This is a genomic window from Arthrobacter luteolus NBRC 107841, from assembly GCF_001552075.1.
Lineage (GTDB): Bacteria > Actinomycetota > Actinomycetes > Actinomycetales > Micrococcaceae > Arthrobacter_B > Arthrobacter_B luteolus.
The window spans coordinates 1-56,229 of record NZ_BCQM01000008.1; the positions used below are offsets into that span (position 1 = coordinate 1).

A 56,229-nucleotide genomic window follows, 5' to 3' on the forward strand; every position below is an offset into this window, starting at 1 on the left:
GCGCAGAAAGCAAATAAACCATGGTCTACACACTCGGCCTCGACGTCGCGGCCCTGGACGCCATCGACACCCACGTCCACATTGAAGTGGACGACCACGGACACAACGCGCTCCCGCAGGAACTCGTTGACGCTGCCTCCAAGCACTTCAAGACCGACGGCCCCCGCCCCGGACTGGACGAAATCGCCGCGTACTACCGCGAGCGGAAAACCGCCGCCGTCGTCTTCACCGTGGATGCGTCCAAGTCCCTGGGCCATCCGCCGAACTCCAGCGAGGAAATCGCGGAGGGCGCGGCCCGCAACAATGACGTGCTGATCCCCTTCGGCTCCGTGGACCCCACCTCCGGAACCGACGCGCTGGCCCGGGCCAAGGTCCTCGCCGGTGACTACGGGGTGCGCGGCTTCAAGTTCCACCCCACGGTGCAGAACTTCGACCCCAGCGACCGCGCGTTCTATCCACTCTGGGCCCTGCTCCAGGACCTGGGCGTCCCGGCCCTGTTCCACACCGGGCAGACCGGCATCGGATCCGGCCTGCCCGGCGGCTTCGGCCTGAAACTGGGGCTCTCCAACCCGATCCTGCTCGACGCCGTCGCCGCGGACTTCCCCGAGCTGCAGATCATCATGGCCCACCCATCGGTGCCCTGGCAGGACGAAGCCATTGCCGTGGCGACGCACAAGTCCAACGTATGGATCGACCTCTCCGGCTGGTCGCCGAAGTACTTCCCGGCCAACCTGGTGCGCCATGCCAACTCCCTGCTCCAGGACAAGGTGCTCTTCGGCTCCGACTACCCGCTGATCACGCCGGACCGCTGGCGCCGGGACTTCGATGCGCTGGAGATCAAGGACGCGGTGCGGCCTAAGATCCTCAAGGAAAACGCCGTGCGGCTGCTGGGACTGGGCTCATGAGCGCCAGCGACGGCACGCTGGACGCGGCAGCGTTCTACCCTTCCGACCGCTACGGCTACTCCGAACTCCTGAGCAGCGCCGAACTCGGGGCGCTGGGCCGGCTGCGGACCGTGCTGGATAAGCAAGTCAGCCCGCTGCTGGGAGAGTACTGGGAAGCCGGTGAATTCCCGTACCAGATCCGCCAGCCGCTGGTGGACCTGAACCTCATGGCACCCGAGGGCGCAACCGACAGCCAGGGACGCACTTCCGGGCTGTACACCGGCTTCCGGAACTTTGAGCTGGCCCGCACGGATGCATCCGTGGCCACGTTCTACAACGCCCAGTCCGGCCTGTTCCGCACCACCGTCTTGGAAGGCGGCAGCCCCGAACAGGCGGCGGACCTGGATCCCAAGATCCGCTCCTTCGAGTACACCGGCGTCTTCGCGCTCACCGAACCGGACCACGGCTCGGATATTGCCGGCGGCCTGGAAACCTCCGCCCGGCGCGACGGCGGCGACTGGATTATCGACGGCGCCAAGCGCTGGATCGGCGGGGCGTTCACCGCTGACGTGCTGGCCGTCTTCGCCCGGGACGAAGCCGATGGCCAGGTCAAGGCCTTCCTGGTCCCGCGCGAAACCCCCGGCGTCTCGATGAGTAAAATCCTGCGCAAAACCTCGCTGCGGATGATGCAGAACGCGGACATTGAACTCCGTGCCGTCCGGGTGCCCGATTCCGCCCGGCTGACCAACATCAACTCGTTCAAGGACGTTGCGGCGCTGATGCGGCGGTTGCGCTCCGACGTCGCGTGGATCGCCACCGGGCTGCAGGCCGGCGCCTACGAGGCTGCCCTGCGCTACACCCTGGAACGGCAGCAGTTCGGCCGGCCACTGGCCTCCTTCCAGCTCACCCAGCAGAAGCTGGCCACCATGGCCGCCAACGTCACGGCCTCCCTGGGCATGGTGGTCCGACTGACCCAGCGCCAGGAAGCGGGCATCTTCCGGGACGAGGACTCAGCCATGGCCAAGATGTTCACCTGCACCGCGATGCGCCAGACCGTCGCGCTGGCCCGCGAAGTGGTGGGCGGCAACGGCATCACCCTGGACACCGACGTCGCGCGTTTCCATGCCGATGCTGAAGCGGTCTACTCCTACGAGGGCACGCATGACATCAACGCCCTGATCCTGGGCCGCGCCCTGACCGGGACGGGCGCCTTCCGCTGATAGGGTCGGCGGCCATGGAGAAGAATCTCGCGGATTTCCTGGCCAGCTTCAACACGGCCGTCGACCTGGCGCAGCAGCAGCGGTTCCAGTCCCCGGACCGGGAGCGGCTGCGGGATGCGATCAGCCGTTACCTGGGACGTCCCGCCATGGACGTGCCGATCGTGACCGAGACAATCCCCTTCCACCGCTTCGCGGACCTGGATATTGCCCTGGAACGGCTGGGCGCTGCGGACCCGGAAAACGCGCTGATCGGGATGGGCGGCGGCCAGCAGCGACGGCACCTGACCCTCTCCGATGTGGTGCAGGAGGAGGGCTACAGCAACGTTCCGGTGGGCCAGCCCGACTTCGCCAACGTTGCCATCGGCCCCGATTCCAGCCGCGAAGCCCTCGCCCTGGGTATCCGGCTTTTCCGCCACGGCGGGGTTCCCGTTGCTGTGATGCAGCGCAGCAGGGATCCGCAGACCGGCAGCCCGGACGCGAGCATCGCCGTGATGGCAGCGGAGCGTCCCGCGGCGGCCGCCGTGCTGGCAGCTATCCAGGACGACCTGCGGACCAACAGCGTCCTGCGCGGACAGGTGGTGTCGCTTGGTTTTGACCCCTATGGCCAAAACGGCGCCGGCGTTACGTTCCTGCCCCGCCCCCGGCTTCCCCGCAGCGAAGTGATCCTGCCCGACGGTGTGCTGGAACGGGTCCGCAGCCACGTCCTCGGCATCGCAGGGCACAGGGGCAGGTTGAAGGCCGCCGGGCAGCACCTCAAACGCGGGGTGCTGCTCTACGGGCCGCCCGGCACGGGGAAAACGCACACCGTCCGGCACCTGCTCAGCGAGAGCCCGGGAACGACGGCGGTGCTCCTCTCCGGCGGTTCCCTCGCCGCCGTCTCCCACGCCGCGAAACTCGCGCGGGCCATGTCCCCGTCCCTGGTGGTGCTGGAGGATATTGACCTGATCGCCGAGGACCGGAGCATGGGCCACGGACCGCAGCCGCTGCTCTTCGAAGTCCTCGATGCCCTGGACGGTCTCGACGCCGATGCGGACATCGCGTTCATCATGACCACCAACCGGGTGGATGTCCTGGAACGGGCCCTGGCCCAGCGGCCCGGCCGCGTGGACCTAGCCGTTGAAATTCCGCTGCCGGATGCAGCCGACCGCGCCCGGCTGCTGGAACTGTACGCACCCTCCGGCACCTTCTCTCCCGCCGCGCTGGCACAGGTGGCGGAACAAGCCGAGGGGGCAACCGCGTCGTTCGCCCGGGAACTGGTGCGCCGTGCCGTGCTGGCAGCAGCGGAAGCGGGGGAGGACCCCGCCGACGGGCACCTGCTCGGTGCGGCCGAGAGCCTCTCGGGACAGCGGGAAGCGCTCACCCGCAGCCTGCTGGGCGCCGGGCCGGATACGGACGGCGCGGAGCCCGCAGAGTCCGATGTTGCAGGCGGTTTCGCCGCAGGACCGCGCGCCGGTTTCGGCTGGTCTCCACTGCCGTCCGGGGGCCTGGACTAGGCCGGGACCTCACAAAACCCACCCGCCGCGCGTCTACAGTATGTGGAAGTGAAACCGTTCGAAGTGATCGTCAGGGAACACGGCGCCGCCGTGCTGCGGGTCTGCCGTGCCGTGCTGGGCCCGGACGACGCCGAAGACGCCTGGTCGGAGACGTTCCTCGCGGCCCTGCGCGCTTACCCGGAGCTGCCGGCCGGAGCCAACGTCCAGGCCTGGCTGGTCACGATTGCCAAGCGCAAGGCCATTGACGTGCACCGCGCCGCGGCCCGCCGCCCGGTGCTGGTGCCCGAACTCCCCGAGCCCGAACAACGACCCGGACCCGGTCCCGGTGAGCATGACGGGCTGTGGGCCGCGCTGCGGTCCCTGCCTCAGCGCCAACGGGAGGCACTGGCCTACCACCACCTCGCCGGGCTGCCTTTCGCCGAGGTAGCCGTGCTGCTGGGGGGAACCGAAGCAGCCGTTCGCCGCTCTGCCGCGGACGGCATGAAGAAGCTGAGAACCATGGATGGAGAGGACCTCCGATGACCCCGTCTACGGACACCGTGCTGGAAGCCGGACTGAACTCCGCCCTGACCGCCGGCGAAGACCAAGCCCTCGACCGGCTGCATGCCCGGCTCACCGCCGGTGCGCAGGAGCAGGATCTGCTCGACCTTGCCTACACCGTGGTCAATACCCCCATTGGTGAGCTGCTGCTCGCCGCCACCCCCGCCGGCCTGGCCCGTGTGGCCTTCGGCAGGGAAGGCCACGACGCCGTCCTCGCCGACCTGTCCCTGCGGATCAGCCCGCGGATCCTGGAAGCTCCGGACCGGCTGGCCGAACCGGTCCGCCAGCTGGGCGAGTACTTCGCCGGCACCCGGCAGGTGTTCGACCTTCCCCTGGACCTACGGCTGGCCACCGGCTTCCGCCGCACCGTCGTCGAGCACCTCTCCGAAATCACTTACGGATCCACCGCCAGCTACGCGGCCCTCGCCGCCCTGGCAGGGAACCCCGGAGCGGTCCGCGCCGCCGGAACTGCCTGCGCCCGCAACCCGCTGCCCGTGGTGGTGCCCTGCCACCGGGTAGTCCGCTCGGACGGGACCATCGGCAACTACCTCGGCGGCAGCGACGTAAAGCGGACCCTGCTCGCAATGGAAGCCGCCGCATGACCGGACAGCTTTTCGCGCGGGAACGTTCCGCTCCGTCCGCCGGCGCCGTCCATGTTCCCGACTGGCTGGATACCGCCGCGCAGCGAAGCGTCGTGGAGGCCTGCCGGGCCTGGGCAGTCGGACCCGTGCCGATGCGCTCCGCCGTCCTGCCCGGCGGGCACAAAATGTCGGTGCAGACGGTCTGCCTGGGCTGGCACTGGCAGCCCTACAAGTACACGCGCACAGCCGACGACGCCGGCGGCGGCCGGGTGGCGGACGTCCCGGACTGGCTGATTCAGCTGGGCCGCGACGCGCTCCGTGCCGCCTACTTCGCGGAGGAGCAGGCCGGCTACGACCCGGAGGTCTTTGACCCGGCGGACTACACGCCTGACACGGCGCTGATCAACTACTACGCCGACGGCGCGCACATGGGCATGCACCAGGACAAGGACGAGAAATCCAGCGCCCCGGTGGTCTCGCTCAGCATCGGAGACAGCTGTATATTCCGATTCGGGAATACACAAACCCGCACCAAGCCCTATACCGATCTTGAACTGCTTTCCGGCGACCTCTTCGTGTTCGGCGGCCCGTCACGTTTCGCGTACCACGGCGTACCCAAGACGCTGCCCGGCACAGCGGACCCGGAGACCGGACTGTCCCACGGCCGGATCAACATCACCCTGCGCATGACCGGACTGGAATGAGCGGCCCGGGTAGGCAGGCAGAGGGGCTGAGCCTTCCTGGGGTTCCGGCGGCGCAGCCAGCGGGGGAGGAACCGTCAGGCCGGACCCTCCAGCTGGAAACCAGCGGGCCGTTCCCCTGGCAGCCACTGGTGCGCAGCCTGGCCGCGCACGCAGTTCCCGGGCTTGAGGCCGTGGAAAGCACCGCCGCAGGCGCCGCCCTGACCCGGCTGCTGCCGACCCCGGAGGGTCCGGTGCTGGCCAGGGTGGAGTTTGGCTCAGCGGAGGGAGTGATCGTGCGTTTCGACGGCGGCGGCTCCGCAGGTGATCCCGCGAGCCGTGCCCTGGTCCGCCGCTGGCTGGACCTGGACGCGGACACCTCCGCGGTGGACGGCTTTTTGGCGTCCTTCCCGCGCCTGGCCCCACTGGTGGCCCGGCACCCCGGCCTGCGGATTCCCGGCGCCGTGAATCCGTTCGAGACCGCAGTGCTGACCGTCCTGGGGCAGCAGGTCTCCCTCGCTGCTGCCAGGACCTTTGGCGCCCGGCTGGTTTCCGCGTACGGAACACCCGGGCCCGGCGGGTACCGGATGTTCCCGCAGGCCGCTGTGCTGGCAGCGGTTTCAGCGGAGGAGCTGCAGGCCGCCGTCCGCATCACCGGCGCCAGGGCCCGGACCATCCAGGCCCTGGCTGGTGCCGCCGCGGACGGCCTCGACCTGGGGAACGGTCCGCCCGCTGCGCTGCTGGCGCTGCCGGGCATCGGCCCCTGGACCGCCGACTATCTGGCCGTCCGGGCCGGCGGGGACCGGGATGCGTTTGTTCCCGGCGACCTCATCCTGCGGCGCGCCCTTGGCGTGGCAGCGGCCCGCGAAGCGGAAGCCCTGGCTGAACCCTGGCGGCCCTGGCGGGCCTATGCCCTCTTCCACCTCTGGACATCCCACGCGTACGACGGCGCTCCGCTGCCACCGGCGCAGCCCGGATCCTAAGACCCCATCAGTGTCAGCAGCAGGGCGAGCAGGGCGGGGATTCCGCGGATCAGGGCGATCCGTCCCAGGGGCCATTTCCCGGCCAGCAGCACCACCGACGCAAGAGCCATGCAGGCAGTGGAAAAGCTCATGAGGGTCAGCCCCGCCACCGGATTGCTCACGCCGAGCAGCAGCACACCCAGGACGGCGCCAACGCCGAGGAACAAGTTGTAAAAACCCTGGGTGTAGGCCAGCGGCTGCGTTGCCTCGGCGTCCTGCGGGGACGTGATTCCATAGGCTTCCATGGTTTCGGCCGCGGTCCAGCGCAGTGACTCGAGCGCAAAGAAGTAGAAGTGGACGGCGGCGGCAACCAGAGTGAATACGGTGGCGGCAATCAGCACTGCAACCCCCTCGGGGCTGGGACACTGGCGGACCGGACATTGCGGCATACGTTCTGCAGCTGTGGTCTGCGGTGCCGATCATCCTCCCATCCTGCAACCGGAGAGCCAAGGGCAGCGGGCACTCCCAGTTGGCGGTGAAGACTAATCGGCGGCTAGCCTTGAAGTTGCGAGGGGAAGCGCAGTGCACATTGCGCTGCCACCCGGACGCCCGATGCCATTTCCCCCAAAGGAGCCCACCAACGTGCGCACTTCCCGTCCGCTTCGTACCCTGGCAGCCGCAGCCGCCGCAGTGCTTGCGCTCTCAGCCTGCGGCTCCGACTATCCGTTGGGTGAGGAACAGCGGAAGGCGGCGGAGAACAGCACCTCCACTCTCGCCGGCATCATCTCCGGCTCCGGCTCGACGGCACAGGGGCCGGCCATGGATGCCTGGATCGGCGGCTTCCGGGTGCTGCATCCCAAGGCCCAGGTGCAGTACTCCCCGGACGGCTCGGGCGCAGGGCGCAACGCGCTGCTCGCCGGTGCCGTGCAATTCGCCGGCTCGGACGCGTTCCTGCAGGACGAGGAACTCGGCGAAGCGCGCGAGGTGTGCGGGCCCGACGGCGCGCTGGACATTCCTGCCTACATTTCCCCCATCGCGGTGGCCTTCAACCTGCCGGGCATCGAGTCCCTGAATATGGATGCCGGCACCATCGCCAAGCTGTTCCGCGGCGAGATCGAGTTCTGGAACGATCCCGTGATTGCCGCGCAGAACCCGGGCGTGGAGCTGCCGCAGACGCGGATCACCGCCGTCAGCCGCGCGGATGATTCCGGTACCACCGAAAACTTCACCGAATACCTGCACGAGGCCGCCCCGGAGGAATGGCCGAATGATCCCTCCGGCTCCTGGCCCGGCGGCCTGGGCGGAGAAAACGCGCAGGGCAGCGCCGGTGTGATCAGCACCGTGACCCGCACCGAAGGCGCTGTTGCCTACTCGGACGACTCCGTCGTCGACGATTCCCTGGGAACCGTAAACCTGAAGGTGGGTGAGGAGTACGTGCCGATCAGCGCCGAGGGAGCCTCGATCGCGGTCGAGCAGGCCACCCGCGTCCAGGACCGCGGCGAACATGACATCGCCCTGCATCTGGACCGCACCACCACCGCGCCCGGCGCCTACCCGCTGGTTCTGATCTCCTACCAGATTTTCTGCAGCAGCTACGAAGATGCTGACACCACGGAGCTCGTGAAGACGTTCGGACAGTATGTGGTGAGCGAGGAAGGCCAGCAGGCCTCCGCCGAAGCCGCCAAGAGTGCGCCGATTCCGGACAGCCTGGCTGTGCAGGCCCGCGCTGCCATCGAGAGCATCACCGTCCGCCCGTAGGCCGAAGCGGGTCCGTCCGGGATGGTCTTTAGTGCCCCCCTTGCGCCCCTGAGGGGCCGGTGGCACGGTGGACCTACCGCGAAGGAAAGGGGGCTGCCGTGCAACCTATCAGGATCGAACGGTGGTGGCCGTATCTGGACACCACGGCCAAGCAATGGCTTCGGGAGAACCTCCGCCACGACGGTATTCCGGCGAAAATCCAGGACCGGATTGCCGAAGCCGGCGGGCCGGTTATCGACCCGATCCTCGGTGTTGGGGATTGGGACTTCATCGAAACGCAGTCAGAGCTGGTGGACTAGCCGCCGCGCCCCGCGCGGCGCACCCTGCTGATCAGGGTGGCCGCGGCGAACGCGGCAGTAAGCTCCAGAACGGTCAGCAGCAGCATGGCGGAGGCATGTCCGTCCCGGCCTGCCGGGACCACCGCAGCCGCTGCTTCATGCCCCGCATGCACCGGACTGCCGCCAAGCAGCAGGACCGCGTGCAGCACCGCCATGGCAAGGGCTGCGGACATCATGGTCCGGGCAGCCCGCACCCCGGTCTGCCGCCACAGCCCCGCAGCGCAGGGAAGGCAAACCGCGGCCATAACCACCATGCCGGCGCCAAGTGCCCAGCCGTGCCCCGGCGCCAGCCACAGGTGGGCCAGGGCACCCAGCATGCCAACCGCAGCGCAGGCCCGGGCGTGCACGCGATGCCGCGTGCCCGGGCCTGCGCCGGTGACCGCACTGTCCACCATGGACGCGCCCTAGCTGTGGCAGTGGCCACCGGCGGCCGGGGTGCTGGCCGGCACGTCCAGCACCGGGCTGCGGTCGAAGAACCCGTCCGGACGGAGCTTGAACCCGGCGGTGTCCACCGGCATGATCGGCCAGTCCTCTATCCGCGGGTAGTGCGTCAACCCGAACGTGTGCCAGAGGACAATATGCTCGCCGTCGATGCTGCGGTCCTGGGCCGTGTACGCGGGGAGGCCGGCTCCGCCGGAGTGCTGGTTCACGAAGTCGCCGGTGGGATAGCGCTCCTCCTCGGCATACCGGGTCACCCACAGGTCCTTGGTGGCGAAGGCCGCCCGCTTGGCCACTGAGGACCCGGGATCGGCCAGGAGCATCGGCTGGCCCTCGGAGATCAGCTTGTATGCCACGGGTTCCCCGAGCCGGTTCAGCGATTCCGGGTTGGAGATGTGCCAGGTGCGCCCGACGGCGGGATCGGCACGGCGGATGGCCTCGGATTCACGGGCCAGTAGGGTGCGCTTGCGGGTAAAGGCGTTGCCGCGTTCGTTGCCCGGGCCCATGGGAACCCGGACCGCGTCCTCTTCCTCCACCCGGTTGGTTGTCCCGTCCAGGGCCATTTCCAGCCGCGCGCCGAAGAGGTGCTGGTGGAAGGGGGCGCCCAGGCCGGGAGCGAGCTCCGAAGCGTAGGGGTAGTCCTTGCCGGGATACGCGCTGGTGAAGACGATGCCGGTGGCTTTCGCTTCGAATTCGATGGTGCCGTCGAGGTAGAGGTACCAGTAAAACCCGTAGTCGTAGTTGCCGATCGTGGTGAAGAAGGAGATCACCAGGCGCCGGTTGCGCCGGGTGTAGTTGATGCCGGTCCACAGGTCCGAGTGCTTGGCCAGGATGGACCAGTCTTCCTCGTGCATGCAGATGCCGTTGCGGATGGTGCGCGGATTCCCGAAGCCGTCCGCAATCACCGGGCTGAGGTAGGTGATTTCACCCAGGCAGTCGCAGCCCAGCTCCAGGGAGTTGGCATACTGCCCCACCAGATACTCACCGGTGTCGAAGTAGTTCTGCCAGGAGCGCACCGGTGCCGGGTCGCCGTACGGCACAACCATCTCGGCGATGGACGCACGGTTGATGATGGAGCGCCTGCGGCCGCCGTCCTGGAATGCCAGATTGTGCAGCACCACCCCTTCGCGGGCATCGAAACCGATGTCCACGCTCCACTTTTCCCATTCCACATGGTTACCGCCGGTGACGGTGAAGGAGGGTCCCTCCGGCTGGGTGATTTCGATCGGCTTCTGCGTGGTGCGCAGTTCCCCGGTCAGCTCCGGATCGGTGTAGTTGCCGTGCTCCTCGGGAACCGGCATAACGCCGAAGTCCAGGACCTGGTCCACGGAGCGGTTCACGATGTCGACGTAGCCCACCAGGCCGTCGATCGGGTGCGCCCAGGCGCTGTCTTCGGGGAAGTTCTGCAGGAAAGCGAGTCCGCGCAGGATCCGGCGGCCCTTCTCTTCGGGGTATTCGAAGACCCCGGCGGAGAGCGGCGCCACCCGGACCTTCGCCACGTCGAGCCCCCGGCGCTCCAGTGCGGCCAGCCAGTCCGGGTCCGCCGCGAGGATCTGTTCCACCACCTCGAACTCTTCCTCCAGCACCGGCAATTCGCCGGTGGCCGAGGTATCCAGTTCCACCGAGGTCAGAACCGCCCCCTGGGTCAGGGAAACCGTGACGTCCCGGGGCGCGGCACCGGCGGTGTCGAGAAGGAAGGCGCGGAAGCGGCGGTCTGCGGCGGGGGCCGCTGCCGCTGTGTCCGGGCTGGTGCTGCGCTGCGGATCCAGCAGGCCCAGGTAGGCGAACCGGGTGCTCCCGGACGCGAGGCCGGCGTCTTCCAGGAGGCGGCGCACCTCCTGGATCTCCTCTGCCGTGGCCAGGGCATAGGCGGATGCGGTCTCGGTGGGGATCGTACTCATGCTGCTCCTCGGCGTCGTTTTTCTATGACTGTAGAGAATAGCGGGAAGTAAGCTGGGTCACAAGGGTTTGGCTGGGCCGTATTGTTTGAGCCCGCCCGGGCCCGGCGGATACGGACAAAATGGGGGATCACCGGGTGCCAAAAGTTGTTGACCATGACCAGCGCCGGGTTGAACTGGTGCAGGCGACCTGGCGGATTATTGCCCGGGAGGGAATCGACCGCGCCACGATGCGCGGTATCGCTGCCGAAGCCGGGTTCGCGAATGGAGCGTTGAAGCCGTATTTTCCGGCGAAGTCCGAACTCCTGACCTACGCGTTCGGCTATGTATTTGATCAGACCAATGCCCGCATCGCGGAGGCTGTCGGGGGACTGCGGGGGATGGCGGCGCTGCGCGCGTTCGGACTGGAAGTCCTGCCGCTGGATGATGAGCGCCTGGATGAGGCCCGGATTGTCATCCCGTTCTGGCAGGCGGCCGCCCATGACGCGGAGAAGGCCCGGATCCACGCCCGGTCGATGGAGCAGTGGAGGCGGACACTGGAAAAGCACGTGGGAGAGGCATTATCCGGCGATGCCCGGCGGCAGGCGGACCGGGTGCAGGCGGCCGGCGCGCTGCTGAATTACCTGCTGGGCGCCCAGGTTGCCGCCGTCCTGCTGCCCGCCGGCAGCTCGCCGCTCGAGCTGACTGCACAGCTGGATGGCTGGCTTGCCTCGCTCGGCGCCGCTCCCGCCCCGGGTGCGGGGCGGGAGCCGTAATGGGTTCCTAGGCCTTGGGTGTGAGGACGGCTGGTTCCTCAGCGGCCGCCGTGCCCGCCCGGGACGGCAGGGCCGCGCCTGCGGCAAACACGATAACGAGGGTGGCTCCCCAGACGATTGCCGCAACGCTGCCGCCCACGAGCAGCGGGAGGTTCCAGATCGAGAGCGCCAGGACCAGCAGCAGGCCGATGCCTCCCAGCACTGCTGCCGCGGTGACCAGTCCGGACGGTGCCTGGCCGGCTGACTTCCGGGCGCGTGAACCGAAGGCCACCACAGCGAAGCTGGTCAGGGCCATCATCACGATGACGCCGATGGCACCGGCTCCCGAGTACCACGTGTAGATCTGTTGAACCGGGTCCAGCTGCGCCAGCGCTGATACGACGACGACGGCAGATGTCACTGCGCTGACCCACAGTGATGCGCGGGACGGGGCATGGTGCCTGTGGTGCACCTGGGCCAGGCTTCCGGGCAGTACGCCCCGCTGGCCGAGGGTAAACAGGTACCGGGTCACAATGTTGTGGAACGCCAGCATGCAGGCGAACATGCTCGTGACCACCAGCACCTGGACTATGTCGGCCATGATGGGGGCGACCACCTGCCCGGCCAGGCCGATCACCACCTGGTCCGGGTTCTCGCTGGAAGCGCTCACCGCATTGCCCTCGCCGAGTCCGCTGATTACCAGCCAGGAGGAAAGAGCGTACAGGGCGCCGATCGAGAGGACGGCAATGTAGGTCGCGCGCGGAATGGTGCGTTCCGGATTGCGGGCTTCATTGCGGAAAACCGCAGTCGCTTCGAAGCCGAAGAAACCCAGGAAGACAAACAGCACGCCCAGCCCCGGAGCGCCCGACATCGCTTCCACCGGGCTAAACGGAGTGGATGTCAGTTCCCGCCCGGAAAAAAGCACACCGAGATCAATGGCCAGCACGGCGACGACTTCCAGTACCAGGACAATGCCGAGGACCTTTGCTGAAAGATTGATATCCCGGTATCCGAGGAATCCGACCAGGACCAGCATCACTGCCGAGATTAGCCACCACGGCAGTTCCATTCCTGTCCAGAGCTGGATCAGGTTACCTGCCTGCACGCCGAGATAGCAGGTCATGGAAACAGTCAGCAGCACGTAGGCAAACAGGGCTATTGCAGCCGTGCCGAGGCCCGCCCGGCGGCCGAGTCCGCGGTCCACGTAGGAGTAAAAGGCGCCGGCGTCCGGCACATGCGGCGTCATCCAGGAGAATCCGACCGAGAACAGCAACAGGATGAGCATTGCTGTCAGAGCCATCAGCGGCACGGCGATTGAGCCCGAAACGGTAATAATGATGGGGAAATTCGCCGCGACTACGGTGATCGGAGCGGCCGCTGCGATCACCATTAAGACGATGCCGGGCACCCCAAGCCGGCGGTTCAGAGTGGTTTCCAAAACGTTCCTTACTTCCTACGGGGTGAATGGACGCACTTGCCTCGCCGAAGCGCACTCTTGCACCGCTGAACAGCCTTACTGGTGAGCAACAAGAATGCCGTCAGCTCACGGCTGATAATAGTCAATTCCGGATGCCGGCCCTTAATGCCGGTGTCACATCTCTTCGTTCGTGACGTTCCGATTCAGCGTGCTTTTGAAACCGCCGGGGATAGCGGGAGCCGGCATTAGCGTCAAAGGATGCGCTGTCCGGGCAAAAAAATAGTCCCGAGCCGGCTAATGCCGGTTCAGGACCATTTTCATAGTGGTTGCGGGGGCAAGATTTGAACTTGCGACCTCTGGGTTATGAGCCCAGCGAGCTACCGAACTGCTCCACCCCGCGTCGTATTTAGAACTCTACAGTACCCCTGCCGGAGCTGCTAATCACGTGGTTCCGGTCACAATTCGCGCCGTCTGCAGGTGTTCATCGATCGGTGAAGGTTGTTCGACGCGGGGAGAAAAATAATGACTTTCCGGTTCCGGTGGCGTAGATTCAGGCTCGTGTGACGCACCTTACTTCGAGGGAGAAGCATGAGTCCTGCAGCCGCCGCCCCGGCTCCCGGTACGGACACGGAACCTGCCGGCCTGCCTCCGGGCGACAAGGTTCCGGCTGGCCCGCCAGTTTCCGCCCCGGGCCCGGATACCTCCGAAGCGGCCAGCTTCGCGGAATGGCGGACGCTGGTCTCCGATTCCTTTGTCCCGCTTGAGGCCACCCCTGTGCATCCCGGCATCCCCCGTTTCGCCGGCAGGCTCACCGGCCGGCGCCTGCGCGAGCTGGCGATCGTCCAGATTGACGCCATGGCGCACCGGGTTGAACGCACCCCCGGGCTGATCAGCGGCGGCGGAGAAGGGTTCTACAAGCTCAGCCTGCAGATGTCCGGGTGCGGGGTGCTGGTGCAGGGCGGCCGGGAAGCAGTCCTGGAGGCGGGTGACCTCGCGATTTATGACACCGGGCAGCCCTACACGCTCAGCTTCGAGGAGGATTTCACCACCCTGGTCCTGATGTTTCCCAAACAGCTGCTGGGCCTTTCCGCCGAGGATATGGCTGAGCTGACCGCCGTCCGCCTGGGCGGCGGGCACCGGCTGGGCCGCGCCGTCGTGCCGTTCCTGACCCAGATTGCCGGGATGCTGCCGGACCTGGACGGTCCGATCGGCCACCGGCTGGCCCTGAATACCGTGGACCTGCTCTCCACCCTGCTGGCCGATGAGGCGTACGCCCGCCCAGGCGCGGACAGCGGGGGCCATGAACGGCTGCTCCGCCGCGTCCAGCACTTCATTGACGGCCAGCTCGCCAACCCCGAACTCTCGCCCGGTTACATTGCCGCGGCCCACTTCATGTCCACGCGGAGCCTGCACAAACTCTTCGAGGATTCGGGCACCACGGTGGCTGCCTGGATCCGCGGACGGCGACTGGAAGGCGCCCGGCGGGACCTCGCCGACCCGCTGCAGGCCGACATTCCCGTCGGAGCGATCGGCACCCGCTGGGGGCTGCCGGATCCGGCGCACTTCAGCCGGGTGTTCCGCGCCGCCTATGGACTCTCTCCCTCGGCCTACCGCCTGCGCCGCTGAACCCGGCCGGGAAAGCAGCACTGCACGGTTCGTCAACAACTGCTCGCGCAAAGCCAAGCACCGGCACTGTGTTCCAGGACACAGTGGGAAGGCACCCCGTCCGGTCCCGTGTCCGTCCCACGGATTCCGGCCCCGAATCTTGGAGGCTCACGTGTCACTGACCCAGCAGAGCAGTCAGCGCGCAGCGCTTGGGAGCCGCCGGCTCGGCGTTCCCGCCCTGGTTTTTATGATCATCGCTGCGTCCGCGCCGCTGACAGTCGTAGCCGGGGGCGTCACCAGCAACTACGCCGTGACCGGGCTGCTGGGCATCCCGCTGTCCTTCGTCATCCTGGGAGCGGTGCTGGTGCTGTTCTCGGTCGGTTACTCCGCCATGAGCCAGCACGTGCACAACGCCGGAGCGTTCTACGCCTACATTTCCCGCGGACTCGGCAAGCCCGCCGGGGTGGGCGCCGCCGTCGTCGCCCTGATTGCCTACAACGCCATGCAGATCGGCATTTACGGCCTCTTCGGCTTTGCCCTGTCCTCCTTCGTGGGCGGAGCCACCGGGGCGGACGTGCCGTGGTGGCTGTGCGCCGGCGCCGGCTGGATCGTGGTGGCCCTGCTTGGAATCAACAAGGTGGACCTCTCGGCGAAGGTGCTGGGCGTGCTGGTCGTCCTCGAGTTCCTGATCGTGGTGGTCTATGACGTCCTCGCGCTCAACGTTGCGCCGGAAGGACTCAGCGGCCAGTCGCTGGAACCCGGCAGCCTCTTCGCTGCCGGCGTCGGCGCGGCGCTGGCCTTCAGCATTGCGGCGTTTATGGGCTTTGAATCCGGAGCGATCTACAACGAAGAGGTCAAAGACCCGCGCAGCACTGCCCGCCGCGCCACCTTCATCGCCATCCTCATCATCGCCTGCTTCTATGCGTTCTCCGCCTGGGCCATGGCCGTGGGCGAGGGCGACAGCCAGGTGGTGGCACGCTCCGCCGAGTTCGGTCCGGACCTGATCTTCGTCTTCCTGGGCGAACACGCGCCGGGATGGTTCGTGGACCTGGCCAACCTGCTCTTCATCACCAGCCTGCTGGCCGCCCTGGTGGCTTTCCACAATGTGGTGGCCCGCTACTTCTTCTCGCTCGGCCGTGAAGGGGTGCTGCCCGCCGCACTGTCGCGGACCAATCCCCGCAGCCAGGCACCGGTGGCCGGTTCCCTGGCCCAGTCCGCTCTGGCCCTGGTCCTGCTGGGCGTGTTCGCCGCCGCCGGAACCGGCCACGAGTACGGTCCGCTCTTCCCGGTCCTGACCATGTTCACCTGGCTCACCAACCTGGGTGCGTTCGGGCTGGTGCTGCTGATGGCCCTGACGTCCTTCGCCGTGGTCGGCTATTTCCGCCGCAGTCCGCACGGACACGGAACCTGGACGCGGACGGTTGCCCCGGCTGCCGCCGGCCTCGCGCTGACCGTGCTGTGGCTGCTGATCGTCGTGAACTTCGACGTCCTCATCGGCCTGGAGGAAGCAAGCGTCCTCGGCTGGCTGCTGCCGGCGATCGGCGTGCTTCCTGGCCTGGCCGGCATTGCCTGGGCGCTGTGGCTCCGCTCGGCCCACCCGGCGGTCTACGCCGGAATCGGCGGCGCGGACTCCGTCCCCGAGCCTGCCGACACCGCAGCTGCCGGAAACCGGCCCTGACACTTTCCCGTCCACCCCTTCAAAAAAGGAGCAGTACATGCAGACCCCCGTGACCCTCATCAGCTTTCAGGACCTGCTGGCCGCGATTAAGGCGCCCGGTGATTCCCGGGACATCCTGGACCCGGCTACCGGCGAGGTGGTGGCCGGCGCCCCGGTGCATACCACCGCTGATCTGGAGGCCGCGGTCGCCGCTGCTTCCGCCGCTCAGCCGGCGTGGGCCGGTCTGGGCCATGCCGAGCGGTCCGCGTACCTGAACCAGGCCGCTGACGCGGTTGAGGCCGCTGCCGAAGGCCTGGCCGAGCTGCTCTCTCGTGAGCAGGGCAAACCCCTGAACGGGCCCAACGCCCGTTTCGAGGTCGGGGCGTGCGCGTCCTGGCTGCGGGCCACGGCGTCGTTCGAGCTCGAGCCCGAGGTGCTGGTGGACGACGGCGGCGGCCGCGCCGAACTGCATTACCGGCCCCTGGGTGTGGTGGGAGCGATCGGCCCGTGGAACTGGCCGATGATGATCAGCATCTGGCAGCTCGCCCCGTCGCTGCGGATGGGCAACACCGTGGTGATGAAGCCTTCGGAATACACGCCGCTGTCCGTGCTGGCCCTGGCCGCGGTCCTGAACCAGGTCCTGCCGGCAGATGTGCTGCACGTGGTTTCCGGTGGCCGGGACGTGGGTGAGGCCCTGTCTGCGCATCCGGGGATCGCGAAGGTCATGTTCACCGGTTCCACTGCCACGGGTAAGGCGATCATCCGGTCCTCCGCGGACACGGTGAAGCGCCTGACCCTGGAACTGGGCGGGAACGATGCCGGTATTGTGCTGCCCGATGCTGATCCGGCCGCGATTGCCGAGGACCTGTTCTGGGGTGCGTTCATCAATACCGGGCAGACCTGCGCGGCGTTGAAGCGGCTGTATGTGCATGAGGATATTTACGACGGTGTGGTTGATGCGCTGGCCGGTGTCGCGGCGGCGATGCCGATGGGTGTGGGCCTGGACGAGGCCAATGTGCTGGGTCCGCTGCAGAACAAGGCGCAGTTCCAGATCGTTGCTGACCTGGTGCAGGCGGCGAAGGATGCCGGGGCGCGGATTGTGACCGGCGGGAACCCGGTGGATAACCAGCCGGGGTATTTCTATCCGGCGACCGTGGTGGCGGATATTGCGAATGATAATCCGCTGGTGGCGCAGGAGCAGTTCGGTCCGGCGCTGCCGATCATCAAGTACTCCACCGTGGATGAGGCGGTGGCGATGGCTAACGGCCTGGATGTGGGGCTCGGCGCGTCGGTGTGGTCTGCGGATAAGGACGCGGCGCTGGCCGTGGCTGCCCGGATCGAGGCCGGCACGGTCTGGATCAACAAGCACGGGAACGTGGACCCGCGGCTGCCGTTCGGTGGTGCCAAGCAATCCGGCTACGGCCTGGAGTTCGGCGTCGAAGGCCTCAAGCAGCTCGGCGCCCCGCAGGTTCTCAGCTACTAATCCACCTCCATAGATCGAAAGGCCTGAGCAATGAAGCTTCCGGTTGAAACCCCCTACCTGGTCATTGGAGCCGGCTCTGCCGGCAACGTCGTCGCCCGCCGCCTGCTCGATGCCGGCAAACAGGTCCTGGTCCTGGAAGCCGGGGACCAGGACACCAACCCGGACATCGCGCACCTCAACACCCTCGGCGCCCTATGGCACAGCCCGCAGGACTGGAACTACTACACCACCGAGCAGGCCGGCGCCTCCGGGCGGCGCATGCATCTGCCCCGCGGCAAGGTGATGGGCGGCTCGCACGCCCTTAATGCCTCCATCTGGGTGCGCGGGGACCGCTGGGATTACGATTCCTGGGCCGAGGCCGGCTGCGGTGGCTGGTCCTGGGACGAGGTGCTTCCGGTCTTCAAGGCCATCGAAGACTACGACGGCGGTGCCTCCGACACGCGTGGCACCGGCGGACTGCTCGATGTGGTGCAGGACTTCCCGCGCAACCCGGTCCAGGAGGACATGCTGGCCGGAGCGCAGGAAATCGGCCTGCCGCTGAACCCGGACTACAACTCCGGCAGCGTCGAAGGTGTTTCCCGGATGCAGCTCAACGTCCGGGACGGCAAACGGTTCAATACCTGGCACGCCTATCTCAAGCCGGTCATGGACCATCCGAACCTCACCCTGCTCACCGGCGCCCACGTGCGCCGGCTGCTCCTCGAGGACGGCACCGTCGCCGGCGTCGAATTCGAGTACGAGGGTGCTCTGCGCAGCGTCCGGGCCGCTGAAACCATCCTGTGTGCCGGGGCCATCAACTCAGCCGAACTGCTGCTGCGCTCCGGCATCGGGCCGGCCGCGGAACTGGAGGCAGCCGGCGTCGAACCGGTCCTGGACCTGCCCGGCGTGGGCAAGAACCTGCAGGACCACCTGCTTGCCCCCGTGGTCTTCTCCTCCGGATCGCGGCCGGTGCCGGACGGCGAGGTGGCACCGGCGGAGGTGCACCTGTTCTGGAAGTCCCGGCCGGAGCTGCCGGTGCCGGACACCCAGCCCATTTTCTTCTCCGTGCCGATGTACTCGCAGGACTACGCGATGGGGGAGATGACGGGCCCGGCGAACGGCTTCTCGATGCTGGGCGGCCTGGTCCGTCCGGCTAGCCGCGGCGAAATCACCCTGACCGGCCCCTCGCCGGAAGACCCGCTGCGGATCGATCTGGGCGCACTGAGTGAGCAGGCGGACGTCGATGCCCTGGTCGCCAGTGTGCGGCAGTGCCGGGAAATCGGCCGGTCGGAGGCACTTTCCGGCTGGGAGCCCAAGGAACTGCATCCCGGCCCGGCCGTCTCGGACAGCGATGAGGACCTGGCCAAATACGTCCGCGACTCCGTGGTGACCTACCACCACCAGGTGGGGACCTGCCGGATGGGCACTGACGATCTGGCCGTGGTGAACCCGGCGGACCTCCGCGTACACGGGCTGGCGGGGATCCGGATCGCCGATGCCTCGGTCATGCCGATGGTTACCACCGGCAACACCAACGCCCCCACGGTGATGATCGCCGAGCGGGCCGCGGGAATGATCACCGGCTAGCTGTCCTGAGGGCTAGCTGTCCTGAGACTGAGACTGAGACTGAGACTGAGACTGAGACTGAGGCAAACAGCTAACCGGCGGATCCGGCCGGCGCGCTTACTGCGCGCTTACTGCGCGCTGGCCGGATCCATCCACATAAATTCCCAGATATGCCCGTCCGGATCGGTGCAGGAGCCTGAATACATACCGGGCATCATGTCCCGGGCGGGGGAGTAGATGGCCCCGCCGCCGGGCTCGACCTTCGCCAGCAGGGCGTCGACCTCGGCGCGGCTGCCGCAGCTGATGCCGTTGATGACCGCCTTGCTGGACGCATCCGTATGGACCGCATCGCCGTCGGCCAAAAAGCTCTGAAAGAAGCTCTTTTCCAGGAGCATCACTACGATCGCATCCGAGATGACGACGGCGGTGGCCCGCTCGTCACTGAACAGATCATTCTTCTCGAAACCGAGTCCCAGGTAGAAGTTGGTGGACGCGGCCAGATCACTGACCGGCAGGTTGGGGAAAATCATGCGTTCCATGGCTGCTCCCATGCAGGTGGACGGCGTGTGTATGGCCCCAAATCTAGCGGCGCAGACTCCCGGGTCAAGGCCCTTGCGGCGGGAGCACTGAACTGGCAGCCGGAAGTTGGCTATCATTGGAGACAGCCACGCACTGTCCGGCCGCTACGCCGGATACCGGCACGACTGGACAGCAGCCGCGAACTTGATGGGCGGGACGACCCGCTCTTTTCCTTTGATACGGGGACGGCCCCGTTGAACAGGACGCCGCTGTGAGCCATCCTCCTCTCCGCTCCATCATCACCCCCGCCGCCATCCTCCGCATCGTGCTGGGGTGGGGAACGTTCCTTGGCCTGGTTGCCGCCGGGCCCCTGCTCGAACCGCCGGTTCCGGCTCCGGTGCTGATCACCGCACTCACTGTCATTGTCGGCGTTATCCTGGTCTGCGCCTTCGGTGTGGTCCACGAGGCCGAGCACCTCGCCCGCCGGCTCGGCGACCCCTACGGTTCGCTGGTCCTGACCCTGTCGATCGTGATGATCGAAGTCATCCTGATCGCGGCCGTGATGCTCGGCCCGGGTGAGCACGCCACCATCGCCCGCGACTCCGTGATGGCCGTGTCCATGATCATCCTGAACGCCGTCATCGGCCTGTCCCTGCTTGTGGGAGGGCTCAGGCATGGGGGCATGCGGCACAACCGCACCGGCACCTCGGCTTATCTGTCCCTGCTGGTTGTCCTGTCCGCGCTGGCGCTGGCCCTGCCCGCCCTCATCGGCACCGGGGGGTCCTACACCACCGGGCAGGAAATTCCGATCATCGTGCTGACCCTGTCCCTCTATGTGTTCTTCCTGTTCCGGCAGATGGGCCGGCAGGCCGCGGACTTCCGGGAAGTCCCAGCCGCACCGGATCAGGCCCCGGCGGCAGGCGAAAAGCGCTCCGTGGACGATAGCGCCCGCCCCCGAGTCACACAGGTCATCGCCAGGCACCGGACCGAACTGGTGCTGCGCGTTGCCGTGCTGCTGGTGACGGTCCTGCCCATTGTGCTGCTCTCTCATGACATGGCCGCACTGCTGGACGACGGGCTGGAGCGGGTCGGAGCGCCAGCCGCGCTGGCAGGGATCCTGATCGCGATGATTGTCTTCCTGCCCGAATCGATCACGTCCGTCCGGGCCGCGCTGAAGGGCGAGGTCCAGCGGGTCAGCAACCTGTGCCACGGGGCCCTCGTCTCAACGGTCGGCCTGACGATTCCGGCGGTCCTGATCATCGGCGCCCTGACCGGCCAGACCGTTGTGCTGGGCGAATCACCCGCCAACCTGCTGCTGCTGGGCGTGAGCCTGCTGTTGTCCATTACCACCTTCGCGGCGAAGCGGACCACGGCCATGCACGGGGCAGCGCACCTGGCGGTGTTCGGCGTCTACGCTTTGGTGGTCTTCGCCTAGCCGGGGGCGGAGGTCAGCTGTGCGGCAGGACCGCGTGGCCCTCATCGCAGAGCAGGTGGTACCAGCTGTCCGCCAGCACCTCGATCGCGTGTTCACGGTTGGGTTCGAGCTTGCGGCGGGTCCACAGGGTGGCCACGTAATCCAGCTGCGTGAAGGCGAGGGTCCCGCGGATATGGTGGGTTTCTTCGGAAAAACGGCCGGCCTGCTGCATACCGCGCACCAGGTCGGAGATGACTTCTTCATGCCAGGCTTCCACCATGGCCCGGACCTCCGGGTCCACGGCCGCCGCTTCGTCGAGAACATCGAGGTACGGCCGGAACACCGGCCACAGGGCAGCGCGGGATTCGAGCCAGGACAGGATGCCGGAGAGCTCCCCGGCCCGCACCGCGTCAACCAGTTCGACGGCGGTGGACGTGCTGTCGGGAGCGCTGGCTCGGTCGAGGACCGCGTTCACGCGTGACATGAAGTCCCGCATCAGGTCGGTGCGGGAAGGGTAATACGCGTAGAAAGTCACCCGGGTGGTCCCCGCCGCCCCCGCGATTTCATCGATGGTGGTGGCCGCGTAGCCCTTGGCAGTAAAGAGCTCCAGGGCGCGTTCAACGATCGTGTCCCGCGTGAGTTGTTTCTGGGCTTCTCGCAGCGACGACATGGGACAACCCTAACCTGACATTGGTGGTGCGGCTGCCCGGATTACACGCGGGCAGCCGGGCGGAGCGCGGCCGGTCCGCCGTCCGCGAGCCGGCGCAGCCTGGGGACCGGAATCCGGTAGTTAACGGCGGCGGCGGTGCCGGAACCCTCCGGGTTTTCCCAGCGGAGCAGCTGCGCATCTTCCGAACTGCCGGATTCGCTGAATACCGGGTCACCCATAGCCGGGGTGGGCCCGATAACCTTCAGCGCCAACCCGAATCCTTCCGTCCAGAAGTATGGCTGGAACGCCAGTTCCGGGGCGGCATCCCCGTGCAGGAGCCCCAGCGCCGCTGCCTTGGCCTGTTCGATCGCGCTGGTCCAGAGCGGAACACGGGCCATGCCCTGAGGGGTGGGGAACCAGGCAACGTCCCCGGCGGCGGCGATTTCCGGGCGGACGCGTCCGCGGGAATCCGCGTGCAGCTCTCCGCCGGCGGTCAGCAGGCCGGTCCCGGCCAGCCAGCCGGTGTTCGGCTGATCGCCAATGGCAGAGACAACCAGGTCTGCCTCCAGTCCGGTGCCGTCGGCCAGGAGCACCCGGGCCGCACCGCCGGACTCAGCCAGCTGTGCCCTCCCGCCGAGGACCAGGCGCAGGCCGCGCCGTTCCGCCGCAGCGGTGAAGAGTCCTGACAGGTGTCCGCCCAGCTGGCGGGAGAGCGGGGGAGCGTCGGACACCAGGGTGACGTCGCAACCGGCGGCCAGGCATCCCGAAGCCACCTCCATGCCGAGTGCGCCGCCGCCGACCACCACCACCGAGGGCCGTCCGGCAACCCGTTCCTTCAATGCCACCGCGTCTTCGATGGTGCGCAGCGTGAGTTCCGGTGGCCCGCCGTTATGCCCGGGAGCCAGTCTCCTGGCGCTCGATCCCGAGGCGATGACCAGCCCGTCGTACGGCAGGTCCGTGCCGTCGTCGAGCCGTACGATCCGGGCGCCGGGGTCCAGGCCGGCGGCGCTGACGCCAAGGATTTCGGCGGCCCCGTGGGACGGCGCGGGCAGCTCATGGGCGGTGAGCTGGTCATCGCCGTGCAGCAGGGCTTTGGACAGTGCCGGGCGGCTGTAGGGCTGGTGGCGTTCGGCGCCCACTACGGTAAGTTCACCGTCGAAACCGGCAGCCCGCAGGGTATCGCAGGCGGTCAGGCCCGCGATGCCGTTGCCGGCGACGACGATCCTCCGCAGCGTCATGAGGCCAGCCGGAGCGCGGCCACGGGGCAGACCCGGACGGCGGCCTTCGCGGCTGCAGCATCCGGGCCGTCCACCTCCGGGACATCGATGATGAGCTCACCGTCATCGTCGAGGTGCATGAGCTCCGGTGCCGCCTCTTCGCAGAGGCCGTGGCCCTCGCAGCGGGGCCGGTCGAGTTCGATCCTCATGCGGCCACCACCTTGACCACCGGCAGTTCCTCGAAGCTGCGGGTGATATTGCTGGGTACCGTAACCTCGGTTCCGGTCTGGATTTCCTTGATGTGCCGGGCCAGGGCGGCGATCACGGCCTGGCCTTCGAGCCGGGCCAGGCCCTGGCCTGCGCAGCCGTGGGGGCCGTAGCCGAAGGACAGGTGATCCACCGGATTGCGGGTGACGTCAAACGTGCCGGCGTCGTCGTAATGGCGCGGATCGTGGTTCCCGGCGCCGAAAAGAATGCCCAGCTGCGCACCGGCCGGGATGAGCGTGCCGTCGACTTCGACGTCGCGGGTGGCGGTGCGTCCCCACACATGGATCGGCGGCCAGAAGCGCAGCACTTCAGCAAACGCTGAGGGCACCAGCTCCGGGTTCTGCCGCAGCAGCTCCAGCTGCTCCGGATGGCGGCCGAACAGGGCCACGGCATTGCCGATCGAAGCGATCGTGGTGTCCACACCGGCGCCAAGGTACTGGTGGATGATGTGCCCGGCGGATCCCTCGGGGATGTCGCCGCGGGCCTCGGCTTCGAAGATTCCGCGGCCAATCGAGCCGGGCGTCAGGTCCTCGGCAGTGACTGACGCGCACCAGCCGTAGAGCTCCCCGGCAATCGGAAAGTTCTCCTGGGTGCGCTGGTTCAGCGGGCCCAGCACCTGCATGGCGGCCTGGCCCCAGCGAAGCATGTTGTCCTTGACCTGGCCGTTAAAACCGATCAGATCCGCCACGATTTCGAGCGGGAAGGCCCGTGCCAGATCGTCGATCGCCTCAAAGCTGCCGCGTGCTGCGAGTTCGGACACCAGTTTGTCCGCTTTCTCGTCGATGACCACCTTGAGCCCGCGGAGGGCCCGGGGTGTGAGGTTTTCGGACAGGGCGGCCCGCAGCTGTGTGTGCCGGGGCGGATCGGAGGCCAGGGAAGTGCCCTGCAGGGCTTCGTTCACCATCGGATTGAAGCCCAGGGAGGTGGAGGAGAATGTCTCCGGGTCCCCCAGGGCATCCCGGATCAGGTCGTAGCGCGTGAGGACGTACAGGTCGTTCTTCGGCAGGTAGACAACACCGGCCTGCTCCCGCAGCGCAGTGTAGGTGGGAAAGGGATCGACCAGGACGGCGTCATCCCAAATGTCGATATCTGATTCAGCGCGTGCAGTCACGGAGGCCTCCTGTTGGGCAAAGGATGGAGAAAGGTAATGGGCGGTTGTGGATCGGTGCAGCCGGAAGCCGGTGCGGGTCAGTCAAGGGCAGGCACCGAATCGGCGGGGGCAGCTTCCGTGGCCTGGGCCGCGGGGGCCGAGGAAGAACGTCCCGGGACAAAAAGGGTCAGGAACGCGGACACCGTGGCCGTGATTCCGGCCACCAGATAGACGGTCTGGAACCCCTGTCCGAGCGATGAGCCGGCCGCACCCTGGATGCCGGGCTGGGCAGCGTTCAGCGCCTGGACCATACCGTCCACGGCGGTCTGCGGCGCGCCGGAGGCCAGTGCCTGGCCGGTGAATCCGGCAATGATGTCCGGCCAGCCGGAGAGGAAGGCCAGCGGCGGAATCTGGGCGAGACCAGCGGCGGCTTCCGCCGGGAGTCCCGCCCCGCCCAAGAGCCCGGCCAGGGGCGCGGCAAAGAGGGATGCGCCAACGCTGAAGGCGATAGCCGAGCCGACAATCGGGCCCAGCGCGAAGCCGAGGTCACGCAGCAGGTTGGTGGTGGCCGATGCCATGCCGATCTCCTGCGGCTGCACCGTATTGATCGCCACCGCGGTCACGGAACCAACGGTCAGGGCGAATCCGGTGCCCAGAAGCGCCAGCGGCGGGATGAAAGCGGTCCAGGGGGTGCCGCCAAAGGCTTCGGGGGTTCCGAGGGAGAAGGTGGAGAGCCAGTAGCCTGCAGCGGCCATCAAAGCGAAGCCGGAGGTCAGGACCCAGCGCGGGGCTACATGGTGGATCAGCCAGCCCACCACGGGAATGAAGATGAAGGCCGGGCCCTGGATGAAGACAAAAAGCACGCCGACCTTCCACGTCTCGGTCAGGGCCAGCCCGCCGACAGCGACTGAGGTGCTGAAGCAGACAGCCAGGAAAGCAAACATGCCGGTGACGGCCACGATTCCGGTGATCGAGTACGCGCGGTTCTTGAACAGCGAGAGATGGATCAGCGGCTGCGGTGTCCGTGATTCGATGAGAATGAACAGGGCAATCAGGACGGCGCCGGTGAGGTAACCGGCGATGACGACCGGAGCGCCGAAACCGGAGTCGACGGCGGTGACGGTGGCAAAGAGCACGGCGATCAGGCCCAGTGCCAGCGTGGCCTGGCCCGGGAGGTCCAGTTTCCGTCCCTGCGGTGCAGCGGAATCCTTGGCCCGCACTGCCACGATGAGCAGCAGGACGGCCAGCCCGGCCGCGGCGTAATAGGCAACGCGCCAGCCGCTGAAGACATTGGCAGCGCCCGGCTCGGCACCGGGAATCGTGAAGATCTGGGCGGTGAGCCCGGCCAGCACGGGGGAGATGACCGCGCCCAGGGAGAGGAACCCGGCCCAGGTGGCGATCACGCGGGCACGGGCACGGGGATCGGGCGTGATGGCAGCGATCATGGACAGCGAGATGGGGAAGAGGATGCCGGCACCGATACCGCCGATGGCCTGCGCGGCGATCATGACCCCGGTTGCCGGGGCGAGGGCGGCGAGAACGGAACCGGCAATGCTGAGCACCGCACCGGCGCACAGCAGCTTCTTGCGCCCGAACAGGTCTCCCAGGACTCCCCAGCTGAGCTCGAACACCACCACGCCAACCATAAAAACGCCGGCAATCCAGGTCAGTCCGGCTCCGGAGGTGTGAAACTCTGCGGCGAAAGTGCCGTTGAGAGCTCCGGGGAGGGCGTTGGTCATCTGGGCGAGGGTGACGGCGCCGTATGCGGCCAGGAACGTGGCCCGTGCCGAACCTGCCCCCGTCTTTGTGCTGATCTGGCTCATCGGTGAAAACTCCTTTGTTTCCGCGTGACCTGCGAACTGGGGTGGGCTGGTGGCTTGCACCGGGAGGGATTGAGTGAACGCCCGGGAGGTGATTGGCGTCACAGCACACAGTGTGGGTCACCCTTTACATCGTGTCAATAGCACCAACAGTGCGTCTGCGTAACAAACGGGACGCAAAGAGTTTTCTTGACATCGTGTAAAGGAAACTGTGAGGATAGCCACACCGCAGCGGAAATATGGCCCTGGTCACAAACCCCGCATCCGTATCCAAGCTTCAAAGGAGAGGCCCCGTGAGCCACTTCGCAGGCGGAGACGCCAGCAGCACATCCACCACTTCCGCAGGAGGCGGGACGGTAAACACCGTCCTGGGCCCCGTTCCCGCCGGCGAGCTGGGGGTTACCTCGATCCACGAAGCCCTGCTCTCAGTCGTTCCGGGTGCCGAATATGCGCCGGAGATCAGCATGGACCGTGCGGAAATCTTCGAACTCCTTGCCGGCAAACTCCGCGAGTTCGGCCGGCAGGGCGGACAAACCATCGTGGACAGCACCGGCATGTTCCACGGCCGGGACCTGCGCCTGTACGAGGCGCTGTCCAAGTCCACGGGCATCCACATCATCGCCTCCACCGGCATGGGCCCGGAGGAAATGCTGGGCGGATACTTCCTGACTCCGCAGACCAACCCGCCCACCCCGTGGCCGGCGGAGAAATTCGCGGACCTTTTCACTAAGGAAGTAACGGAGGGCATGGTCATACCGCGCCTCGAACGGCGCGCCGCCGCAGGGCTGGTGGCCACCGCCGCGGACCGCAGCGGCATCACCCCTACTGAGGAGAGCCTGTTCCGGGGCGCAGCCCGGACCGCGCTCGCCACCGGGATCCCGGTGTCAGTGCGGTTCGGAGCAGATGCGGTGCGGGACCTCGACGTCGTCCTGGACGAGAAGCTCCCGGCGGACCGTGTGGTCGTGGGCGGCCTGGACCGGAAGGACGCCGCCGGTGCCGGTGCCGCTCTGGAAATCGCCCGCCGCGGCGCCTACGTGGGGATCGACCACGTTGGCCTGAACGACGACGACGCCTACCTCGACGATTCCGCGCGGGCCAACCTGGTGCTCGAACTCGTGGCAGCAGGCCACAGGGACCGGATCCTGCTCTCTTCCAACGCCATTGGTGTGGCCAAGGGCCAGCCGGATTACGACCTGCCCTTCGGCTACGTCCTGACCAGCTTTGTCCCGTTCCTGCAGTCAAAGGGCCTGTCTGCCGAGGATGCCCGGTGCATCCTCTCGGATAACCCCCAGGCCCTGCTGTCTGTGCGCTAGCCGCGCCGGCGTTCAGATTTCTCCTATTTATCGAGGTGTTGGTTTGTCGAAGGTAAACACAGTTTTGGGAACCGTCCCGGCCGAAGAGCTGGGCATCGTGGCCATCCACGAGCACATCGGCTACGGCATGCCGGGCAGTGAGCTGGATGCAAAGTGGTGGAAGACGCCGGAGGAGCGCTACGGGGAAACGGTGCCGAAACTGCGCCGGTTCCACGACCACGGCGGCGGCACGTTCGTTGATGCCACCGGCATCTGCAACGGCCGCGACGTGGATTACTACAAGTCCCTCTCCGCAAAGACCGGCGTCCACATCATTGCCTGCACCGGGTTCGTCGGCGGCGACACCGCCCTGCCGCACTTCGCCCGGGCCTCCGTGGATTACCTGGCCAAGGTCTTCATCCACGAGATCACCGTAGGCATCGGCAACACCGGCAGCAGGGCCGGCGTCATCAAAGTCGGCGTGAGCCGCGGAGGGCGCATGACCGAGCTGGATAAGCGCATTTACCGCGCAGCCGCCCGCGCCGCCGTCGTCACCGGCGTTCCGATCCTCACCCACCTGGCCATCGATCCGCAGCCGGCGATCGAGATCTTCGACCAGGAAGGCCTGCCGCTGGACCGGGTGCTCTTCGGGCACGCCGACGACGGGCTGAACGCCCCCAACACCCCCAGCGAATGGATCATGGGCCAGGGCGGCCGGATCGGCTTCGACACTTTCGGCTATGAGACCGAGCTGCCGGATCCGCCGTTCTGGGCCCGCCCCCGCGCCGAACGCCTGAACCACTTCCTGGACCTGGTGGAGAAAGGCCATCTCGGCCGGCTGCTCGCCTCGGCTGACGCCAACTGCAGCCCGCTGGGCTGGCCGGGGGTTAAGGGCCACACAGTCAACTACATCTTCGAAGACCTCATCCCCGATCTGCGGGCAGCGGGCTTCGACGAAGCGTCCATCAACACCCTTTTCGTCGACAACCCCGCCGATTTCCTCTCCCTCCACGCCTAGCCCACCTCCTCAACTTTCGACGGCGCAGCGACGCGTCCGTCCCAGAGAAAGCGACCCAGCCATGAAGATTTCCGAGATCAAAGACCTGCAGATCGCCATTATCGGCGGCGGGTACGGCGGCGCGGCCGCTGCCATCGCGCTGCGGAACATCGGCGCCGAAAACGTCCATGTCTACGAGCAGGCCCCGGCCCTGGGGCAGGTTGGCGCCGGTATCGGCCTTCGCCCGATCACGGTTGAGCTGTTCCGCAGGTGGGGAATCTTCGAGAAAATCGCGGCGGTGAGCTCGCCGAGTGACTACCTGGAGATCCTCAGTGCCGACGGGAAGCATGTGCTGGCGCAGGAAATCTGGCCCCAGCTCAACGATTTCGCGCAGCCGAACCATACGCGCATCATCCACCGCGGAGACTTCATTGACGCCCTGCTCGGCGTCCTGCCGGCGGAAATGGTGCACCTCGACCACAAGTTCTCCGGCATCGAGGACCTGGGGGAAAAGGCCAGGGTCACGTTCGAAAACGGCGCCACCGTCACCGCGGACCTGGTCATCGGGGCTGACGGTATCCGCTCCCTGGTCCGCAAGGAACTCTTCTCCGACCAGGAACCCGTCTTCGCCGGTGAGCACGCCTACCGTGCGGTGATCTCCCTGGACGATGCCTTTGGCCTCGCCGCGGACGACAACAACCCGCGTTTCTACATGGGCGAAAACGGCACGATCGCCTACAACCTGCCCCTGCGCCACCGCGGCGAGGTCTCCTATGACATCACCGCACCCTCGCAGGACGGCTCCTGGGCACCGGAAATCACCAACGACTACCTGGTCTCCCTGCTGGAAGGCTTTGACCCGCGGATCGTGGACATCGCCCGCAACCTGGACCTCAGCACGGTCACCAGCCGCTCAGTGTTCGATATCGACCCGGTCGAAAACTGGCACACGGACAGCGTGGCACTGCTCGGCGACGCCGCACACGCCATGCTGCACCACCAGGGCCAGGGTGCGAACTCGGCGATCCTGGACGCCGGCGGCCTCTCCGATGCCCTGCTGGAAGCCGCCTCGGTCAAGGAAGCGCTGGCGCTGTACCAGGCCACGCGCAAGCCGGTCACCGATGAACTGCAGCGCCTCTCCCGGCTGGGCTGGAACGCCAACGCCGTCGAATCGGCGTTCCCCGAGCAGGCCGCAGCCAAGTAACGAAGGTCAGAAATGCCAATTCATCCCGAAATAGCCAAGCTCCTCGCCACCCTTCCGGCACCGCCACCGGGTCCGCTTAACCCGGACGCCATGCGTGCCGGCGAAGCCGCCCAGGTTCCGCCGCTGGAAGACCGCCTGCCGCTGCACGCCGTGGAAGACACGGTCGCCTCGACTCCCTCCGGTGAGGTTCCGGTCCGGATCTACACCCCGGAGGCCGCCGAATCCTACGGCGTGCTGGTCTACTTCCACGGAGGGGCGTTTTTCCTCGGGAGCCTGGACACCCATGACCACGTGGCCCGGGCGCTCGCGGTGGAAAGCGGCTGGAAAGTCATTTCCGTGGGCTACCGGCTGGCCCCGGAGGCTGCTTTCCCGGCGGGCCTGGAGGACTGCTACGCCGTCGTGACATGGGCGGCGGAGCAGGGCGAAACGCTGAAATGGGACGGGGTGAACCTCGCCGTGGCCGGCGACAGTTCCGGCGGCACGTTCGCTGCCGCCGTCGCCGCGATGGCCAAGGACAGCGGTTTCGATGCGATCTCACACCAGATCCTCTTCTATCCGTCGCTGGACCTGGATTTCGACGTCGAACGCTATGCCTCGATGCGGGAGAACGCGGTGGGATACGGCCTGGAAACCGCGGGACTCAAGCCGTTCAACGCGTTCTACCTGAACAGCGGCGCCGACCCTGCTGATCCGCTGGTGTCACCGATCAAGCGCAAGGATCTCGCCGGCCTGCCGCCGGCGCTGGTCATCACCGCGGAGTTCGATCCGCTGCGCGACGAGGGTGAGCTGTACGCGCAGCGCCTGCGCGCCGCGGGCACCGCGGCAGTCCTGAGCCGCTACGCCGGGGCCAACCACGGATTCGTGGCGAACTTCTCCTGGATCCCGGAGTTTTACGGTGCGTTCGCCGAGGCAGGGAAGTTCCTGCGCCAGAGCGAATCCTGATGCCCGCCGCCATCCATCCGCTGGTTTCGCCCTGGGGCCGGTTCGGGCTGTACAGCTACTTCATCGACGCACCGGAACCAGCGATTGTGGACACCGGCATTGCCTCCTCCCCGGCTGAAGGTCTGCTGCCTGCCCTGAAGGCGCTTGGCCGCAGCATCGAGGAGGTCCGCTGGATCCTGCTCACGCACGGGCACATCGACCACCTCGGCGGGGCCCGGGCGCTCCATGAGCTCACCGGCGGCAAAGCCCAAGTCGTAATCCATGAAGCCGATGCTCCGCTGCTGCGCTCCCGGCAGGCCCACGTGGACGAATACCTGCACGGCCGCAGCCGCTACCTGAACGCGCCCGGCGGCGCGGAACAGCAGGCCGAAACCGCCGGCGCGGTCATTTCTGGCGAGATGGAACCGGACGTCCTGCTCCGGGGCGGGGAAACGCTGTCCCTCGGCGGGGACGTGCGCATCTCGGTGCACAGCGTGCCGGGGCACACCCCTGGCTCCGTCGCCTATGAGCTGGACGGTGCGGTGTTTGTGGGTGATGCCGTGCAGATCCACGGTGCCGCCAACCGGTTCCCCGGCTACACCGACCCGGACGCCTACCGCAGAAGCCTCGAGTACCTGCGGGACGTCCTCCGGCCGCGGCACCTGTACCTGGGCCACCCGTACCGCGGAGCGGACGGTGAGCCGAACGGCGTCGAACTCGATGCTGCGCAGGCACACCGCGCGCTCCAGGAGAGCCTGGAGCTCGAGGGCCGCATCCGGGCCAGCGCCGGCCGGGCGCTGCGTGCCGGGCTCCAGGAGTCGGAGTCGGCATATTCACCGTTCGCACCGGTGGCCGCCGATCTTGGCTACAGCTCCGACCCCACGCTGGAACCGTCACCGTTTTTTACGACACTCGACGGCTACCGCACGCTGTTCAACCAGAAGCCTGCCTAAAGGAGCACCCCCAGGATGATGCCCAGTTACCAGAGGATCAATGCCGGCGGAATGCCGATCGCCGTGCAGAAGGACCTGCGGGTGCCGATGCGCGACGGCGTCGAACTCGCCGCGGATGCCTACCAGGGCACCGCTGACAAACCGCGCCCGGCGCTGGTCGCGCTCAGCCCGTACGGCAAGGAGCTGCAGGCAATGGCACTGACCATGCCGCCGCAGCGCCGTCCCAGCCCCATGTGGGACGGCTGCATCGAGGCCGGGGACATTGCCCGGATCGTTCAGGAGGACTACGTCCACGTCATCGGCGACCTCCGCGGTTCCGGGGACTCCGGCGGCGAGCACATCGGCAACTACAACGCCGGCGGGGTTTCGCTCGGCCAGGACGCGTATGACTTCATCGAATGGGTCGCCGCGCAGCCCTGGTACGACGGCAACGTGGGGATGGTCGGGATTTCCTACTTCGGCTCCATGCAGGTGCTCGCCGCCGCCGAACGCCCGCCGCACCTGAAAGCCATCTTCGTTTCCGGCGGCCACTACGATCTCTACGAGACCACGTACCACGGCGGAGTGATGTGGTTTATGCCCCGCGCCGCCCGCGAAGGCCGCGGCGGAGACTCCGGCTGGGCGTTCACGGACCGGGTGAAGTCCCGGATGGTGGAAAAATACTCACCGGAAGAGCTGAAGAAGCTGGTCGCCGAGCGCCTGGCGGATCCCGACGTCGCCGCCTGGCCCAACCTGGTGCACGTGCTGAACTACCCCACGAACCACGAGGCCTGGTTCGACATCGTGATGAACGACCTCGACGGCGACTGGTACGAGGAACGCAATCCGGTCACCCTGGCGCCGAACATCGACATTCCGGTCTGGCTGCAGCTGGACCAGGGCCGCGGCTGGACGCTGGACGGCACGGTGGAGCTGTACAACACGCTGAAGGGGCCGAAGAAGCTGGACATCGGCCCCTACCCGCCCATGCAGTCCCGCCCCTTCATCGAAGAGCACGACAAGATGTTCCGCTGGTACGACTACTGGATCAAGGGCATCGACAACGGGGTGATGGACGAACCCGCCGTCAGCGTCTTTGTGGAGGGATCCCGCGAGGTGGTTACCGCGGCTGCCTGGCCGCCCAAGGATGTGGAGTACAAACCGCTGTACCTGCGCACCCGCCGCAAGCTCACCTCCGAACCCGAGCTGATGGGCACGGAGTACGCTGCCCCGGACGGTTTCTACCAGGCACCGCTGACCGTCACGGACAAGGTGGAGATCCTGGACTGGTCCACCGATGTGTTCGAGGAGCCCACGGAAATGATCGGCACCGGGGCAGCGCACCTGTTCGTGGAGATCGACCAGCCGGACACCAATCTCATTCTGCGGCTCTGGGATGCGGCGCCGAACGGCAAGCGGCAGCTGATCACCACCGGGTACCTCAAGGCCTCGCACCGCGAACTCGACGAGGAACGGACCACCGAGGGCAACCCATACCACCCGCACACCCGTTCCATCCCGGTCGAGCCGGGGAAGATCGAGGAGTACGTGGTGCGGCTCTATCCATTCGCGAACACGTTCCTGCCCGGCCACAAGCTGGTCGCGGAGCTCTCCAACAATGAGCCGCTAGCTGACGAGCACAACGCGCTGCTGCCTCCGGATGCCTTCCACCTGCCGGTGGGCCGTCCGGTGACGCACAAGATCTACCGCGACGCCGAACATCTGTCCCGGCTGGTGCTGCCGTACACGCTGCCCACCCCGGGCTAACCTCACTGCCGGTCGGTCAGGACCTCCAGGAAATCCTCGTCGACCCTGCGCAGCTGCGGCAGTACCGGGCGCAGGGTCGCTTCCGGAGCGGTCAGCTGCCAGCCTTCGTCGACGTCGTCGTCGGTGATCACCGCCGCCACGTGGCTCTCGAGCACGGTCATGTGGAGGCCGTGCAGGACAGTGATCAGCTGCTGGGCGCCTTTGGTTCCTCCGCGGGTTCCGTAGGTCAGGACGCTTGCCGGCTTGTCCCGCCACTCCACGTATAAGTAGTCCAGGGCGTTCTTCAGCACGGCCGGGTAACCCCAGTTGTACTGCGGAAAGACAAAGAAGAACCCGTTAAACTCACGGACCAGCCGACTCCACCGGCGGGTGTGCTCGTGCTGATAGTCCTGCAGCGCGGGTTTGAGTGGTTCATCGAGCAGCGGCAGGTCCACGTCCGCCAGGTCCAGCAGCTCGTACTGAAGCGGGCTGCCGGACTGCAGTCCGGCCTGCGCCCAGGCGGCCACCACCGGGCAGATCCGGGCCGGCCGCGTGCTGCCCACAACGACGGCGATTCGGCTGGGAACCTGCATGGGACACCTCCCGGAACAGCGGCTGGTTCCGGAACCAATTGTCCCGCACCAGGGCCGTGAAACTAGGGGGTCTGGTAAGCCCCGGCCGCTGCCCGGGCCAATCGGCGGCCGGTGTCGATGGGGTCAGCCGGTGAACCCCGCAGGAAAGCGGCCAGCGTACCGGTATACGCCAGCAGCACTTCATCGGCCAGGCTGCCCGCCTGCGGGCCGGCGACCGGTTCGGAAAGGTGCCGGAGCCGATCGGTCAGCAGGGTGGTGTCAGCAGCCAGCACCTCGCCGATTTCTCCGGCTGCGTCGGGCAGTTCCGTGGCAGCGGCAAGGAAGGCACACCACCGGGCCGCCTGGCCGGGTCTAGCCCGGTAGGCTGCCAGGGCGTCGAACACGGCCAGCAGCCGGCCCGTGTCATCCCGGGCCGCAATGATGTGCTGGTCCCAGACCGCTCTCCATTCCGCCAGCCGCTGGCGGAGCGTCTCGGCAACCAGCCCGTCCTTGCTGCCGAACTGCGCGTACAGCGTCGCCGCGGAAACATCCGCCTGGCGCAGCAGCTCATCCACCGGCGTCGCCCGGATGCCCCGGTCAAAGAACACCCGGTCGGCAGCCTGGAGCAGCCTGTTGCGGGCGGATGGTCGCTGGACGGTGGTCATCTTCCCACTGTAGCCACACCTCGAACAGAACGATAGTTCTGGTCTAGCGTAACGAGCGTTCTTGTTTTTGGATTCTGCGGAGGTGAAACATGCGGCCCCTGGTTATCAGCGGCATGGTTTTGATTGCGGCCACCTATGGGCTGGCACGGTTCGGTTTCGGCTTCTTCCTGCCGCGCTTTACCGAAGCCTTCCAGCTGGCGCCGTCCGTCTCCGGGGCGATCCAGGCCGGAAGCTTCCTGTCCTACTGCGTCACTGCCGCTGCTGCGGCGCGCCTGGGCGCCCGGCCGCGCCTCGTCGTCGCCTGCGCCGGTGCCACAGCGGCCCTCGGATCAGCGGGAGTTGCTGCCGCACCAAATGCCGGGGTCCTGGCCGCCGGTGTGGTGATTGCCGGGGCCGGAGCAGGTTTCGCTACCCCCGGACTGGTCAGGCTGATCGAGCGCAACATCGCTGCCGAACGGCAGGAAAGCGCGCAGACAATCGTGAACGCCGGAACCGGGGCGGGAATCGTGGCAGCCGGCGTCCTGCTGATCCTCACGTCGGGGCAGTGGCGGCTGGGCTGGGCCGGGATCGCCGTCCTCTCCGCCCTTTCAGCCGCCGCCGTCCTCCGTTCCGACCGGTCTTCTTCCGGACCGGCCGCGGGAGACTCAGGGACAGCCGATTCGCCGCCGCTGCGGCTTGGCCTCCTGGCTGCGCTGGCCAAGCCGCTGGCCGCGGCCCTCCTCGCCGGTGCCTCCAGCGCTGCCGTCTGGACTTTTGGCCGCACCATCATCGCCGGTTCGGGCACCGGCACGCAGATGTACTCCGTCACAGCGTGGATGGTTTTGGGAGCGTTCGGCGTACTGGGTGCTTTCGCGGGCAGGCTGGTCCAGGCCGCCAGCCTGCGAACAGCATGGGCCGGGACGGTGCTGGCGATGGCCGCCGCGACCTTCCTCCTGGGTATGGCGCCGGGGGCTCCGGTGGCCGCTTATGCCGCAGCCGCACTCTTCGGCGGAGGCTATACCGCGATGAGCGGTGTCCTCATCGTCTGGGCGGTCCGCGCTGTCCCGGACCAGGCCTCCGCCGGCACGGTGGTCCTGTTCATCGCCCTCGCCGCCGGACAGGCAGCCGGCTCAGCGGTACTGGGAGCCCTGTTCCGGGAGGATGCTCCGGCGCTGGTCTTCACCGCCGCCGCCGTCGTCGGCATCCTGGCCGTGCTGCCCGCTGTGTGGTCCCGGCAGAAGACGCCGCGGCGCTTGTACGCTGGCTGAAACCTGTTAGGCGGGAGCCGGAGCGGGAGCGGGAGCGGGAGCCGGAGCCGGAATTCCGGGGAGCCCGGAGAGACTCCCGGGCACCTCCGTTTTGTCCGGTGGACCGTGTCCCCCTACCGTGGTTCCGTAGGTGCGCGCCGTCGTCCTGCGGAAAGGACGCCGGATCCACATGGGGAACAGTACTGCCGTGGTGGCGGCGCCGGAGCGGACGAAGGCACCGGATGCACCAGCCGGCAAGGCCGGGCTGGTTCTGCTGGCCGTCTGCATTGTGCTGATCGGCTTGAATCTCCGCACGGTCTTTTCCAGCTTCTCCGCGATCCTGCCGGAGATCACCGCGGCATCAGGGATTCCTGCCAGCTTGGTGACGGTCCTGACCACCGGCCCGGTGCTGTTGCTTGGGCTTGCTGCCCCGGCCGCACCGCCGCTGGCCCGCCGGTTCGGCACCGAACGGACGATCCTGGCAGCGATGCTGCTGCTGACCGCGGGTTTGGCTGTGCGCGGAGCCGGAGATTTCGTGGCGATGACCGCCGGAACCATCGCGGCGGGAGCGGGGATCGGCGTCGTAAATGTCCTGCTGCCCACCCTCGTGAAGCGCGACTTCCAGCACCGGCTGGGCCTGATGAGCGGCTTGTACACCGGTGCCATCTGCGCCGCTGCCGCACTCGGCGCCGGGCTGACGCACCCGCTGCTGGAGGCCACCGGCTCCTGGCAGGCAGCCCTGGGATTCTGGGCGCTGCCGGCCGCCGCCGTCGTCCTGCTGTTCGCCCCGCTGGCCCTGCGGCGCCGCCCCAGCGGCAGTGACCGGCAGGCAGCCGCCGGTCCGCCGGTCTGGCGCTCGCCGCTGGCCTGGCAGATCACCGGTTTTATGGCCCTGCAGGCCATGATGTCCTTCAGCGTTTTCGCCTGGCTGGCACCGATCCTGCGTGACCGGGGGATCGACGGCGGCACGGCCGGTTACGTTGTGGCCGGCTCGATCGTGGTGCAGGTCCTGGGATCCTTCCTCGCTCCGCCGCTGGCCGCGCGGCTGCGCAGCCAGAGCTGGCTGAATGCCGTGATCGCGCTGCTGACCGGCACCGGATTCGCCCTGGTGATCCTCGGCCCGCTGGAGCTGGTGTGGCTCTGGGCCGTCCTGCTCGGTGTTGGGCAGGGCAGCCTGACCGCGCTCGCGCTGACCATGATTGTGCTGCGCACCCGTGACGCAGGAACCGCGGCACGGGTGTCGGGCATGATGCAGTGCGTGGGTTACGGCGTGGGATCTTCCGGCACCCTGCTGGTGGGTGTCCTGCACACCGCCACCGGATCCTTCACCCCGGCCGCGCTCATGTTCCTGATCATCGGCGCCGCTGCTGCCGTGATGGGCAGCCTGTCCGGACGCCGCCGTTTTGTGGGCGGATAAGCCGTTTCCGCATCCGGGGCAGTGCCGGGCTGTTAGCGCCCCAGACCGGCAGCCACGCGTGAGAACGGCGCCGCGATGGTGCAGCCGTCGAGCGGGCCGGGGGCGGAAAGGCCCGTTGCTGCGCTGGTGACGATAACCCGCGGATCCGGTCCGTCCGTCAGGAGGACGCTGGTTGGCTGGGCCACCGGCAGGGCCAGCGAAGCCAGCAGTGAGGCATCGGCGGCATAGACGTCCAGGCGGGCTGCGCCCCAAACCGCATTCCAGATCCGGCCCAGTCCGTCAACATGCATTCCGTCGGGTGATCCACCCGTTGTCTGCGCAAAGGGCACTGTGTCCGCGGGATCCGACAGCGTGGAGCGCAGGATCCGGCCCGCTGCCGAATCGGCGATGAGCATGCCCAGCCCATCCGGCAGGAAAACCGGACCGTTGGGGATATCGATGCCGGCCAGCATTTTCACCGCACCGCCGCCTGCTGGATCCCAGCGCCAGAGCGCGCCGTCCGGTTCGGAGCCGTTATGCACCATCGTGCCGAACCAGAAAGAACCGTCCGGTGCCAGCGCGCCGTCGTTCACGCGGTAGCGGGCCGGATCGAGTCCGGTGTCTGCCAGCGGAACGTCCGTGCCGTCATTCAGAAGCACGACGACGCCGGTTCCGGCAGCAGCAATAAGGCGGCCGGTGCCGTCCTCCTCGGCCAGGCCAAGGGGCGTGCCGAGCTTGTGTGTGCGGCGGGGAAACGCCGGGCTGCCGGGCGTCCAGGCGTACATTTCCCCCTTCAGCAGATCAACCCACCGGATCCCGTCCGGGGTGCGGCGCAGTCCTTCTCCCAGCTCGTGGCGGTGGGCGCTGATCCGGGTCCATGCCTCTGTGCTCATGCCGTGCCTTCCTGCGGTAGCCCCTAAGGCTAGCCGGTCCCCGCCATGCGGCAGCGGATGTTATTCTCATCACTGCGAAGGCGGGCACGATCGTTGCTATCAACCTGGCATTTTCCCGTGGCGGAAAGACCGCCGGGATTCTGATCGAGGGGGAAGTTCCCATGACCACAGATGCCGCTTACCTGGAACGGGCCATTGAACTGGCCACCAGCAACGTCGCCGGCAACGGCGGACCGTTCGGAGCAGTGATCGTCGCCGCGGACGGGCAGGCCTTTGACGGGGTTAACCGCGTCACTGCCAACAACGATCCGACAGCGCACGCCGAAGTCACCGCGATCCGCAACGCCTGCGCCGCCCTGGAAACGTTCGATCTCTCCGGAGCCGTGCTGTACACCAGCTGCGAACCCTGCCCCATGTGCCTGGCCTCGGCACTGTGGGCTCGCGTGGACCGGGTGGTGTTCGCCGCGGACCGGCACGACGCCGCCAGGGCCGGGTTCGACGACGCCGTCTTCTACGAGTACTTCGAAACCCCGCTGGAGGAGCGTTCCATGCCGGTGACCCAGATTCCCGGGCAGACCCGCAACGATCCTTTCGACGCCTGGAACGCTGCCGCTGACCGGACCGAGTATTAAACCCGGCCCGGTTTTCCGCTAGGCGAGAACCGGTTGCGGTAAAAAACAGCCCCGGCGGATGCATGTCAAAATGGAAGGGATGACTTCCCCTAACATTCCCCCAGCTGCCCTGAGCGTGCCCGGCAACAAGCCGCAGGTGCGCCCCGCAACCGAAGGCTGGGAGCAGGCCAAGGAGCCCGACGGCCGCCCCCTGCTGCAGTTCAAGTCGCCGCGTGTGTCCCAGCCGCCGGAACACCTGGCGGACCTGACGCTTGCCCAGCGCCAGGAGAAGCTGAAGTCCCTGGGCCTGCCCGCGTTCCGGGCCAAGCAGCTCTCGGTGCATTACTTCCAGCACTACACCACCGATCCGGAGAAGATGAGCGACCTCCCGAAGGAGCGCCGCGACGAGCTGGTGAAGGAAATGTTCCCGACCCTGCTCACCGAGGTGAAGCGGCTGACCACGGACAAGGGCGACACCATCAAGTTCCTCTGGCGCCTGTTCGACGGCTCGCTCGTCGAGTCGGTGCTGATGCGCTACCCGGGCCGCATCACCCTGTGCGTCTCCAGCCAGTGCGGCTGCGGCATGAACTGCCCGTTCTGCGCCACCGGCCAGGCCGGGCTGACCCGCAACATGTCCGCCGCGGAGATCCTGGACCAGATTGTCCAGGCCAACCGGGTCATCGCCGAGGGCGGACTGGGCGGCAAGCGCCGCGACGGCGGGCACGACGCCGAGCGCGTCACCAACATCGTCTTTATGGGCATGGGTGAACCGCTGGCGAACTACAAGCGGGTGATGAACGCCGTCCACCGGATGGCTGCGGAAGCTCCCGAAGGCCTGGGCATGAGCGCCCGGAACATCACTGTCTCCACCGTGGGCCTGGTGCCGGCGATCAAGAAGCTCGCCGAGGAGAACATCCCGGTCACCTTCGCGCTGAGCCTGCACGCTCCGGATGATGAACTGCGTGATGAGCTGATCCCGGTCAACAGCCGCTGGAAAGTGGATGAGGCCCTCGACGCCGCGTACAACTACTACCGGGTCACCGGACGCCGTGTCTCGATCGAGTACGCCCTGATCAAGGACATGAACGACCACGCGTGGCGCGCCGATCTGCTGGCCAAGAAGCTGAACTCCCGCGGCCGCGGCTGGGTCCACGTGAACCCGATTCCGCTGAACCCGACGCCGGGCTCCATCTGGACCTCCCCGGAGCCGGAGGTGATCCAGGAGTTCATTGACCACCTGCTCGACGCCGGGATTCCCACCACGGTGCGCGATACCCGCGGCAAGGAGATCGACGGCGCCTGCGGCCAGCTGGCAGCGGCGGACTAACGCCTGGCTTAAACGAACGACGGCGGGAGGCCGGGTGATAAACCCGGCGCCCCGCCGTCGTGCGTTAAAGCTCTACTTCTTCAGGTGATCCACCAGTGCATCGGCGATACCCGTGTAGCTGGCCGGCGTCAGTGCGAGCAGACGCGCCTCGGCCTCGGCCGGCAGGCCCAGCCCGGAGACGAATTCCTTCATGCGGTCGGCGTCCACCCGGTTGCCGCGGGTGAGCTCCTTGAGCCGTTCGTAGGGGTTTTCCATGCCCGGGGCGCCGGCAATGGCCTCGGCGCGCATCACCATCTGGATGGCTTCGCCGAGCACCTCCCAGTTGGTGTCCAGGTCCGCAGCCAGGACGTCCTCCGCGACGTTCAGCCGCTCCAGGCCCTTGGCTACGTTGGAGATCGCCAGCAGTGAGTGGCCGAAGGCGACGCCGATGTTCCGCTGCGAGGAGGAGTCGGTGAGGTCGCGCTGCCAGCGGGAGGTGACCAGGGTGGATGCCAGGGTGTCCAGCAGGCCGTTGGAGATCTCCAGGTTGGCTTCGGCGTTTTCGAAGCGGATCGGGTTGACCTTGTGCGGCATCGTGGAGGACCCGGTGGCGCCGGCCACGGGAACCTGTGCGAAGTAGCCGATGGAGATGTAGCTCCAGACATCGGTGCAGAAGTTGTGCAGGATGCGGTTGAAGCGGGCCATGTCAGCGTAGAGCTCGGCCTGCCAGTCGTGGGATTCGATCTGCGTGGTGAGCGGGTTCCAGGTCAGGCCGAGGCCTTCGATGAACGTTTTTGCGACCTGCTGCCAGTCGGCACCGGGAACGGAGGCGTAGTGCGCGGCGTAGGTGCCCGTGGCGCCGTTGATCTTGCCGAGGAACTCGGTGGCGGCGACGCGGTCCAGCTGGCGGGTCAGGCGGTGGACCGTAACGGCCAGTTCCTTGCCCAGCGTAGTGGGGGTGGCGGGCTGGCCGTGGGTGCGGGAGAGCATCGGCACCGAACGGGTGTCCTCCGCCATGGCGGCGATCTGAGCGGCCATCTTCCGGGCCGCGGGCAGCCAGACGTTCTCCACGGCACCCTTGATACCCAGGGCATAGGAGAGGTTGTTGATGTCCTCGGACGTGCAGCCGAAGTGCACCAGGGGTGTGAGGTCCTCGATCCCGATGGCGGCCAGCCGGCGGCCGATGAAGTACTCCACAGCCTTCACATCGTGGACGGTTACCTGCTCGATCTCCGCCAGCTCATTCACGGAGTTTCCGTCGAAGCCGGAGACGATGTCCCGCAGCGCGGCCTGCTGTTCCGCTGAGAGCGGCGAGGTGCCCGGAAGGACGGAGTTCGAGGTCAGGTGGATCAGCCACTCGACCTCCACATGGGTGCGGTCCCGGTTCAGGGCAGCTTCGGAGAGGTAGTCCACCAGCGGGGCGGTTGCGGAACGGTAGCGCCCGTCCAGCGGGCCCAGCGCAATCGCTGGAGTCACGGAGGCAAGGGGGACGCGGGATGCTGAAGCAGAATCGGCCATGGGGCAATTCTTTCATGTCCTGCGTGACGTCCGGCTCTGTGACTTCCGGCGGCACTTCTCCTGCACAGTGGGGGAGCAGCGGGGGGTGTCCCCAATCTGCAGAAATGGGGGCGCTGCGGCCCGATTCAAGCCGTACTTTTGTTCGCGGAAGCGCATGGCAAGCAGCTTATGAAAGGCGGAACAGCCGGTGACACTGCCACTTGAGGAGGGGTACGCACGGGACCTGGCCGAGAACGCCGGACGGGCGGCCCAGGCACTGGAGGCGCACGCGGGGGAAATCCGCAGGCTGCAGGATGAGTGCAGCCAGTTCGACCTCCAGCGCTGGCGTTCCGGGGCCGGGCAGCGGTTCCTGGAGCGCCTGCAGGACATCATCCGGGACCTGTCCGTGTGTGGCGAGGCGCTGGCACTGGCCGCAGCGGCCCGCCGCGAGCTGGCCCGCACGCCGCAGGACAGGGCCTGGGGCTAGAAATGTCACCCACCTGCCCGGTACCGGGGCCCGGGTATACGGTCGCCGGAGGGCCCGGCAGCATCCTCGTGGAGTATGACGCCTTGGAGGAGCTGGCCGTCGCGCTGGAGTACGCCGCCGGGCAGATGAGCGTCTTGGCGGATGACTTCCGGCGCATCCAGGGGGAAGAGCACGCGCTGATGTGGCTGCAGCCGCCTTCGGCTGCCACAACGGCCCTGGACGAACTCTCCCGGGCCGTGTTTCATCTGTCCCGGTGCCGGGAGGCTGCCCTGGACAGTGCTGCGGATCTGCGGACTGCCGCAGCCCGCTACCGCGATGCAGAGGGCCGGTCAGAACGGATGAACCGGGGGGCTGGGCTGATTCCGGCCTTCGCCCTGCTGTGGCTTGGCCGCGGAGCGGGGGGCTTTCCGGAGCGGGCGGTGGTCGAGCGCCTTCCGCTGCGGTTCATCGATGCGGGGATCCTGACGCTTGCTGTGGCTGCCGCCTCACCGGGGAGCCACGGGCTGCGCCCCATCACGGTGGAAAAGTCCCCGCAGTCAGGAGCCAGGATTCCGGTGGACGGCAGTGCGGCAGGCCTCCTGAACCGCAGCGCCGTGCTCCTGGAGGAGAACGATCCGGGCGTTATCGAGGTCCTGCGCATTGACCGCAGCGGCGGCCCGGTATTTGTGGTTACCCTGCCCGGGACGCAGCCCGGCGGACGTACGGCCGGAGCCAACCCCTTCGACAATTTCGGCAATGCTGAAGGCCGGGTCCATCAAAGCAGATACATCGCGGCGGCAGTGGCAGAAGCACTGCGGCAGGCGCAGGCCGGGGCAGGGGACGCCGTCATCCTGGTGGGCTACAGCCAGGGCGGAATCCATGCAGCAAATGCCGCAGGGCAGCTGGAAACCGAGCTGGGAGTTGAAGTCCGCTATGTCCTGACCGCCGGCGCCCCGGCGGGAGACGCCGAGATGCCGTCCGGCACGCAGGTACTGCACCTGGAACACCAGCAGGATTGGGTCGCCGGGGTGGACGGCACCTCTAACCCGGATACACCAAACCGCACGACGATGACCCTCACCGACCCCGTGCCGGGCACCCCGGGCGAGACCGGCGGGCTGGGGCCGGCCCACAAGCTGCCGGTCTATCTCAACGGAGCCGCTTCCGCCGATGCCAGCTCTGATCCGTCTCTTCGGGCATCGCTGGAAGGGGTGAGCGCAGTGGTGGGAGCCGGGAGCATCGCAACCCGGGAGCTGTACCGGTTCACCCGGACACCAACGCGGCCCACGGTAAAGCCGGTCCCCCGCGGGCTGCCGCCCCTGCCGCGTCCGCCGGGACCGCAGCGGCCGCAGCAGTAAAAGCGGGTGCTTCCCGGAATTATCTCCGGGCGCCCGTCAGGGAACCCACAACCATCGAGATGAGGCTGATAATGATCGAGCCCAGGATGGCGGTCCAGAAGAAGGAATCCACCTCAAAGTGGACCGGCGTGAAACTGGTCAGCCACGCGGTGAGCATCAGCATGGCTGCATTGATGATGATCGTGAACAGGCCCAGCGTCAGAATGGTCAACGGCAGTGCCAGCAAGCGGACGATCGGACGGACAAAAGCGTTGACCACGCCGAAGATCAGGCCGATAAAGAGATACGCCAGCACCAGGTCCAGAGTGGAGTTGCCGGTCGCGGAAGCCCCTTCTTCACCCAGCGTGATGCCGGGGAGGATCCAGCTGGCCGCCCAGAGGGCCAGGGCATTGATGATTATACGAAGCAGCAGGCGCATGGCCCAATGCTGGCACAGGGAAGCCCGGTTCCCAAGACACTGCCGTTCGCAGCTGTGGACTATGTCACACGGGGGTGCCGGAATCAGGCTTAGTGTTAAGTCATGACCACTACCGAGAATGACATCAACGCTGCTGGAATTCCGGCGCCTGGAATCCGTCCGCGTCCGGTTGTCGACCGGCTGCCGCGATATGCCGCCGGCAAGCCGCCGGCCGCGATTGAAGGGCTGCAGAGCTACAAACTTTCGTCCAACGAAAACCCGTTCCCGCCGCTCCCGTCCGTACTGGAGGCCATCAGCGCGCACCCGAACGTGAACCGCTACCCGGATCCGCTGTCCACGGCACTCCGGATGGAGCTTGCTGCGTTCCTGGACGTTCCTGCCGAGGACATCGTGACCGGCGGCGGAAGCCTCGGCGCCCTGAACCAGCTGCTCGCCACCTTCGCGGGACAGAATGAGGACGGCGTTGCTGATGAAGTGATCTACCCGTGGCGCTCCTTCGAGGCGTATCCCATCAGCGTCGGACTCGCCGGTGCCCGCGATGTCCAGGTACCCCTCCGGGCAGACGGCAGCCACGACCTCGACGCGATGGCCGCCGCCGTCACCGACCGCACCAAGATGGTGCTCCTCTGCACGCCGAACAATCCCACCGGCCCGGTCCTGGCCAGGGACGAGGTGGAGGCCTTCCTCACCAAGGTTCCGGAAGACGTGATCGTGGTGATCGACGAGGCCTACGAAGACTTCGTCCGGGATCCCGACGCCGTGGACGGCGTCGACGTATACCGCCGCCATTCGAACGTGGTGGTCCTGCGGACGTTCTCCAAGGGGGCAGGCCTTGCCGGGCTCCGGGTCGGCTACTCCATCTCGCACCCGCACCTGACCCAGTACCTGCGGGTCGCGGCGGTGCCGTTTGCTGTTTCGCAGATCGCCGAACAAGCCGCAATCGCTTCCCTGCGCCATCACGATGAAATTGTGGAAAGAATACAAGAACTGGTGGCTGAGCGGACACGCGTCGTGACCGGCCTCAGGGACCTCGGCTGGGAAATCCCACAGGCTGAAGGCAACTTCGTCTGGCTCAACCTGGGGGAGGATACCCCCGAGTTCGCGGCGCTGGCGGAGCAGCAGGCCCTCTCGGTGCGTGCATTCGGCACCGAGGGTATCCGGGTCTCGATCGGAGAAGCCGAAGCGAACACCCGTTTCCTCGCTCTATGTGCGACCTATACAAAAGGTCCCCGGCTTTCCTAGCGTGTCTTAAGTGCTTGTGTGATCCCTGCCCTCGTTAGGCTGTGTGGAGTAACTTCCACGTATATGTCTTGTCAGGTACTTATTCCTGCGCAGGTATATTTCTAGCGGGGCAGGGTCGCAAACCCGCCCGGCGAGGAGAGGTATGGCCTTGGAACAACTGCCCGCCAGCGAATTCGATTCGGCGGAGCTGGACGATTCCCTCATGCGCGCTGCCGGCAGCCCGCCGGACGGAATGGTCCAGCTGCTGTCACCGGACGGCGTCCGTACCGGCCATGAGCTCTACGGACGGTACGCCGAAGACATCGACGGCGAGGCGCTGCGTTCCTTCTACCGGGATATGTTCCTGATCCGCCGCTTTGACACCGAGGCCACTGCGCTCCAGCGCCAGGGTGAACTGGTGATGTGGGTTCCACTGACCGGCCAGGAAGGCGCCCAGATTGGCTCCGGCCGCGCCCTGGCAGCGCAGGACTACGTGTTCCCCACCTACCGGGAACACGGAGTCGCGCTGACCCGCGGCCTTGAGCTGTCCCACCTCCTGAGGCGGTTCCGCGGCATCTCCCATGGCGGATGGGACCCGCGGGAAGCCAATTTCCACCTCTACACCCTGGTGCTCGCGGCTCAGGTGCCGCACGCCGTCGGCTACGCCATGGGTATGGCACGGGACCAGAAACTGGATCCGTCGCAGCCCGCCGGAGCAACCGTGGCCTACTTCGGCGACGGTGCCAGTTCCGAGGGAGACGTCCACGAGTCGATGGTCTTCGCCGCGTCCTACGACGCCCCGGTGGTCTTCTTCTGCCAGAACAACCACTGGGCCATCTCGGTGCCGACCGAAGTCCAGTCCCGCATCCCACTGGCCAACCGGGCCCAGGGATACGGGTTCCCGGGTATCCGGGTGGACGGCAACGACGTCCTGGCCGTGCACGCCGTCACCAGGTGGGCACTCGAACACGCACGCGCCGGCAAGGGCCCGGTGCTGATCGAGGCCTTTACCTACCGCATGAGCGCGCACACCACCGCAGACGACCCCACCAAATACCGGGTCTCCGCCGACGAGGAAGCGTGGATCGGGCGCGATCCGCTGAGCCGGCTGGAAAAGCACCTGCGTGCCAGCGGAGCCGCGGACGAGGCGTACTTCGCTGCCCTGGCAGCCGAGGGCGACGAACTGGCAGCCAAGCTGCGGGCCGACGTGCAGGCCATGGAACCGCCGGCGTTTGAGGAGTCGTTTGCGGGTGTCTACGCGGAACCTCATGCGCTGATCAATGAGGAACGGGCCTTCCACAGGTCCTACGAAGCCGGCTTTGCCGATACGGAACACATCACGGAAGACAACGCGAAGGAGGCCGGCGCATGAGCACCATGACCATGACCATGGCCAAGGCCATCAACGCGGGTCTGCGGGCGGGCCTCGCCAACAACCCCAAGGCACTGCTGATGGGTGAGGATATTGGCTCCCTCGGCGGGGTATACCGGGTCACCGAGGGGCTCAAGGCGGAATTCGGCGCTGACCGGGTGGTGGACACCCCGCTGGCGGAATCCGGCATTATCGGCACGGCGATCGGCCTGGCGCTGCGCGGCTACCGGCCGGTCTGCGAAATCCAGTTCGACGGATTCGTGTTCCCCGGGTTCAACCAGATCACCACCCAGCTGGCCAAGATGTACTCCCGCAGCGACGGCGCGCTCAGCGCTCCCGTCGTCATCCGCATCCCGTACGGAGGCGGAATCGGCTCGATCGAGCATCACTCCGAGTCCCCGGAAGCCCTGTTCGCTCACACGGCCGGGCTGCGCATCCTCACGCCCTCCAGCCCCCAGGACGGCTACTGGATGATCCAGCAGGCCATGCAGGGCAAGGACCCGGTCATCGTCTTCGAACCCAAGCGCCGCTACTGGCTCAAGGGCGAAGTGGACACCACTGCGCCGTCGGGCGACCCGTACACGGCCCAGATTCTGCGGGAGGGGACGGACGCCACCATCGTCGCCTACGGACCCCTGGTGCCGGTGGCCCTGGCGGCCGCGAACGCTGCCGAGGAAGACGGACGCAGCATCGAAGTCATCGATCTGCGCTCCATCTCGCCGATCGACTTCGACACCGTCACAGAATCCGTGCGCCGCACCGGGCGGCTTATTGTGACGCACGAAGCCCCGACTTTCGGCGGGATCGGCGGAGAAATCGCGGCACGCATCACGGAGCGGGCCTTCCTGCACCTGGAAGCCCCAGTCATCCGCGTAGGCGGCTTCCACATGCCCTACCCGGTGGCCGCCGTCGAGGAGCACTACCTGCCGAACATCGACCGGCTGATGGACGCCCTCGACACCGCGTTCTCCTACTAGCCAGCCGGCCCCTGACATCCTCCATCCCGCCGGTGCGCCGGCCAACGCCAGATCGAGATTCCATGACTGAGAAAACGTTCAACCTGCCCGACGTCGGCGAGGGACTCACTGAAGCCGAGATCGTCCAGTGGAAGGTCAAGGAAGGCGACACCGTCGCGATCAATGACGTGATCGTGGAAATCGAGACGGCTAAGTCCCTGGTGGAACTGCCGTCCCCGTTCGCCGGGACTGTCACCGGCCTCCTCGTGCAGGAGGGACAGACCGTGGACGTCGGCACCCCGATTTTCCAGGTCTCCTCCGGCGCACCGGCAGAGTCAGCGGCCAAGCCCCCGGCCCCCGCAGCACCGGCGGCAGCTCCGGCAGGCAATGACAGCCCGCCGTCGTCCTCCCTCACCGGCAGCGGCCCCAAGGCGGACGCCGTCACGCGCCGTCCCCGGCGCGCGGGCGTCCCAGCTCCGGCCCAGGATGCACAGGCGGCCCCGCAGGCGGCCCCTGAGGCCGCGCCGGCGTCCCCGGAGTCGGCATCCCCGGAGTCGGCATCCCCGGCGGTCTCCGCCGGCACGGCCGCCACCGGGGCGTCCGAAACCCAGCAGCCGGCCCGCCAGGATCCGCGGACCCAGGCCGTCGCCACAGCCGGAGCAGCCGTCCAAGACCGCCTCAACCAGCTGCTCCAGCGCGTCCTCGCGAAGCCGCCGGTCCGCAAGGCGGCGAAGGACCTCGGGATCAACCTGGCAGACGTTCCGGCCACCGGAGCCGGGGGAGAGGTCACCAAGCAGGACTTGATCAGCTACCAGGCCCAGCGCGAGTCGGAACAGGACTCGGCAGATACCTTCTGGTCACCCGCCACAAAACCGCAGGAACGCAGGATCGAGCGCATCCCGGTCAAGGGCGTCCGCAAGGCCACAGCGAAAGCAATGGTGGACAGCGCCTTCACCGCCCCGCATGTGAGCATCTTCGTGGACGTGGATGCCTCCCGGACCATGGAGTTCGTCAAGCGGCTGAAGGTCTCGCGGGACTTTGAGGGCATCAAGGTCTCCCCGCTGCTGATCCTGGCCAAGGCCGTAATCTGGGCCGCGGCCCGCAACCCCTCCGTCAACGCCACCTGGGCGGAGGACGAGATCCATGTAAAGCACTTCATGAACCTCGGCATTGCGGCGGCTACCCCGCGGGGCCTGATGGTTCCGAACATCAAGGACGCCCAGGACCTCTCACTGAAGGAACTGGCCATCGCGCTGAACAACCTCGCAACCACGGCCAGGGCGGGCAAAACCCCGCCGGCCGACATGCGCGGTGGAACGCTGACGATCACCAACATCGGCGCCCTGGGCATCGACACCGGTACTCCGATCATCAACCCCGGAGAGGTCGCGATCGTCGCCTTCGGCACCATCAAGCAGAAGCCCTGGGTGCTCGACGGCGAGGTCATCCCGCGCTGGATCACCACCCTGGGCGGTTCATTCGACCACCGGGTAGTGGACGGGGACCTGTCCGCCCGCTTTATGGCCGACGTCGCTGCCATCCTGGAGGAACCTGCCCTGCTGCTGGACTAGGCTCGAGGGCAAGGCAACGATCGGAGCAGCATGGCAATGAACCCAGGACCCGGCGGCAGCGGCGGCGGACCCAAGATTGACTGGAAGCGGACGCTGTGGATCCTCGTGGGCGCCTTCATCGTCTCCAGCCTGCTGATTATCCTTTTCCCTGGCCTCGGCACGCTCTGGCGCCTGGCCATCATGGCACTGCTCTTTGTGCTCGTGGTGCCCCTGGTGGACAAGCGGCGCCGGAAATAGCAGGCCTGCCGCCCCGGGGAGAGCTTCGGGCTAGGCGGCCGGGCCCGCAACGGCCCGGCGGATCACCGGAGCGAGCCGGCGGACGCCCTCGGCGATGTCCTCGGGTGACACCGCGCTGAAGGCCAGCCGCAGCTGGGAGCTCGGGGCATCACCCGGGGTGAAGGCGGCCCCGGGGATGAAGACCACCCCGGCGTCGATGGCTTCGGTCAGCAGCGGATACGTGTCGGTGCCGTCGGGCAGGCTTACCCAGATGAAGAAGCCGCCGTCCGGTACCGTCCAGGTCACGCCGTCGGGCATGTGATCGCCGAGTGCGTTGAGCATGGCGGTGCAGCGTTCGGCGTAGAAAGTCCGTGAGGCCTCCACACGCCCCATCCAGTCGAAGTCCCGAAGGTACGCTGCGGTAATCATCTGCGTCAGGGGCGAGGGGCAGAGCACCACGGCCTCGCAGGCCAGGTAGAAGCGGCGGAACAGATGCTTGGGCACCAGCGCCCAGCCCAGCCGGAGGCCCGGCGCGAAAATCTTGGAGAAGGAACCGAGGTACAGCACGTCCTCGGGGTTCGCGGCACGGAGCGGAACCAGCGGTTCCCCGTCGAAGCGCAGCAGCCCGTAGGGGTTGTCTTCGAGCACCAGGATGTTGTTCTCCCGGCAGATGCGGACGACGGCGTCCCGGCGCTCCGCGGAGAGGGTGATCCCGCTGGGATTGTTGAAGCTGGGGATGGTGTAGAGGAACTTGATCCGTTTCCCGGCTTCCCGGAGGGCCTGGATCCGTTCTTCGAGCGCCGATGGGATGAGCCCGTCGGAGTCCATGGAGACCGGCTGCAGGTCCACTTCGTAGGCCTCAAAGGCATTCAGTGCGCCCACGTAGGTCGGATCCTCACAGAGCACCACGTCGCCGGGATTGCAGAACACCTTGGCGGCCACGTCCTGTGCGGACTGGGAACCGGTGGTGATGACGATGTCTGCCGGGTCAGCGTCCATGATCCCTTCGGCAGCCATGACCTCGCAGGCCAGTTCCCGCAGCTCCTGCAGGCCCTGGCCCGGACCGTACTGAAGGGCGGCCAGGCCGTGATTGCGGATGATGTCCGCGGACACATCGGCCAGCTGGTCCAGGGGGAGCGACTGGAGGTAGGGGCTTCCTCCTGCCAGGGAAATCAGGCCCGGCTGGATCGAAATGTCGAAAACATCCCGGACAGCCGACTGCTTGATGTGGAAGGCCCGGTCTGAGAGCAGCTCATGGTGCCGGTGGGCGGAATCGGTGGCCCGGTCCAGGGCCACCTGTGCTTCCGGGGTCAGCGAAGATCCCGTGGTTTCCTCGAAAGTCATGCCACATCATGGCATCGGAGTTGACTGGGAAGCAACACGTGTTTTCTAGATCCAGCCGGCTTTATGCGCCTTCACGCCGGCTTGGAACCGGCTTTCGGCCTTCAGTTCCTCGAGCATCCAGGCGATATGGCGCCGGCAGGTCCGCACACTGATTCCCACCCGGCGGGCGATCACTTCGTCGGAGTGCCCTGAGGCCAGTCCTGCCAGGACCGACCGCTGGGTGCTGTTGAGCCCGGCCTTGCCCGGATCTTCGTCGAGGAAGGGTTCCGCGAGGCTCCAGGCGAACTCGAAGAGCATGGCGAACAAACCGATCAGGTTCGGGTCGCGGATGACCAGGCCCGCACGGTCATAGCTGTGCAGCTGCCGGGCCACCACCGCCACCTTGTCATCGAAAATCAGGGTGCGGAGGGGGACATAGGGCAAGGTCCGGAACTCGCCGCCGGCACCGCTGATCATTTCCACGGCCTTGCGGGTGGGCACATGGTCCCGGGTGCTGGCGTGATAGAGCGTCTGCCGCCGGACGCCGGCGCGAAGCAGGTCCAGGTCCTTCTGGACGCTTTCCTCTTGGAAGTCCGCGTTGGAGCCGTGCCCGGGCCGGGCGATCAGCACCCGGTCGGATGCCGAGCGGCCGTACTCGATGAGGACGCGCTGCACCTGCTCCGGATCTTCCAGCACTTCAACGGAGGCATCGGCCGCCGCCTGCTTTCTGGCTTCGGTAAAGGTGGGCACCAGGCTGGCCAGCTCCCGGCGTTTGGCACCAATGCGGGAGCGCAGTTCCAGCATGGCGCGTTCATCCGGGTCCACGAGTTCCGCGAGTGCGACGTCGGGGGACACCGCTGTGTAGATGGGAGCGTCCGTTCCTTCCGCAAAGAGCAGGCAGCGGGCGCGGAGCTCATCGACTGCCTGGTCGATGGAACGCGTGGTGTACCCCAGGGCGTCCGAGGCTTCGGCCGGGGTCCAGCCAGGGTGGGCGACCGCATAGCGGTAGACCTCAACCGACACCTGATCAAGCACCTTATCCTCCTCAAGCCGCGGTGTACGGGCCGTTGCATCTGTCAGCGCCGGCGGGTTGCCATCCCAGCAAGGGCAAAGCGTTCCCGGGTCGAAATTGGAACCCGGAGAAAATGACATGGCATGTTAATGCCATTCTCCACTGAATTCCCCAGTTTGGGCACCTAAGTCTGTGAAATCCGTGCTTTCCAGCGTGTCGCCGAGCTCCTGCGAACAGGTTACAAGACGGTTACGGGCATCAACCGGCCATGACAGGAAGCTGAAATTGGGAAGTGTGGACATGCCCTCTCGGGGCGGGGGAAGCTTTCGGAGTCAAACACGACCGGCTGTGCAACCAGCCGAACTAAAAGAGGGGATACGACCATGGAGAAAGTTACAGGATCGACGGTTTCCATCAAGAGCTGGGAATGGTTCTGATTTAGTCCCCTCGCCTTGGGGGAAGAACCAACCAGCAGCACACATATAGACCCGCCCCAGCGGTGGTAACCAGCTTTGAACCCGGAGGAAGATCGCCATGAGCCAGCTAACAGCAGTTCGAAACGCCTCGCGAACTAATGCAAGCACTCACTGGTGGACGCTTTCTATCTACACCGGCGGCTTCGATGTAGCGGACGGCATCATTGGAGAACTGGTTACCCCGCTGGCGGCGCAGGCGCAGCTTTGGGGAGCGCAGCGTTGGTTTTACACCCGCTGCTCCGAACCCTCAAACGCCCACGTGAGGATTAAGATCCTTGCGCCGCATGAAACCCTGGAGCGGCTGCAGTCGCTTCTCGGTGCGCTGCAGGAACAGGCAAGCGGTGTCATCGGGCACCTGAGCGTGACGCATGCTTTTGGAGATCCGGCCTGCGACCGGCTTGGTCCGGGCGGCGCTGAGCAGCAGGACCCGCGGGTGGAGGCCGATCTCGCCAAATATGGCGGTGTAGACGGACTGGCCCTGGCCGAAGAAGTTTTTGAACTCTCCTCTGACCTGGGTACCTGGGCAACGGCCCGCTTCCCCAAGGTTCAGAACAGGTGGGCGCTGGGCTCACTGCTTCTTTTCGATTCGGCCCGCAGCATGATGAAGGGTCCGCGCGCCTCCAGCTGGCCGGACCGGCGGCGGCTTTCCTGGGATTACTACTGGGACAGCCATCTGCGCAGCTGCACCGCAGGCTTCGGTCCCCGCGCCGCGAGCGTCCGTCAGGCAATGACGGTCCAGGTCAGTGCCAAGGTCATGCCTACGCACCGCCTGATGGCAGCCACGGCCGCTGAATCCGCGGTTGAGAACTGGCGACGCCGCTGGTTCCGCACCATGGACACCTATCTTTACCGGGCAGACAAGGCCCGCGTCAGCCGCAGCGCCCAGCACCTCACCGTTTACCAGGCGCACATGCTGCTGAACCGGCTTGGCCTGTCCCTCCGCGAAGAGGCTGCCATGGGCCTCTACGCGAGGACCTGGAGCACAGAGCGCGAAGCCCTGCTCCTGGACAAGCACTAGCCGATCCGGACGGTCCGGGGGAACATCTTGCAGAAGAAAGAGGTCGTTGCTGTGGCACAACGGAATGAACTGGTTCTGGCCGCGGACCAAAAAGATCTGGGAGCCGTCCTGGGATGCAGCGAAGACACGATCGAAGACATGCGCGACATGGGGTACGTCGAGTCGCGTGGAGAGCTCTGGAGTGTCGGGCCGGCGCGTGACTATCTGAGGGATGCGGCTTGGGCAGACGGTCTCTGGGACTGAACTGCACCACACAAACGTCCGCCGAATCGGGACGGTTCCACTGCGGGAGCCAATGACGAAGCGGCGGCGAGGGGTATGACACCCCACAAGGACGGATCTGCCTGTGTCCCCCCTGCAGGCGGATCCGTCCTTTATGTTTTTCTCTCCCCAGTTGTTCAGTAGCCTTACTAATTTTGTATAGGGTAGTTGTGGGGCGGCGCCGTGCGCCGCTGCAATGTTCGACGAGATGGAGGCTTTCATGGCTGATCAGAGCACTTCCGCAAACGGACTGCCCATTCCCGGTGCACCGGCTCCCCAGGCCCCGGGCCTGGCGGAACCGGTCGAGCCGCATGAACCCCTGCCCCCCAAGCCCGATCAGGACGGGCCGGAGACGGTTTCCCCCACGGGGGTACCGACGGGAGCTCCGAAGACCGCGAATGCGCAGTCCGGCCGTTACCTGACCACCGCACAGGGTGCCAGGCTGCAGGATACCGACCATTCCTTGAAGGCCGGCCCGCGCGGGCCGGTGCTGCTGCAGGACCATCACCTGCGGGAGAAAATCACCCACTTCGACCACGAGCGGATCCCCGAGCGGGTGGTCCACGCCCGCGGGGCAGCCGCGCACGGTGTCTTCACCGCCAACGGGGCGGCAGAGGGAATCACCCGCGCCGGGTTCCTCGCCAAAAACGCCCAGACGCCGGTCTTCGTCCGTTTCTCCACGGTCCTCGGCTCACGGGGATCCTCCGATACGGTCCGTGATACGCGCGGGTTCGCCACGAAGTTCTATACGGACGAGGGCACCTTCGACCTGGTCGGCAACAACATCCCGGTGTTCTTCATCCAGGACGCGATCAAGTTCCCCGATGTAATTCACGCCGGCAAACCGCACCCGGACCGGGAGATCCCCCAGGCCCAGAGCGCCCATGACACCTTCTGGGACTTCGTTTCGCTGCACACCGAGGCGCAGCACCACACGATGTGGAACATGTCCGACCGGGGTATCCCGCGTTCCTACCGGACCATGGAAGGGTTCGGCGTCCACACCTTCCGCATGCTCAACGCCAAGGGTGAAACGTCCCTGGTGAAGTTCCACTGGAAGCCCCGGCTGGGTGTGCACTCGCTGGTCTGGGAAGAAGCCCAGATCATCAACGGCATGGATCCCGACTTCCACCGCCGGGACCTGGCGGATGCCATTGAATCCGGCGCCTACCCGGAGTGGGACCTTGGGGTCCAGGTCTTCCCGGACACGGAAGAGGAGATGTTCGAGGGCATCGACCTCCTGGACCCGACCAAGATTGTTCCGGAGGAGCTGGCCCCGGTGCAGATTATCGGCACCATGACCCTGAACCGGAACACCACCAACTACTTCGCCGAAACCGAGCAGGTCGCCTTCCACCCCGGTCACCTGGTCCCCGGCATCGACGTGACGAATGACCCGCTGTTGCAGGGCCGGCTGTTCTCCTACATCGATACGCAGCTGACGCGCCTGGGGGGACCGAACTTCCACCAGATCCCGATCAACCGCCCGCACGCCCCGGTGAATGACATGCTCAGGGACGGCTTCCACCAGGATGCCGTGCACAGCGGGGTGGCGCCGTACCGGCCCAATTCTCTGGACGGCGGGTGCCCCTTCCTGGCGGGTGCGGACATGGGGGCCTTTATCGATGTCCCCGTTCCGGTGGCGGAATCGCGGAAGGTTCGGCAAAGCCCGGCCAGCTTTGAAGACCACTACAGCCAGCCGCGGCAGTTCTTCCGCTCGCTGACGCCGGTGGAGCAGGACCATTTGATTCAGGCCTACACCTTTGAGCTGGGCAAGTGCTACGAGGAGAACATCCGCATCCGCCAGCTGCAGGAGCTGGCGAACATCGACGAGCGGCTCTGTGCTGAAGTGGCTGCCGGTCTGGGTCTGCCCGCGCCGGCGCCGGCCGTGACCGTGGAAGACGCTGATCCGAGCCCGGCCCTTAGCCAGGTCGGTAAATCATGGCCCGTCGCCGGCCGCATCATCGGCATCCTGGCGGACGACACCACCGACCTCGCCGCGTTGGAGCAGATACGCGCAGCGATTGATGCTGCGGATATGGTTCCCCTGATCATCGCGCCGCGCGGCGGAAAGCTGGGGGGCCAGGTGCCGGCCCAGCGGACCTACCTCACGGCCCGTTCCACCGAGTTCGACGCCGTGATCGTCGCCGGTGCAGGCGAACATGGCGCTGATGACGCGGACAGCCTTGATGCCAAGGCCGGAAACCCGGCGGGACATCCCGCCATTGATCCCCGCGTCGCGATCCTCCTCACCGAGGCCTACCGGCATTCCAAGGCGCTGGCGGCCTGGGGCCCGGGTGCAGCGGTGCTGGCGGCCTCGGGTATTCCGGGAGACGCCCCGGGCATCATTTCAGCCTCTCCCGCGCAGATCGTCCCGGCACTGACGGAGCTGCTGGCGCAGCACCGGGTATGGGAGCGCTTCCCGGCGGCGCCCAGCGCCTAACCGGACTGCCATCGGACCTGGCAGCACCAACGGCGGGCCCGGAGCGGAGGAATCCTGCTCCGGACCCGCCGCTGGTTTCAAAGCAAACGGCCAGCCTTCAATGGAAAACGTCCAGCTCCAAGGGAAGCTCCAAAGGAAGACGGCCACCGTGGACAGGCAGCCAGCGGCGCCGGTGCCCGGGCCGCCCGGTTGCTAGGCGGGGTTCCGTTCCTGCGGCGGGGCGGGGTGCTCCATCGCCTTGATGAGGACCAGCAGCGCCTGCCGCAGGTCGTCCGTCTCCGGCTTGCCCTCACAGGTTTGCTTCCTCAGCGCAAGGTCATCCAGGATTTGCTGCCCAGCCCCGCTCCTGGACCACATCTGCTGCGGGGACGGGTCGGCATATCCGGCGGCGTCCAGGGCAGCCAGGCCGGCGGCTGCGTTGCCCGCCGTCAGGCCCGCCTTTTCGGCAACCTCGGCCACCGGAACTCCGCCTGTGGAGAGCGCCCTCAGGGCGGCGAGGGAATCTTCCGTCAGTGACAAACCGGCCAAATAGTGGATTCTGGCCTGTCCTGACAGGTGGGCGGCAGCACCCAGCAGCAGGTGCAGGTTACCGGCCGCAGGCACGGGCTGATCAGCGCCCAATGCGCCACCCTGGGGGAGTCCAGCCGGCTG

54 protein-coding genes and 1 tRNA gene (1 of these 55 only partly in view) are annotated in these 56,229 nt (G+C 66.8%); 35 read left to right on the forward strand and 20 right to left on the reverse strand.

The annotated features are described in order from the left end of the window. Nucleotides 1–20 precede the first annotated feature (20 nt). From AL3_RS13730 to AL3_RS13760, 7 genes are all read left to right on the forward strand, one after another. The gene (locus AL3_RS13730) at nt 21–905 is read left to right on the forward strand and encodes an amidohydrolase family protein (RefSeq protein WP_066302056.1); all 885 of its coding nucleotides are present in this window, start codon (nt 21–23) and stop codon (nt 903–905) included. Beyond that, the gene (locus tag AL3_RS13735; RefSeq protein WP_066302058.1) at nt 902–2,104 is read left to right on the forward strand and encodes an acyl-CoA dehydrogenase family protein; all 1,203 of its coding nucleotides are present in this window, start codon (nt 902–904) and stop codon (nt 2,102–2,104) included. Before AL3_RS13730 ends, AL3_RS13735 begins: the two co-directional genes overlap by 4 nt. 14 nt (nt 2,105–2,118) lie before the next feature. Next, on the forward strand, nt 2,119–3,597 hold the full coding sequence (locus AL3_RS13740) for an AAA family ATPase (protein WP_066302060.1): 1,479 nt from the start codon (nt 2,119–2,121) through the stop codon (nt 3,595–3,597). Between the two features lie 48 nt (nt 3,598–3,645). Beyond that, on the forward strand, nt 3,646–4,119 hold the full coding sequence (locus AL3_RS13745; RefSeq protein ID WP_370665430.1) for an RNA polymerase sigma factor: 474 nt from the start codon (nt 3,646–3,648) through the stop codon (nt 4,117–4,119). Then, nucleotides 4,116–4,739 (forward strand): methylated-DNA--[protein]-cysteine S-methyltransferase, encoded by a 624-nt coding sequence (locus tag AL3_RS13750; RefSeq protein ID WP_083521752.1) that lies wholly within the window; start codon nt 4,116–4,118, stop codon nt 4,737–4,739. Before AL3_RS13745 ends, AL3_RS13750 begins: the two co-directional genes overlap by 4 nt. Beyond that, nucleotides 4,736–5,422 carry an alpha-ketoglutarate-dependent dioxygenase AlkB family protein gene (locus AL3_RS13755; protein ID WP_066302067.1) on the forward strand — a complete coding sequence of 229 codons (687 nt, stop codon included), beginning with the start codon at nt 4,736–4,738 and terminating at the stop codon, nt 5,420–5,422. The genes AL3_RS13750 and AL3_RS13755 overlap by 4 nt, the downstream gene beginning before the upstream one ends. A 92-nt stretch (nt 5,423–5,514) precedes the next feature. Next, nucleotides 5,515–6,381 carry a DNA-3-methyladenine glycosylase family protein gene (locus AL3_RS13760; protein WP_255220901.1) on the forward strand — a complete coding sequence of 289 codons (867 nt, stop codon included), beginning with the start codon at nt 5,515–5,517 and terminating at the stop codon, nt 6,379–6,381. On the opposite strand, the gene AL3_RS13765 is transcribed toward AL3_RS13760, so the two are convergent. Next, nucleotides 6,378–6,761 (reverse strand): DUF1304 domain-containing protein, encoded by a 384-nt coding sequence (locus tag AL3_RS13765; RefSeq protein WP_066302069.1) that lies wholly within the window; start codon nt 6,759–6,761, stop codon nt 6,378–6,380. The two genes, AL3_RS13760 and AL3_RS13765, sit on opposite strands and share 4 nt — an antisense overlap. Before the next feature lie 211 nt (nt 6,762–6,972). On the opposite strand from AL3_RS13765, the gene pstS reads away from it, so the two are divergent. Further along, nucleotides 6,973–8,118, forward strand: a complete 1,146-nt coding sequence (gene pstS / locus AL3_RS13770; protein WP_066302072.1) for a phosphate ABC transporter substrate-binding protein PstS — start codon at nt 6,973–6,975, stop codon at nt 8,116–8,118. Nucleotides 8,119–8,216: 98 nt separating this feature from the next. After that, nucleotides 8,217–8,417 carry a hypothetical protein gene (locus AL3_RS13775; protein WP_246168375.1) on the forward strand — a complete coding sequence of 67 codons (201 nt, stop codon included), beginning with the start codon at nt 8,217–8,219 and terminating at the stop codon, nt 8,415–8,417. Here AL3_RS13775 and AL3_RS13780 read toward each other — a convergent pair. Next, the gene (locus AL3_RS13780) at nt 8,414–8,851 is read right to left on the reverse strand and encodes a hypothetical protein (RefSeq protein ID WP_066302075.1); all 438 of its coding nucleotides are present in this window, start codon (nt 8,849–8,851) and stop codon (nt 8,414–8,416) included. The two genes, AL3_RS13775 and AL3_RS13780, sit on opposite strands and share 4 nt — an antisense overlap. A 9-nt stretch (nt 8,852–8,860) precedes the next feature. Next, nucleotides 8,861–10,795, reverse strand: coding sequence for a primary-amine oxidase (locus AL3_RS13785; protein WP_066302078.1), 1,935 nt, complete (start codon nt 10,793–10,795; stop codon nt 8,861–8,863). Between the two features lie 134 nt (nt 10,796–10,929). Here AL3_RS13785 and AL3_RS13790 point away from each other — a divergent pair, with 134 nt between their 5' ends. Next, entirely contained in the window at nt 10,930–11,547 is a 618-nt protein-coding gene (locus tag AL3_RS13790) for a TetR/AcrR family transcriptional regulator (protein WP_066302292.1), read from the forward strand. A gap of 7 nt (nt 11,548–11,554) precedes the next feature. Here AL3_RS13790 and AL3_RS13795 read toward each other — a convergent pair whose 3' ends face one another. Together AL3_RS13795 and AL3_RS13800 are read right to left on the reverse strand one after the other, a co-directional pair. Then, a complete protein-coding gene (locus AL3_RS13795; protein ID WP_066302081.1) occupies nt 11,555–12,964 on the reverse strand; it encodes an APC family permease in 1,410 nt (469 codons plus the stop codon). A gap of 302 nt (nt 12,965–13,266) precedes the next feature. Next, nucleotides 13,267–13,343 (reverse strand) — tRNA-Met (locus tag AL3_RS13800). 188 nt (nt 13,344–13,531) lie between these two features. On the opposite strand from AL3_RS13800, the gene AL3_RS13805 reads away from it, so the two are divergent. From AL3_RS13805 to AL3_RS13820, 4 genes are all read left to right on the forward strand, one after another. After that, nucleotides 13,532–14,569, forward strand: coding sequence for an AraC-like ligand-binding domain-containing protein (locus tag AL3_RS13805; RefSeq protein WP_083521755.1), 1,038 nt, complete (start codon nt 13,532–13,534; stop codon nt 14,567–14,569). Between the two features lie 151 nt (nt 14,570–14,720). Then, the gene (locus AL3_RS13810) at nt 14,721–16,226 is read left to right on the forward strand and encodes an amino acid permease (protein WP_066302084.1); all 1,506 of its coding nucleotides are present in this window, start codon (nt 14,721–14,723) and stop codon (nt 16,224–16,226) included. A 37-nt stretch (nt 16,227–16,263) separates the two neighbouring features. Beyond that, the gene (locus AL3_RS13815; protein ID WP_066302087.1) at nt 16,264–17,688 is read left to right on the forward strand and encodes an aldehyde dehydrogenase family protein; all 1,425 of its coding nucleotides are present in this window, start codon (nt 16,264–16,266) and stop codon (nt 17,686–17,688) included. Between the two features lie 30 nt (nt 17,689–17,718). Beyond that, complete coding sequence (locus AL3_RS13820; protein WP_066302090.1) at nt 17,719–19,254, forward strand: GMC family oxidoreductase; 1,536 nt, start codon at nt 17,719–17,721, stop codon at nt 19,252–19,254. 107 nt (nt 19,255–19,361) lie between these two features. Here the strand turns inward: AL3_RS13820 and AL3_RS13825 are convergent, their stop codons facing one another. Further along, nucleotides 19,362–19,772, reverse strand: coding sequence for a VOC family protein (locus tag AL3_RS13825; RefSeq protein WP_066302093.1), 411 nt, complete (start codon nt 19,770–19,772; stop codon nt 19,362–19,364). Nucleotides 19,773–20,023: 251 nt separating this feature from the next. Between AL3_RS13825 and AL3_RS13830 the strand changes: the two genes are divergently transcribed. Next, entirely contained in the window at nt 20,024–21,187 is a 1,164-nt protein-coding gene (locus AL3_RS13830; protein ID WP_066302096.1) for a calcium:cation antiporter, read from the forward strand. A gap of 13 nt (nt 21,188–21,200) precedes the next feature. Here AL3_RS13830 and AL3_RS13835 read toward each other — a convergent pair whose 3' ends face one another. From AL3_RS13835 to AL3_RS13855, 5 genes are all read right to left on the reverse strand, one after another. Then, complete coding sequence (locus AL3_RS13835; protein ID WP_066302099.1) at nt 21,201–21,836, reverse strand: TetR/AcrR family transcriptional regulator; 636 nt, start codon at nt 21,834–21,836, stop codon at nt 21,201–21,203. A gap of 41 nt (nt 21,837–21,877) precedes the next feature. Further along, nucleotides 21,878–23,053, reverse strand: a complete 1,176-nt coding sequence (locus AL3_RS13840) for an NAD(P)/FAD-dependent oxidoreductase (RefSeq protein WP_066302101.1) — start codon at nt 23,051–23,053, stop codon at nt 21,878–21,880. After that, a complete protein-coding gene (locus tag AL3_RS13845; protein ID WP_066302103.1) occupies nt 23,050–23,241 on the reverse strand; it encodes a ferredoxin in 192 nt (63 codons plus the stop codon). Before AL3_RS13845 ends, AL3_RS13840 begins: the two co-directional genes overlap by 4 nt. After that, nucleotides 23,238–24,410: a cytochrome P450 gene (locus AL3_RS13850; RefSeq protein WP_066302105.1), complete on the reverse strand. Its 1,173-nt coding sequence runs from the start codon at nt 24,408–24,410 to the stop codon at nt 23,238–23,240. The genes AL3_RS13845 and AL3_RS13850 overlap by 4 nt, the downstream gene beginning before the upstream one ends. Nucleotides 24,411–24,487: 77 nt before the next feature. Further along, nucleotides 24,488–26,212, reverse strand: a complete 1,725-nt coding sequence (locus tag AL3_RS13855) for an MFS transporter (protein ID WP_066302107.1) — start codon at nt 26,210–26,212, stop codon at nt 24,488–24,490. A 290-nt stretch (nt 26,213–26,502) separates the two neighbouring features. Here AL3_RS13855 and AL3_RS13860 point away from each other — a divergent pair, with 290 nt between their 5' ends. The 6 genes from AL3_RS13860 (at nt 26,503) to AL3_RS13885 (ending at nt 33,322) form a co-directional block, all read left to right on the forward strand. Further along, nucleotides 26,503–27,522, forward strand: coding sequence for a phosphotriesterase family protein (locus AL3_RS13860; protein ID WP_066302109.1), 1,020 nt, complete (start codon nt 26,503–26,505; stop codon nt 27,520–27,522). Nucleotides 27,523–27,565: 43 nt separating this feature from the next. Further along, a complete protein-coding gene (locus tag AL3_RS13865; RefSeq protein ID WP_066302116.1) occupies nt 27,566–28,519 on the forward strand; it encodes a phosphotriesterase family protein in 954 nt (317 codons plus the stop codon). A 61-nt stretch (nt 28,520–28,580) separates the two neighbouring features. After that, nucleotides 28,581–29,702 carry an FAD-dependent oxidoreductase gene (locus AL3_RS13870; RefSeq protein ID WP_066302118.1) on the forward strand — a complete coding sequence of 374 codons (1,122 nt, stop codon included), beginning with the start codon at nt 28,581–28,583 and terminating at the stop codon, nt 29,700–29,702. A gap of 12 nt (nt 29,703–29,714) precedes the next feature. Continuing rightward, nucleotides 29,715–30,644 (forward strand): alpha/beta hydrolase, encoded by a 930-nt coding sequence (locus tag AL3_RS13875; protein WP_066302120.1) that lies wholly within the window; start codon nt 29,715–29,717, stop codon nt 30,642–30,644. Beyond that, the gene (locus tag AL3_RS13880; RefSeq protein ID WP_066302121.1) at nt 30,644–31,576 is read left to right on the forward strand and encodes an MBL fold metallo-hydrolase; all 933 of its coding nucleotides are present in this window, start codon (nt 30,644–30,646) and stop codon (nt 31,574–31,576) included. The genes AL3_RS13875 and AL3_RS13880 overlap by 1 nt, the downstream gene beginning before the upstream one ends. A 15-nt stretch (nt 31,577–31,591) precedes the next feature. Further along, nucleotides 31,592–33,322: a CocE/NonD family hydrolase gene (locus AL3_RS13885; RefSeq protein ID WP_246168376.1), complete on the forward strand. Its 1,731-nt coding sequence runs from the start codon at nt 31,592–31,594 to the stop codon at nt 33,320–33,322. A 2-nt stretch (nt 33,323–33,324) separates the two neighbouring features. On the opposite strand, the gene AL3_RS13890 is transcribed toward AL3_RS13885, so the two are convergent. Together AL3_RS13890 and AL3_RS13895 are read right to left on the reverse strand one after the other, a co-directional pair. Next, a complete protein-coding gene (locus tag AL3_RS13890; protein ID WP_066302123.1) occupies nt 33,325–33,894 on the reverse strand; it encodes an NADPH-dependent FMN reductase in 570 nt (189 codons plus the stop codon). Between the two features lie 62 nt (nt 33,895–33,956). Next, nucleotides 33,957–34,538: a TetR/AcrR family transcriptional regulator gene (locus tag AL3_RS13895; protein ID WP_066302125.1), complete on the reverse strand. Its 582-nt coding sequence runs from the start codon at nt 34,536–34,538 to the stop codon at nt 33,957–33,959. Between the two features lie 89 nt (nt 34,539–34,627). Between AL3_RS13895 and AL3_RS13900 the strand changes: the two genes are divergently transcribed. Together AL3_RS13900 and AL3_RS13905 are read left to right on the forward strand one after the other, a co-directional pair. After that, a complete protein-coding gene (locus AL3_RS13900) occupies nt 34,628–35,785 on the forward strand; it encodes an MFS transporter (RefSeq protein WP_066302129.1) in 1,158 nt (385 codons plus the stop codon). A 169-nt stretch (nt 35,786–35,954) separates the two neighbouring features. Continuing rightward, nucleotides 35,955–37,181, forward strand: coding sequence for an MFS transporter (locus AL3_RS13905; RefSeq protein ID WP_066302131.1), 1,227 nt, complete (start codon nt 35,955–35,957; stop codon nt 37,179–37,181). Between the two features lie 32 nt (nt 37,182–37,213). Here AL3_RS13905 and AL3_RS13910 read toward each other — a convergent pair whose 3' ends face one another. After that, nucleotides 37,214–38,053: an SMP-30/gluconolactonase/LRE family protein gene (locus AL3_RS13910; protein ID WP_066302133.1), complete on the reverse strand. Its 840-nt coding sequence runs from the start codon at nt 38,051–38,053 to the stop codon at nt 37,214–37,216. Nucleotides 38,054–38,214: 161 nt separating this feature from the next. Between AL3_RS13910 and AL3_RS13915 the strand changes: the two genes are divergently transcribed. Continuing rightward, a complete protein-coding gene (locus tag AL3_RS13915; RefSeq protein ID WP_066302135.1) occupies nt 38,215–38,685 on the forward strand; it encodes a nucleoside deaminase in 471 nt (156 codons plus the stop codon). Nucleotides 38,686–38,764: 79 nt separating this feature from the next. Beyond that, nucleotides 38,765–39,991: a dual-specificity RNA methyltransferase RlmN gene (rlmN, locus tag AL3_RS13920; protein WP_066302137.1), complete on the forward strand. Its 1,227-nt coding sequence runs from the start codon at nt 38,765–38,767 to the stop codon at nt 39,989–39,991. Between the two features lie 72 nt (nt 39,992–40,063). Here the strand turns inward: rlmN and purB are convergent, their stop codons facing one another. Beyond that, nucleotides 40,064–41,488, reverse strand: coding sequence for an adenylosuccinate lyase (gene purB, locus AL3_RS13925; RefSeq protein ID WP_066302139.1), 1,425 nt, complete (start codon nt 41,486–41,488; stop codon nt 40,064–40,066). Nucleotides 41,489–41,675: 187 nt separating this feature from the next. Here purB and AL3_RS13930 point away from each other — a divergent pair, with 187 nt between their 5' ends. Both AL3_RS13930 and AL3_RS13935 read left to right on the forward strand, forming a co-directional pair. Next, nucleotides 41,676–41,954 (forward strand): hypothetical protein, encoded by a 279-nt coding sequence (locus AL3_RS13930; protein WP_066302142.1) that lies wholly within the window; start codon nt 41,676–41,678, stop codon nt 41,952–41,954. Nucleotides 41,955–41,956: 2 nt separating this feature from the next. After that, complete coding sequence (locus AL3_RS13935) at nt 41,957–43,291, forward strand: alpha/beta hydrolase family protein (RefSeq protein ID WP_066302145.1); 1,335 nt, start codon at nt 41,957–41,959, stop codon at nt 43,289–43,291. 19 nt (nt 43,292–43,310) lie between these two features. On the opposite strand, the gene AL3_RS13940 is transcribed toward AL3_RS13935, so the two are convergent. Beyond that, a complete protein-coding gene (locus AL3_RS13940; RefSeq protein WP_066302147.1) occupies nt 43,311–43,709 on the reverse strand; it encodes a phage holin family protein in 399 nt (132 codons plus the stop codon). A 102-nt stretch (nt 43,710–43,811) separates the two neighbouring features. Here AL3_RS13940 and AL3_RS13945 point away from each other — a divergent pair, with 102 nt between their 5' ends. The 5 genes from AL3_RS13945 (at nt 43,812) to AL3_RS13965 (ending at nt 49,066) form a co-directional block, all read left to right on the forward strand. Next, nucleotides 43,812–44,951 carry a histidinol-phosphate transaminase gene (locus AL3_RS13945; RefSeq protein ID WP_066302151.1) on the forward strand — a complete coding sequence of 380 codons (1,140 nt, stop codon included), beginning with the start codon at nt 43,812–43,814 and terminating at the stop codon, nt 44,949–44,951. 142 nt (nt 44,952–45,093) lie between these two features. After that, nucleotides 45,094–46,302: a pyruvate dehydrogenase (acetyl-transferring) E1 component subunit alpha gene (pdhA, locus tag AL3_RS13950; RefSeq protein WP_066302153.1), complete on the forward strand. Its 1,209-nt coding sequence runs from the start codon at nt 45,094–45,096 to the stop codon at nt 46,300–46,302. Continuing rightward, nucleotides 46,299–47,279 carry an alpha-ketoacid dehydrogenase subunit beta gene (locus tag AL3_RS13955; protein ID WP_174522149.1) on the forward strand — a complete coding sequence of 327 codons (981 nt, stop codon included), beginning with the start codon at nt 46,299–46,301 and terminating at the stop codon, nt 47,277–47,279. Before pdhA ends, AL3_RS13955 begins: the two co-directional genes overlap by 4 nt. A gap of 62 nt (nt 47,280–47,341) precedes the next feature. Then, entirely contained in the window at nt 47,342–48,829 is a 1,488-nt protein-coding gene (locus AL3_RS13960) for a dihydrolipoamide acetyltransferase family protein (protein ID WP_066302154.1), read from the forward strand. Nucleotides 48,830–48,859: 30 nt separating this feature from the next. Beyond that, nucleotides 48,860–49,066, forward strand: a complete 207-nt coding sequence (locus tag AL3_RS13965) for a hypothetical protein (RefSeq protein WP_151723851.1) — start codon at nt 48,860–48,862, stop codon at nt 49,064–49,066. Between the two features lie 30 nt (nt 49,067–49,096). Here AL3_RS13965 and AL3_RS13970 read toward each other — a convergent pair whose 3' ends face one another. Both AL3_RS13970 and AL3_RS13975 read right to left on the reverse strand, forming a co-directional pair. Further along, nucleotides 49,097–50,389: an aminotransferase-like domain-containing protein gene (locus AL3_RS13970; protein ID WP_066302158.1), complete on the reverse strand. Its 1,293-nt coding sequence runs from the start codon at nt 50,387–50,389 to the stop codon at nt 49,097–49,099. A gap of 45 nt (nt 50,390–50,434) precedes the next feature. Further along, entirely contained in the window at nt 50,435–51,403 is a 969-nt protein-coding gene (locus AL3_RS13975) for a helix-turn-helix transcriptional regulator (RefSeq protein ID WP_066302160.1), read from the reverse strand. A gap of 511 nt (nt 51,404–51,914) precedes the next feature. Between AL3_RS13975 and AL3_RS13980 the strand changes: the two genes are divergently transcribed. From AL3_RS13980 to AL3_RS13990, 3 genes are all read left to right on the forward strand, one after another. Next, a complete protein-coding gene (locus AL3_RS13980; protein WP_066302162.1) occupies nt 51,915–52,874 on the forward strand; it encodes a lantibiotic dehydratase C-terminal domain-containing protein in 960 nt (319 codons plus the stop codon). A 51-nt stretch (nt 52,875–52,925) separates the two neighbouring features. Beyond that, nucleotides 52,926–53,117, forward strand: coding sequence for a hypothetical protein (locus AL3_RS13985; RefSeq protein WP_066302166.1), 192 nt, complete (start codon nt 52,926–52,928; stop codon nt 53,115–53,117). A 238-nt stretch (nt 53,118–53,355) separates the two neighbouring features. Beyond that, a complete protein-coding gene (locus AL3_RS13990) occupies nt 53,356–55,578 on the forward strand; it encodes a catalase (RefSeq protein ID WP_066302305.1) in 2,223 nt (740 codons plus the stop codon). A 192-nt stretch (nt 55,579–55,770) separates the two neighbouring features. On the opposite strand, the gene AL3_RS13995 is transcribed toward AL3_RS13990, so the two are convergent. Both AL3_RS13995 and AL3_RS18485 read right to left on the reverse strand, forming a co-directional pair. Then, nucleotides 55,771–56,199: a hypothetical protein gene (locus tag AL3_RS13995; protein WP_066302168.1), complete on the reverse strand. Its 429-nt coding sequence runs from the start codon at nt 56,197–56,199 to the stop codon at nt 55,771–55,773. Then, on the reverse strand, nt 56,189–56,229 hold the 3' portion of the coding sequence (locus tag AL3_RS18485) for a hypothetical protein (RefSeq protein WP_151723853.1). 151 nt of this gene lie beyond the right edge of the window; only the last 41 of its 192 coding nucleotides appear in the window; its start codon lies beyond the right edge, outside the window; it ends in the stop codon at nt 56,189–56,191. Before AL3_RS18485 ends, AL3_RS13995 begins: the two co-directional genes overlap by 11 nt.

What these genes read in the sequence shown, in the direction of transcription:
- AL3_RS13845 (WP_066302103.1), bottom strand. Translation starts at nt 23,241, where the DNA reads ATGAGGATCGAACTCGACCGGCCCCGCTGCGAGGGCCACGGCCTCTGC.
- AL3_RS13960 (WP_066302154.1), top strand. Translation starts at nt 47,342, where the DNA reads ATGACTGAGAAAACGTTCAACCTGCCCGACGTCGGCGAGGGACTCACT.
- AL3_RS13835 (WP_066302099.1), bottom strand. Translation starts at nt 21,836, where the DNA reads ATGTCGTCGCTGCGAGAAGCCCAGAAACAACTCACGCGGGACACGATC.
- AL3_RS13780 (WP_066302075.1), bottom strand. Translation starts at nt 8,851, where the DNA reads ATGGTGGACAGTGCGGTCACCGGCGCAGGCCCGGGCACGCGGCATCGC.
- rlmN (WP_066302137.1), top strand. Translation starts at nt 38,765, where the DNA reads ATGACTTCCCCTAACATTCCCCCAGCTGCCCTGAGCGTGCCCGGCAAC.
- AL3_RS13880 (WP_066302121.1), top strand. Translation starts at nt 30,644, where the DNA reads ATGCCCGCCGCCATCCATCCGCTGGTTTCGCCCTGGGGCCGGTTCGGG.
- AL3_RS13940 (WP_066302147.1), bottom strand. Translation starts at nt 43,709, where the DNA reads ATGCGCCTGCTGCTTCGTATAATCATCAATGCCCTGGCCCTCTGGGCG.
- AL3_RS13935 (WP_066302145.1), top strand. Translation starts at nt 41,957, where the DNA reads ATGTCACCCACCTGCCCGGTACCGGGGCCCGGGTATACGGTCGCCGGA.
- AL3_RS13805 (WP_083521755.1), top strand. Translation starts at nt 13,532, where the DNA reads ATGAGTCCTGCAGCCGCCGCCCCGGCTCCCGGTACGGACACGGAACCT.
- AL3_RS13965 (WP_151723851.1), top strand. Translation starts at nt 48,860, where the DNA reads ATGGCAATGAACCCAGGACCCGGCGGCAGCGGCGGCGGACCCAAGATT.
- AL3_RS13885 (WP_246168376.1), top strand. Translation starts at nt 31,592, where the DNA reads ATGATGCCCAGTTACCAGAGGATCAATGCCGGCGGAATGCCGATCGCC.
- AL3_RS13735 (WP_066302058.1), top strand. Translation starts at nt 902, where the DNA reads ATGAGCGCCAGCGACGGCACGCTGGACGCGGCAGCGTTCTACCCTTCC.
- pstS (WP_066302072.1), top strand. Translation starts at nt 6,973, where the DNA reads ATGCCATTTCCCCCAAAGGAGCCCACCAACGTGCGCACTTCCCGTCCG.
- AL3_RS13910 (WP_066302133.1), bottom strand. Translation starts at nt 38,053, where the DNA reads ATGAGCACAGAGGCATGGACCCGGATCAGCGCCCACCGCCACGAGCTG.
- AL3_RS13855 (WP_066302107.1), bottom strand. Translation starts at nt 26,212, where the DNA reads ATGAGCCAGATCAGCACAAAGACGGGGGCAGGTTCGGCACGGGCCACG.
- AL3_RS13970 (WP_066302158.1), bottom strand. Translation starts at nt 50,389, where the DNA reads ATGACTTTCGAGGAAACCACGGGATCTTCGCTGACCCCGGAAGCACAG.
- pdhA (WP_066302153.1), top strand. Translation starts at nt 45,094, where the DNA reads ATGGCCTTGGAACAACTGCCCGCCAGCGAATTCGATTCGGCGGAGCTG.
- AL3_RS13990 (WP_066302305.1), top strand. Translation starts at nt 53,356, where the DNA reads ATGGCTGATCAGAGCACTTCCGCAAACGGACTGCCCATTCCCGGTGCA.
- AL3_RS13820 (WP_066302090.1), top strand. Translation starts at nt 17,719, where the DNA reads ATGAAGCTTCCGGTTGAAACCCCCTACCTGGTCATTGGAGCCGGCTCT.
- AL3_RS13750 (WP_083521752.1), top strand. Translation starts at nt 4,116, where the DNA reads ATGACCCCGTCTACGGACACCGTGCTGGAAGCCGGACTGAACTCCGCC.
- AL3_RS13895 (WP_066302125.1), bottom strand. Translation starts at nt 34,538, where the DNA reads ATGACCACCGTCCAGCGACCATCCGCCCGCAACAGGCTGCTCCAGGCT.
- AL3_RS13815 (WP_066302087.1), top strand. Translation starts at nt 16,264, where the DNA reads ATGCAGACCCCCGTGACCCTCATCAGCTTTCAGGACCTGCTGGCCGCG.
- AL3_RS13840 (WP_066302101.1), bottom strand. Translation starts at nt 23,053, where the DNA reads ATGACGCTGCGGAGGATCGTCGTCGCCGGCAACGGCATCGCGGGCCTG.
- AL3_RS13980 (WP_066302162.1), top strand. Translation starts at nt 51,915, where the DNA reads ATGAGCCAGCTAACAGCAGTTCGAAACGCCTCGCGAACTAATGCAAGC.
- AL3_RS13945 (WP_066302151.1), top strand. Translation starts at nt 43,812, where the DNA reads ATGACCACTACCGAGAATGACATCAACGCTGCTGGAATTCCGGCGCCT.
- AL3_RS13730 (WP_066302056.1), top strand. Translation starts at nt 21, where the DNA reads ATGGTCTACACACTCGGCCTCGACGTCGCGGCCCTGGACGCCATCGAC.
- AL3_RS13890 (WP_066302123.1), bottom strand. Translation starts at nt 33,894, where the DNA reads ATGCAGGTTCCCAGCCGAATCGCCGTCGTTGTGGGCAGCACGCGGCCG.
- AL3_RS13785 (WP_066302078.1), bottom strand. Translation starts at nt 10,795, where the DNA reads ATGAGTACGATCCCCACCGAGACCGCATCCGCCTATGCCCTGGCCACG.
- AL3_RS13825 (WP_066302093.1), bottom strand. Translation starts at nt 19,772, where the DNA reads ATGGAACGCATGATTTTCCCCAACCTGCCGGTCAGTGATCTGGCCGCG.
- purB (WP_066302139.1), bottom strand. Translation starts at nt 41,488, where the DNA reads ATGGCCGATTCTGCTTCAGCATCCCGCGTCCCCCTTGCCTCCGTGACT.
- AL3_RS13755 (WP_066302067.1), top strand. Translation starts at nt 4,736, where the DNA reads ATGACCGGACAGCTTTTCGCGCGGGAACGTTCCGCTCCGTCCGCCGGC.
- AL3_RS13915 (WP_066302135.1), top strand. Translation starts at nt 38,215, where the DNA reads ATGACCACAGATGCCGCTTACCTGGAACGGGCCATTGAACTGGCCACC.
- AL3_RS13875 (WP_066302120.1), top strand. Translation starts at nt 29,715, where the DNA reads ATGCCAATTCATCCCGAAATAGCCAAGCTCCTCGCCACCCTTCCGGCA.
- AL3_RS13740 (WP_066302060.1), top strand. Translation starts at nt 2,119, where the DNA reads ATGGAGAAGAATCTCGCGGATTTCCTGGCCAGCTTCAACACGGCCGTC.
- AL3_RS13955 (WP_174522149.1), top strand. Translation starts at nt 46,299, where the DNA reads ATGAGCACCATGACCATGACCATGGCCAAGGCCATCAACGCGGGTCTG.
- AL3_RS13905 (WP_066302131.1), top strand. Translation starts at nt 35,955, where the DNA reads ATGGGGAACAGTACTGCCGTGGTGGCGGCGCCGGAGCGGACGAAGGCA.
- AL3_RS13900 (WP_066302129.1), top strand. Translation starts at nt 34,628, where the DNA reads ATGCGGCCCCTGGTTATCAGCGGCATGGTTTTGATTGCGGCCACCTAT.
- AL3_RS13870 (WP_066302118.1), top strand. Translation starts at nt 28,581, where the DNA reads ATGAAGATTTCCGAGATCAAAGACCTGCAGATCGCCATTATCGGCGGC.